General features: G+C 40.5%; 51 protein-coding genes and 2 pseudogenes (2 of these 53 cut by a window edge). 30 read left to right on the top strand and 23 right to left on the bottom strand.

Annotated features, from left to right (window positions below; all coding sequences use genetic code 11):
- On the top strand, positions 1-101 hold the 3' portion of the coding sequence (locus tag ACKTT2_RS47240) for a Ppx/GppA phosphatase family protein (RefSeq protein ID WP_407899827.1). The gene continues 1,552 nt to the left of window position 1, outside the view; the window shows 101 of its 1,653 coding nt (coding positions 1,553-1,653); its start codon lies beyond the left edge, outside the window; it ends in the stop codon at positions 99-101.
- Positions 102-153: 52 nt separating this feature from the next.
- On the opposite strand, the gene ACKTT2_RS47235 is transcribed toward ACKTT2_RS47240, so the two are convergent.
- Genes ACKTT2_RS47235 through ACKTT2_RS47220 form a run of 4 tightly spaced genes read right to left on the bottom strand, consistent with a single transcriptional unit; the run spans position 154 to position 1,614 of the window.
- Positions 154-285, bottom strand: a complete 132-nt coding sequence (locus ACKTT2_RS47235) for an element excision factor XisI family protein (RefSeq protein WP_407899825.1) — start codon at positions 283-285, stop codon at positions 154-156.
- A 23-nt stretch (positions 286-308) separates the two neighbouring features.
- A complete protein-coding gene (locus tag ACKTT2_RS47230) occupies positions 309-716 on the bottom strand; it encodes a barstar family protein (protein ID WP_407899823.1) in 408 nt (135 codons plus the stop codon).
- Positions 717-744: 28 nt separating this feature from the next.
- Entirely contained in the window at positions 745-1,026 is a 282-nt protein-coding gene (locus ACKTT2_RS47225; protein WP_407899821.1) for a guanyl-specific ribonuclease, read from the bottom strand.
- Positions 1,027-1,074: 48 nt separating this feature from the next.
- The gene (locus tag ACKTT2_RS47220) at positions 1,075-1,614 is read right to left on the bottom strand and encodes a GNAT family N-acetyltransferase (protein ID WP_407899819.1); all 540 of its coding nucleotides are present in this window, start codon (positions 1,612-1,614) and stop codon (positions 1,075-1,077) included.
- Positions 1,615-1,859: 245 nt separating this feature from the next.
- On the opposite strand from ACKTT2_RS47220, the gene ACKTT2_RS47215 reads away from it, so the two are divergent.
- From ACKTT2_RS47215 to ACKTT2_RS47190, 6 genes are all read left to right on the top strand, one after another.
- Entirely contained in the window at positions 1,860-2,930 is a 1,071-nt protein-coding gene (locus ACKTT2_RS47215; RefSeq protein WP_407899817.1) for a DMT family transporter, read from the top strand.
- Positions 2,931-3,227: 297 nt separating this feature from the next.
- Complete coding sequence (locus tag ACKTT2_RS47210) at positions 3,228-4,376, top strand: peptidoglycan-binding protein (RefSeq protein WP_407899943.1); 1,149 nt, start codon at positions 3,228-3,230, stop codon at positions 4,374-4,376.
- A gap of 24 nt (positions 4,377-4,400) precedes the next feature.
- Positions 4,401-5,375, top strand: a complete 975-nt coding sequence (locus ACKTT2_RS47205) for a S66 peptidase family protein (protein WP_407899815.1) — start codon at positions 4,401-4,403, stop codon at positions 5,373-5,375.
- Between the two features lie 413 nt (positions 5,376-5,788).
- Positions 5,789-6,574 (top strand): hypothetical protein, encoded by a 786-nt coding sequence (locus ACKTT2_RS47200; RefSeq protein WP_407899813.1) that lies wholly within the window; start codon positions 5,789-5,791, stop codon positions 6,572-6,574.
- Between the two features lie 5 nt (positions 6,575-6,579).
- Positions 6,580-8,298 carry an ABC transporter ATP-binding protein gene (locus ACKTT2_RS47195; RefSeq protein WP_407899811.1) on the top strand — a complete coding sequence of 573 codons (1,719 nt, stop codon included), beginning with the start codon at positions 6,580-6,582 and terminating at the stop codon, positions 8,296-8,298.
- A 296-nt stretch (positions 8,299-8,594) separates the two neighbouring features.
- Entirely contained in the window at positions 8,595-9,455 is an 861-nt protein-coding gene (locus tag ACKTT2_RS47190; RefSeq protein WP_407899809.1) for an energy-coupling factor transporter transmembrane component T family protein, read from the top strand.
- Between the two features lie 305 nt (positions 9,456-9,760).
- On the opposite strand, the gene ACKTT2_RS47185 is transcribed toward ACKTT2_RS47190, so the two are convergent.
- Together ACKTT2_RS47185 and ACKTT2_RS47180 are read right to left on the bottom strand one after the other, a co-directional pair.
- The gene (locus ACKTT2_RS47185) at positions 9,761-11,827 is read right to left on the bottom strand and encodes a S9 family peptidase (RefSeq protein WP_407899807.1); all 2,067 of its coding nucleotides are present in this window, start codon (positions 11,825-11,827) and stop codon (positions 9,761-9,763) included.
- A complete protein-coding gene (locus ACKTT2_RS47180) occupies positions 11,820-12,452 on the bottom strand; it encodes a hypothetical protein (RefSeq protein WP_407899941.1) in 633 nt (210 codons plus the stop codon). Before ACKTT2_RS47180 ends, ACKTT2_RS47185 begins: the two co-directional genes overlap by 8 nt.
- Before the next feature lie 321 nt (positions 12,453-12,773).
- Between ACKTT2_RS47180 and hemE the strand changes: the two genes are divergently transcribed.
- Both hemE and ACKTT2_RS47170 read left to right on the top strand, forming a co-directional pair.
- The gene (gene hemE, locus ACKTT2_RS47175) at positions 12,774-13,829 is read left to right on the top strand and encodes a uroporphyrinogen decarboxylase (RefSeq protein ID WP_407899805.1); all 1,056 of its coding nucleotides are present in this window, start codon (positions 12,774-12,776) and stop codon (positions 13,827-13,829) included.
- An 87-nt stretch (positions 13,830-13,916) separates the two neighbouring features.
- Positions 13,917-14,861: an NAD-dependent epimerase/dehydratase family protein gene (locus ACKTT2_RS47170; protein ID WP_407899803.1), complete on the top strand. Its 945-nt coding sequence runs from the start codon at positions 13,917-13,919 to the stop codon at positions 14,859-14,861.
- A gap of 414 nt (positions 14,862-15,275) precedes the next feature.
- On the opposite strand, the gene ACKTT2_RS47165 is transcribed toward ACKTT2_RS47170, so the two are convergent.
- Both ACKTT2_RS47165 and ACKTT2_RS47160 read right to left on the bottom strand, forming a co-directional pair.
- Positions 15,276-16,019 carry a DnaJ C-terminal domain-containing protein gene (locus ACKTT2_RS47165; protein ID WP_407899801.1) on the bottom strand — a complete coding sequence of 248 codons (744 nt, stop codon included), beginning with the start codon at positions 16,017-16,019 and terminating at the stop codon, positions 15,276-15,278.
- A gap of 76 nt (positions 16,020-16,095) precedes the next feature.
- Positions 16,096-18,663: a protein kinase domain-containing protein gene (locus tag ACKTT2_RS47160; RefSeq protein ID WP_407899798.1), complete on the bottom strand. Its 2,568-nt coding sequence runs from the start codon at positions 18,661-18,663 to the stop codon at positions 16,096-16,098.
- A 140-nt stretch (positions 18,664-18,803) separates the two neighbouring features.
- Between ACKTT2_RS47160 and ACKTT2_RS47155 the strand changes: the two genes are divergently transcribed.
- From ACKTT2_RS47155 to ACKTT2_RS47115, 9 genes and pseudogenes are all read left to right on the top strand, one after another.
- Positions 18,804-19,427 carry a DUF3859 domain-containing protein gene (locus tag ACKTT2_RS47155; RefSeq protein ID WP_407899796.1) on the top strand — a complete coding sequence of 208 codons (624 nt, stop codon included), beginning with the start codon at positions 18,804-18,806 and terminating at the stop codon, positions 19,425-19,427.
- Between the two features lie 4 nt (positions 19,428-19,431).
- Positions 19,432-21,249, top strand: a complete 1,818-nt coding sequence (locus ACKTT2_RS47150; protein WP_407899794.1) for an asparagine synthetase B family protein — start codon at positions 19,432-19,434, stop codon at positions 21,247-21,249.
- Positions 21,237-22,467, top strand: a pseudogene (locus ACKTT2_RS47145) (diaminopimelate decarboxylase family protein). The gene ACKTT2_RS47150 and the pseudogene ACKTT2_RS47145 overlap by 13 nt, the downstream one beginning before the upstream one ends.
- A gap of 325 nt (positions 22,468-22,792) precedes the next feature.
- The gene (locus tag ACKTT2_RS47140; RefSeq protein ID WP_407899791.1) at positions 22,793-23,965 is read left to right on the top strand and encodes a toprim domain-containing protein; all 1,173 of its coding nucleotides are present in this window, start codon (positions 22,793-22,795) and stop codon (positions 23,963-23,965) included.
- A gap of 294 nt (positions 23,966-24,259) precedes the next feature.
- Positions 24,260-24,970 carry a M4 family metallopeptidase gene (locus tag ACKTT2_RS47135; protein ID WP_407899789.1) on the top strand — a complete coding sequence of 237 codons (711 nt, stop codon included), beginning with the start codon at positions 24,260-24,262 and terminating at the stop codon, positions 24,968-24,970.
- A gap of 508 nt (positions 24,971-25,478) precedes the next feature.
- Positions 25,479-25,982 carry a hypothetical protein gene (locus ACKTT2_RS47130; protein WP_407899787.1) on the top strand — a complete coding sequence of 168 codons (504 nt, stop codon included), beginning with the start codon at positions 25,479-25,481 and terminating at the stop codon, positions 25,980-25,982.
- Positions 25,983-25,987: 5 nt separating this feature from the next.
- A complete protein-coding gene (locus tag ACKTT2_RS47125; protein WP_407899785.1) occupies positions 25,988-26,323 on the top strand; it encodes a hypothetical protein in 336 nt (111 codons plus the stop codon).
- Positions 26,324-26,658: 335 nt separating this feature from the next.
- On the top strand, positions 26,659-26,904 hold the full coding sequence (locus ACKTT2_RS47120) for a DUF1902 domain-containing protein (protein ID WP_407899783.1): 246 nt from the start codon (positions 26,659-26,661) through the stop codon (positions 26,902-26,904).
- On the top strand, positions 26,905-27,102 hold the full coding sequence (locus tag ACKTT2_RS47115; RefSeq protein ID WP_407899781.1) for a type II toxin-antitoxin system HicA family toxin: 198 nt from the start codon (positions 26,905-26,907) through the stop codon (positions 27,100-27,102).
- A 57-nt stretch (positions 27,103-27,159) separates the two neighbouring features.
- Here ACKTT2_RS47115 and ACKTT2_RS47110 read toward each other — a convergent pair whose 3' ends face one another.
- Complete coding sequence (locus ACKTT2_RS47110; protein ID WP_407899779.1) at positions 27,160-27,696, bottom strand: GNAT family N-acetyltransferase; 537 nt, start codon at positions 27,694-27,696, stop codon at positions 27,160-27,162.
- Complete coding sequence (locus tag ACKTT2_RS47105; RefSeq protein ID WP_407899777.1) at positions 27,696-28,019, bottom strand: type II toxin-antitoxin system TacA family antitoxin; 324 nt, start codon at positions 28,017-28,019, stop codon at positions 27,696-27,698. The genes ACKTT2_RS47110 and ACKTT2_RS47105 overlap by 1 nt, the downstream gene beginning before the upstream one ends.
- Before the next feature lie 213 nt (positions 28,020-28,232).
- On the opposite strand from ACKTT2_RS47105, the gene ACKTT2_RS47100 reads away from it, so the two are divergent.
- The 3 genes from ACKTT2_RS47100 (at position 28,233) to ACKTT2_RS47090 (ending at position 29,648) form a co-directional block, all read left to right on the top strand.
- Positions 28,233-28,397, top strand: a complete 165-nt coding sequence (locus tag ACKTT2_RS47100; RefSeq protein WP_407899775.1) for a DUF8639 family protein — start codon at positions 28,233-28,235, stop codon at positions 28,395-28,397.
- Positions 28,398-28,606: 209 nt separating this feature from the next.
- Entirely contained in the window at positions 28,607-28,855 is a 249-nt protein-coding gene (locus ACKTT2_RS47095; RefSeq protein WP_407899773.1) for a peptidoglycan-binding domain-containing protein, read from the top strand.
- Positions 28,856-29,399: 544 nt separating this feature from the next.
- Entirely contained in the window at positions 29,400-29,648 is a 249-nt protein-coding gene (locus ACKTT2_RS47090; protein WP_407899771.1) for a CopG family antitoxin, read from the top strand.
- A 247-nt stretch (positions 29,649-29,895) separates the two neighbouring features.
- On the opposite strand, the gene ACKTT2_RS47085 is transcribed toward ACKTT2_RS47090, so the two are convergent.
- The gene (locus ACKTT2_RS47085; protein ID WP_407899769.1) at positions 29,896-30,219 is read right to left on the bottom strand and encodes a type II toxin-antitoxin system TacA family antitoxin; all 324 of its coding nucleotides are present in this window, start codon (positions 30,217-30,219) and stop codon (positions 29,896-29,898) included.
- Between the two features lie 48 nt (positions 30,220-30,267).
- Between ACKTT2_RS47085 and ACKTT2_RS47080 the strand changes: the two genes are divergently transcribed.
- On the top strand, positions 30,268-30,855 hold the full coding sequence (locus ACKTT2_RS47080; RefSeq protein ID WP_407899767.1) for a hypothetical protein: 588 nt from the start codon (positions 30,268-30,270) through the stop codon (positions 30,853-30,855).
- Between the two features lie 231 nt (positions 30,856-31,086).
- Here ACKTT2_RS47080 and ACKTT2_RS47075 read toward each other — a convergent pair whose 3' ends face one another.
- Complete coding sequence (locus ACKTT2_RS47075) at positions 31,087-32,820, bottom strand: asparagine synthetase B family protein (RefSeq protein WP_407899765.1); 1,734 nt, start codon at positions 32,818-32,820, stop codon at positions 31,087-31,089.
- A gap of 146 nt (positions 32,821-32,966) precedes the next feature.
- Here ACKTT2_RS47075 and ACKTT2_RS47070 point away from each other — a divergent pair, with 146 nt between their 5' ends.
- Positions 32,967-33,302: a XisI protein gene (locus ACKTT2_RS47070; protein WP_407899763.1), complete on the top strand. Its 336-nt coding sequence runs from the start codon at positions 32,967-32,969 to the stop codon at positions 33,300-33,302.
- A gap of 360 nt (positions 33,303-33,662) precedes the next feature.
- Here ACKTT2_RS47070 and ACKTT2_RS47065 read toward each other — a convergent pair whose 3' ends face one another.
- The 3 genes from ACKTT2_RS47065 to ACKTT2_RS47055 form a co-directional block, all read right to left on the bottom strand.
- Positions 33,663-34,184: a putative outer membrane beta-barrel protein gene (locus tag ACKTT2_RS47065; RefSeq protein ID WP_407899761.1), complete on the bottom strand. Its 522-nt coding sequence runs from the start codon at positions 34,182-34,184 to the stop codon at positions 33,663-33,665.
- 252 nt (positions 34,185-34,436) lie between these two features.
- Positions 34,437-36,065, bottom strand: a complete 1,629-nt coding sequence (gene murJ, locus ACKTT2_RS47060) for a murein biosynthesis integral membrane protein MurJ (protein WP_407899759.1) — start codon at positions 36,063-36,065, stop codon at positions 34,437-34,439.
- Positions 36,066-36,212: 147 nt separating this feature from the next.
- Positions 36,213-37,586, bottom strand: coding sequence for an LCP family protein (locus tag ACKTT2_RS47055; protein ID WP_407899939.1), 1,374 nt, complete (start codon positions 37,584-37,586; stop codon positions 36,213-36,215).
- A 294-nt stretch (positions 37,587-37,880) separates the two neighbouring features.
- On the opposite strand from ACKTT2_RS47055, the gene ACKTT2_RS47050 reads away from it, so the two are divergent.
- The 5 genes from ACKTT2_RS47050 to ACKTT2_RS47030 all read left to right on the top strand — a co-directional run bounded on the left by ACKTT2_RS47050 (position 37,881) and on the right by ACKTT2_RS47030 (position 43,796).
- Positions 37,881-38,945 carry a mannose-1-phosphate guanylyltransferase gene (locus tag ACKTT2_RS47050; RefSeq protein WP_407899757.1) on the top strand — a complete coding sequence of 355 codons (1,065 nt, stop codon included), beginning with the start codon at positions 37,881-37,883 and terminating at the stop codon, positions 38,943-38,945.
- 212 nt (positions 38,946-39,157) lie between these two features.
- Positions 39,158-40,804 (top strand): ABC1 kinase family protein, encoded by a 1,647-nt coding sequence (locus ACKTT2_RS47045; RefSeq protein WP_407899755.1) that lies wholly within the window; start codon positions 39,158-39,160, stop codon positions 40,802-40,804.
- Positions 40,805-41,011: 207 nt separating this feature from the next.
- A complete protein-coding gene (locus ACKTT2_RS47040; RefSeq protein WP_407899753.1) occupies positions 41,012-42,052 on the top strand; it encodes an ABC transporter ATP-binding protein in 1,041 nt (346 codons plus the stop codon).
- Between the two features lie 96 nt (positions 42,053-42,148).
- A complete protein-coding gene (locus ACKTT2_RS47035; protein WP_407899751.1) occupies positions 42,149-42,940 on the top strand; it encodes an ABC transporter permease in 792 nt (263 codons plus the stop codon).
- Between the two features lie 46 nt (positions 42,941-42,986).
- Positions 42,987-43,796 carry an SAM-dependent methyltransferase gene (locus ACKTT2_RS47030; protein ID WP_407899749.1) on the top strand — a complete coding sequence of 270 codons (810 nt, stop codon included), beginning with the start codon at positions 42,987-42,989 and terminating at the stop codon, positions 43,794-43,796.
- 104 nt (positions 43,797-43,900) lie between these two features.
- On the opposite strand, the gene ACKTT2_RS47025 is transcribed toward ACKTT2_RS47030, so the two are convergent.
- From ACKTT2_RS47025 to ACKTT2_RS47005, 5 genes and pseudogenes are all read right to left on the bottom strand, one after another.
- The gene (locus ACKTT2_RS47025) at positions 43,901-44,485 is read right to left on the bottom strand and encodes a Uma2 family endonuclease (RefSeq protein ID WP_407899747.1); all 585 of its coding nucleotides are present in this window, start codon (positions 44,483-44,485) and stop codon (positions 43,901-43,903) included.
- A 148-nt stretch (positions 44,486-44,633) separates the two neighbouring features.
- The gene (locus tag ACKTT2_RS47020) at positions 44,634-45,218 is read right to left on the bottom strand and encodes a Uma2 family endonuclease (RefSeq protein ID WP_407899745.1); all 585 of its coding nucleotides are present in this window, start codon (positions 45,216-45,218) and stop codon (positions 44,634-44,636) included.
- A 34-nt stretch (positions 45,219-45,252) separates the two neighbouring features.
- Positions 45,253-46,140 (bottom strand): annotated as a pseudogene (locus ACKTT2_RS47015) (ATP-binding protein); the annotation flags it as partial.
- 407 nt (positions 46,141-46,547) lie between these two features.
- On the bottom strand, positions 46,548-48,083 hold the full coding sequence (locus ACKTT2_RS47010; protein WP_407899743.1) for an ABC transporter substrate-binding protein: 1,536 nt from the start codon (positions 48,081-48,083) through the stop codon (positions 46,548-46,550).
- A gap of 24 nt (positions 48,084-48,107) precedes the next feature.
- Positions 48,108-49,583, bottom strand: a complete 1,476-nt coding sequence (locus tag ACKTT2_RS47005; protein WP_407899741.1) for a protein kinase domain-containing protein — start codon at positions 49,581-49,583, stop codon at positions 48,108-48,110.
- Positions 49,584-50,497: 914 nt separating this feature from the next.
- Between ACKTT2_RS47005 and ACKTT2_RS47000 the strand changes: the two genes are divergently transcribed.
- Positions 50,498-51,511 (top strand): CHAT domain-containing protein, encoded by a 1,014-nt coding sequence (locus ACKTT2_RS47000; protein WP_407899738.1) that lies wholly within the window; start codon positions 50,498-50,500, stop codon positions 51,509-51,511.
- A gap of 127 nt (positions 51,512-51,638) precedes the next feature.
- The gene (locus ACKTT2_RS46995; protein WP_407899736.1) at positions 51,639-52,571 is read left to right on the top strand and encodes a hypothetical protein; all 933 of its coding nucleotides are present in this window, start codon (positions 51,639-51,641) and stop codon (positions 52,569-52,571) included.
- Positions 52,572-52,702: 131 nt separating this feature from the next.
- Here the strand turns inward: ACKTT2_RS46995 and ACKTT2_RS46990 are convergent, their stop codons facing one another.
- From ACKTT2_RS46990 to ACKTT2_RS46980, 3 genes are all read right to left on the bottom strand, one after another.
- Complete coding sequence (locus ACKTT2_RS46990; protein WP_407899734.1) at positions 52,703-54,556, bottom strand: protein kinase domain-containing protein; 1,854 nt, start codon at positions 54,554-54,556, stop codon at positions 52,703-52,705.
- Between the two features lie 92 nt (positions 54,557-54,648).
- Positions 54,649-56,334, bottom strand: a complete 1,686-nt coding sequence (locus ACKTT2_RS46985; RefSeq protein WP_407899732.1) for a trypsin-like peptidase domain-containing protein — start codon at positions 56,332-56,334, stop codon at positions 54,649-54,651.
- Positions 56,335-56,931: 597 nt separating this feature from the next.
- On the bottom strand, positions 56,932-57,671 hold the 3' portion of the coding sequence (locus ACKTT2_RS46980; RefSeq protein ID WP_407899730.1) for an alpha/beta hydrolase family protein. 235 nt of this gene lie beyond the right edge of the window; the window shows 740 of its 975 coding nt (coding positions 236-975); the start codon falls outside the window, past its right edge — the gene reads right to left on this strand; it ends in the stop codon at positions 56,932-56,934.

Here is a 57,671-nt window from a genome sequence, read left to right as displayed (position 1 = left end):
AACTGTGGAGTTTAGATTATAAAAAAGGAATTTTTGAAGAAGAGTTTGGAGTGAAATTAGTGCCCATTCTAGAAACATCTACTGTTCCTAGTAGTTGTTAGAAAAATGATGGTCTTTCTTTGAACCACACTAGGGGTGCAAAGTTTTGTGCCCCTACTCTACAGCAAAACCACTGTATTGACGCATAAATTGAGATTTATACGCCAGGACAATATCTTGTTTAGGAATGCCTAACTCCGTCAAAATTTGCTTAATTGCTTGACGATACTCATTTAGTCGATCCATTGCGCGAGCGCTTGTTAAGTTCTTTAACTTACGAAAAAAACATTCAAGGGTTTGTTTGCGATCTGCCAATATTCCTCAGCAGAACGCAAAATATCAACTGCTATTTGCCATTCTGTAGGTTCAGCTTGAGCAAAGATATCGGGGCGTTCATATAACAAAACATAGCTTTTAGCCGGAAACCATGTTAAATCAGTAATGCATTCATCAAATGCATCCCAATTACCACCAAAATACGTAGGGAATTGCATTGCTTCAGCAGCTTTTCTTAAAAAAGTTTCTTTACTCGAAATTTCTCTACCATTAAGGTAAAAAACTTGAATACCTTGTTCAGCCAGTTCCTCTATAATTTTATCTATGACCTGCTTCCTAGTAGCCATAATTTCTGGCTTGGGTATAACTGTTTGCATAAAAGATAAATTATATTCACTCATTTAGCTCTCCTTTTGCTTACAGCTACTACTAGATGACTTCTTGAAAGCTATTATAGTGATTGCTAGTGTAGTACATTTCTCCATTTTGCCCTACAATCAGACGGCGACCACCTCTGTCTGATGCTCCTGGTGTCTCTACAGTATACTCTTTATAATAGCCTAGGGGTTGTGACGGTAGCAAACCTTCAAGATTTTTGAAAACAGTACTATCTTTCCCATGAGGAAACGGTCCACCTTGTGAAATTAGATTGATAGTGATTTGGACTTCAGGAGGTAGTTGACTAATGGCAACCTGTGGTATGCCCGTCATTAAAATATTTTATCTCCTTGTTTGTTATAGATATGAGTATCTAACAAATTACAGCTTTTCCCACTCATCTCTTGAAATTCCAAAAATCAAAGTATCCCACCAGCGTCCCTTAAACCACTCATTCTCAGTAAATCTTTCCTCAAGCTGCATCCCAACTTTTTCCATGACTCTAGCAGAGGCAAGATTTTCCGCAATGCACCAGCCATAAATACGCTGTAGCTTTAACTCCTCAAAACCAAACTTTATCATGGTGCTTGCTGCTTCAGTTGCATATCCCTTTCCCCAATAATCTGAAGCAATTTCGTAACCAAGGGAAGCTTCTGGTAATTCTGGTTTTATTTTGCGAATACCACAATTTCCAATGACTTTTTCTTCAGATTTTAAAACGATCGCTAACTGAAATTTCGTTCTCGGCACTTGCTTTTGCTGTTCTAAAAACATTTGCACAAATTCCTGCACCTCAGCTTTGCTACGTGTCTCCCACTCGTAAAATTCGAGGTATTGGGGATCTGTTTGGTAGTCAAAAACAGCTTGCCAGTCTTCCGGCATAAATTCTCTTAAGGTAAGGCTCTTAGAGGAAAGGATCATTGTAGTCAGTAGGTCGTCACAATTAAAGTTAACTAGTTAGGGTCGTCATTTGTCATTAGTCAATAGTCATTGGCAAGAGTTTCCGTCGTCTTTACATTTCTTAACATAGTTTAGTCCCCAATCCCTAGTCCCCAATCTCTAATCCCCAATCCTCAGTCCCCAGTATAACTTTACAAAACAACATAATTCGGTACAATTGTGTAAAGTGATTCTCGCAATTGTAAAACAAAGGCGTAACAAGTCCCATGCAACTGAAGCTCAGTGCATCTCAACAACCCTTCGCACCAATACTGCTGATAGCTCCATTTTTCTTATGGGGTACTGCAATGGTGGCAATGAAAGGTGCAATCCCTCACACGACACCATTCTTTTTAGCAGGGGTGCGTTTGATACCAGCAGGGGTACTCATTCTCATAGCAGCAGCATTCATGGGTAAACCTCAGCCGAAAGGATGGTTGGCGTGGCTGTGGATAACTCTCTTTGCTTTGATAGATGGAACTCTGTTTCAGGGCTTTTTAGCAGAAGGGTTGGTGAAAACGGGTGCTGGGCTGGGGTCTGTTATGATTGATTCTCAACCTTTGGCAGTTGCTTTGTTGTCTTTATGGCTGTTTCAAGAACGCATCGGTTTATGGGGATGGTTGGGACTCGCACTCGGAGTGATGGGTATTAGTTTAATTGGCTTACCGGATGAGTTAATCTTGGGTATACTTTCTCATTCCTTCTCCCTTTCTCCCACACTCTCCCACTCCTTTCTAGAGAGTGGAGAATGGTTGATGCTTATGGCAGCACTTAGTATGGCAGTGGGAACCGTGCTGATTCGTTTTGTTTGTCGTCACGCCGATCCCGTAACTGCTACAGGATGGCACATGATTTTAGGTGGATTGCCATTATGGGGAGTCTCAGCAGTCACGGAATCCGAGCAAATACAGAATCTCGTTCCTTCGGATTGGCTCGCTTTGAGTTATGCTACCGTGTTTGGAAGTGCGATCGCATACGGTTTATTTTTCTATTTTGCCTCTAGCGGTAATCTCACTAGTTTAAGCTCTCTGACCTTCCTCACACCTGTCTTTGCTTTGCTATTTGGTAATTTACTCCTTCAGGAAGTGTTAAGCCCAATGCAGTGGGTTGGAGTAGGATTAACTCTAGTCAGTATTTATCTTATCAATCAGCGAGATACTTTAGCTGAATCTGGGAATAAACTTGTGACAAGCGAGAAGAACGCCGCACAACAGCAACCTTTATTAGAAGCTTCTGCAACAAAACTCAATAGAGTCTCTATATCTTTACGCGAATCAGAACCAGAAATTTTACCGTAGCTTAAAAAAAAGTGCTGAAAAAGAAAGAATTATCAAAATTTTTGACATTGATGAAAGATTGGGAACAGGCTATAGTATCTTTCAATCATAGTCAGCTGTTACGCTTTTTATTTAGGTACGCTGAGTTATTAGGCTGCTAGCTAGTTGCAGCTCTGTAAAGTTGGAGTTTTAGACGGCTTGGTAAATGGGGTGTATTGAATTATTTATTTTGTAGCCAAGAAAAAACTTAACATTAAAATAGCTTGTTACCGTGGTATTGATGCGTTAGTAATGCATATCCTACCTAAGAATATTTATATGGGGCTACGTAGTTCCTCTGTACTTCTCGTTTCCTGCATTGCTTGCTTAGGTCTTGACCATAATTTAGCAAGCAAAGCTACCCCTAGCCCAGCTGTAAAAAGCTTTGAACTTGCTCGAGCAAGCTCTACAGAGACAGTCAATATTTCTACTCTCCTCCAGCCTGGTAGCACGGGTGCAGAAGTGAGAACGCTGCAAACCTCACTCAAAGAGTTGGGGTACTACGATGGAGAAATAGATGGTAAATACGGTACGGTGACAAGCATGGCTGTCGCCAAGTTTCAGCAAGCTAAGGGTTTGGTTGCAGACGGTGTATTTGGAGTTGTTACAAAGCAGAATCTCGAAAAAAATTTTAAGAAAAAGCCTTTGACATCCTCTATGACTATGGCAAGCAATGCCATCTCATCTACTGCCACAACAATAGAGCCAGAAGAAAAACAGGATATACTATGGTGGATATTAGTCACTATGGGTACTTTGGGAAGTTTTGGTGCTCTTGCATACATTATTAGGGGATTTAGTCAAGTCAAAAAACCTGCTAACTACATTGAAACTTCTCGCCAGGAAAATACTAACTCCGTTCAGGCATCAATAAAAGAAAACACGACTACTAGGAACGAAGAATACTTAAGAAGTACCGAACTTGTCCCACCACAAACAATTGCAAACCCTCAACCCCAATTACTATCAGTAGAAAAAACTTCTCGCCTTGCCAAAGTCAATATTATTGACCAATTGATAGAAGACTTACACAGTGCCGATCCCACCCAACGCCGTAAAGCTATCTGGGATTTGGGACAACAGGGAGATTCAAGAGCAGTTCAACCTCTCGTGGAATTGATGGTAGATGCAGATACTCAGCAACGTAGCTTAATTTTGGCAGCTTTAGCAGAAATCGGCACTCGGACACTTAAACCTATGAATCGTGCTTTGGCAATTTCATTGCAGGATGAAAGCGCCCAGGTGCGGAAAAATGCTATCCGCGATTTGACTCGTATTTATGACATGATGGCTCAAGTGAGCCAAATGGTATCTCATGCAATGCACGATCCCGATGCTGAGGTGCAAGCCACGGCAAAGTACGCTCTTTCACAAATGAACCGCATCCGTTCCTTACCCTCTCAGGAAAGAGAAGACAGTGACCAGTGACCAGTGACCAGTGACCAGTGACCAATGCCCAATGCCCAATGCTCAATTCCAATTGTCCCCCAACCTCTGAAGCCAGGGGATTTGCTGCACGTTATTGCGCCAAGTGGTGCTTTGAGAGAATTTGAATCGTTTGAAAAAGGCGTCGAAATCTGGCGATCGCGAGGTTACCAAGTTGAGTTAGTATCAGGATTTGATGACAAATGGGGATATTTAGCAGGTAAAGATGAAAACCGTCGCCATCAACTAGCAACGGCTTGGCAAAAACCTCAATGTCGCGGTATTTTGTGCGCGAGAGGTGGTTTTGGCAGTACCCGCATTCTTGAAGACTGGGTATGGACAATGGAAGAATTTTCCCGAGCGAGCTCTGATCCTCACTCTGTAGAAACTTCGAGTCCCTTACTTCCCAACCCTAAATGGTTGATTGGCTTTTCTGACATTACCGCCCTTTTATGGAGTCTTTATACATTCGGTATTTCTAGCGTTCACGGTCCTGTAATGACAACTCTAGCTTCAGAACCAGAGTGGTCGATTCAAAGATTATTTGATTTGGTGGAAGGTCGCCCTCTAGCGCCTCTAAAAGGTAATGGCTGGGGTGGTGAAATTGCTACTGGTATTTTATTACCAGCAAATCTCACCGTGGCAACTCATCTCTTAGGGACGCCATTACAACCAGATATGGATGGTGTTATTTTGGCATTGGAAGATGTGACAGAAGCACCTTACAGAATAGACAGACTACTAACTCAATGGCGAATGAGTGGTGCTTTGCAAAAAGTCAGAGGTATTGCTTTAGGACGCTTTAGCCGATGCGAACCCCCGCCCAATGTCCCTAGTTTCACTATTGAAGAAGTTTTGCGCGATCGCTTGGGTAATTTAGGCATTCCTGTGGTTTCCGATCTACCTTTTGGTCATGATGGATCGAACGCTGCTTTACCTGTAGGTGTGAAGGTGACTCTAGATGCAGAGCGGGGTCTACTAGATTGCACGCAAATTAGGTGATAATACGAGTGCTACTAATACATTAGAGCTTAAATGAAGCTAGCATCGCTCGCAGCGACTTCCCAAAATACCAAGCTGGGAAGCGGGACTTTTGTGGGTAATGCACAAGCGAGCGCTAACCTGCGCTCGCCATGCGCTTCAGCCAATTGTTAACTCAACTTTACAGCAGTTTTCACCTAAATGAACCACAGCATTTTCTTGTGGTACGGAGAGCAGCGCCGTGCGGGGGTTCCCCCCGTTGAGGCGACTGCGGAGCGTCCTCGCCCGTTGTGGATAAGAGGGCGGGCGAGGACGCCCACCCTACTCCATGTGGTCTAATTACCTAAAAATGGCTGTAAATTATAAAATTAAGAAAATAGAACCACCATAGCTCAAACTTGTTCGCTTCGCCCTAACTAAAACTATATATAACTATGACATTAACTCATTTTCCCGAAGGAGAAGAACGGAAAGTTCAAATTACGAGTACCGCCTCTATTGATGGAACTCCTGTCGCCTACATTGTCGTTTTAGCAGCAGTCACTACCGCGCTTGCTTTTATTCCCTTCACTATCGTATTAGCATCGGGAGGAGGAATGCCGTTGAGCCAAAGTATTTTTCCTCTACTGGGATGGATACTCGGACCTTTTGCTGGTGCATTAGCCAGTGGTATTGGTACGTTAATTGGAACTTTTCTGGCTCCCTACACCGCTGGTATTCCCATTTTTTCAGTTTGGGGAGCAATGCTGGGTAGCTTCACTGCAGGAATGATGGTTTTAGGTTACAGACGCAAATATTGGTGGATAGCGTTAACTATTTTTTTCGCCTTTGAGCTTTTTCTGTATGCTAACCACGCTTTTCACAATGGTGTTAATCCAAAAATAATCATTGCAGGGTCTTTTGTTGATTGGTCTGGTCTTTTATTATATGCCTTACCCACGCGCACTCTATTTACTCGATGGATTTCAAGTCAGAAGATTATTCCCTTAATAACGGGTTTATTTCTAGGAACGTGGACAGTTTGGGGCGTCATTCATCTGAGTTTAACAGCAATAACTTACTACATATTTAATTGGCCGGAAGAGATATGGATTGCCCTCATTCCTATTATACCTGTAGAAAACTTGATTCGTTGTCTGGCTGGTACAGTTATTGGTGCAGGAGTCATTTCCGGACTAAGAGAGATCAACTTAGTGAAACCTAGAGAAGCTATTTATTAAACAAAATGAATGCGATCGCCACTTTAGAAAAATTTTCCTATCTTTATCCAAGTTCTTCTGATTCAGTCTTAAAAGATATCTCCCTAGACATTTATTCAGGAGAATTCTTAGGAGTTATTGGACCAACGGGTGCGGGTAAAACTACACTTTGTCTTGCATTAAATGGAATTGTTCCCCAATTTTACGGAGGACGTTTTTTCGGACATATTACCGTAGCGGGTAAAGACACTCTCGATAGTCCGATTTCTGAATTAGCACGTTATGTGGGAATGGTATTTGAAGACCCCGAAATGCAACTCACTTCCACTTCTGTAGAAAATGAAATTGCTTTTGCTCTTGAAAATTTATGCGTTCCCAGAGATGAAATTCTGAGGCGGATTCCTCGAGTCTTAGAAGCAGTTCGCTTAGAAGGCTGCGAAACAAAAAATCCTCAAGAATTATCTGGCGGACAAAAACAACGTTTAGCTATTGCTGCTACTCTAGCTTTACAACCTACCCTACTCATTCTCGATGAACCTACCTCTCAGTTAGACCCGATTGGTTCTGAGGAAGTTTTTGCTACTGTCAAAGAACTCAATCAAGAATTAGGCATTTCAATTGTCATGGTTTCCCATGCGGCGGAAGAAATGGCTCAATTTGCCGATCGCTTAGCTTTTTTATCTAATGGTCAACTTTTAGACGTGGGAACGCCCAATCAAATTTATTCTCGGATCGAACAATTAGAACAACACAATTTGCGTCCACCTCAAGTCGCTCAAACTTTTTACTTCATCAAGCAACGTAAAATTCCCGTAAGTCAAATTCCCGTGACTCTCTCTGAAGGATTGCCTTTATTAAGTAAATTATCAACAGAAAATCAAATTGTTCCATCCCCTCAATTTTCTCAAGCTGAAAAAAGTACACAAACACCTTTGCTATCCGTGCAAAACCTAAGTCATATTTATGAGGATGGCACACAAGCATTGCGTGATGTATCTCTCGATATTCATCGCGGGGAATATATGCTAATTGTTGGGCAAAATGGAGCAGGAAAAAGTACCTTAGTTAAGCATTTCCTCAACCTTTTACAACCATCTCAAGGAAAGGTCTATGTTGATGGTCAAGAAACTAGTACCCTGTCAGTTAGCAGTTTAGCTCGTTCCATTGGCTATGTCGCTCAAAATCCCGATAACCAAATTTTTAACACAACTGTAGAAAAAGAAGTCTCCTTTGCTTTACGAAATCTGGGTTACTCGCGCGAAACTCTAGAGCAACGAACTCATGACAGCCTGAAAAGTATGGACTTATGGAAAGAGCGACATCTTCATCCCCTTGCTTTACCTAAAGGCGATCGCGCTCGGATTGTAATTGCTGCTATTTTAGCAATGAACCCAGAAATTATTATTTTCGATGAACCGACCATCGGACAGGATTATCGAGGAGCTTGCTCAATTTTAGATGTAAGCCGTCAACTACACGAGCAGGGAAAAACCATAATTGTCATTACTCATCATTTATATTTAATGACTGAATATGCCCAACGGGTTATTGTGATGGGAAAAGGAACTGTTCTTCTCGACGCGCCTATACGTCAAGCTTATCATGAGACGGAATTATTACAATTAACCTTTTTAACTCCCCCGCAAGCAGTTTTGTTATCGCAAAAACTTTCTGAACTGACTAATCAACCTTATCCTTTATTGACTCCTCAAGAGTTGGCTGATTGTTTTAAGTGCTCTTTCTGATACCCCCCTTTTCAAGCTACTGTGTGTATGTGAGTCTAAAATAGGTAACAAACAGAGATTTGAGCGTCGTTTTTACCCCACCCTAACCCTCCCCTTGTAAAGGGGAGGGAAGTTTCCCCCCTTTATAAGGGGGGATTAAGGGGGGTAAATCCGATTTTCAAACAACCTCTTACGTAGAAATCCTAAATCATTTGTAAAATTCTCTCTTTTCTTCGCGCTCTTTGCGTCTTAGCGGTTCATAATTTTTCCAATTTAAATAGGACTGCTATATCTCATTATTTTATTTAGGAGATGGGATGATGGGAATTAAAAATTTTCAGACTGTAAAGCGAGATTCCATTTTTACTCGTATAGATTTTCGTACAAAATTGGTGATGATAGGAGTAATTACCCTAATTGCTTTCATTTGGGAAAGCCCTATTACTGAAGGTCTTTTGACTTTAAGTGTTGCCCTTGCTTGTCTCGTAGCAGGAGTCAAGTTAAATTATTTGGGAACTCTTTTGAAAATTATGCTTCCTTTTTATATATTCCTATTATTGAGTATGGGTTTGTTTAATGTTTCTCAAGTGAAATTGTTAACCCACAAGGAAGAATTAACTACTATGTTGACTATACCTACCAGTTGGTGGTTTCTTGGTGGGGCAAAAATGTCAGTGGAAGGAATTTTATATGGAATAAATGTCATATTTAAAACCTTGACAATGGTTCTAGTTATTCCATTAGGAATTTTCACAACTGATGTCAATCAGATGATTGTCAGTATGGTTAAGGCTAAAATACCTTATAAAATTGTGTTTATTTTTTCGTCTACTTTACGATTTTTCCCCGTTCTTTTTGAAGAAATTCAATCGATTATTGAAGCTCAAAGATTAAGAGGACTAGCTTTTGAAAAAATGGTTTGGTTGCAGCGTATTCGCGTTTATGCTACCGTTGCAGTCCCCCTTATTCTAAATGCAATGACTAAATCCCAAACATTAGAAGTAGTATTACAATCAAAAGCTTTTTCTGGAAGTTCTCAGAGGACTTATCTTCACGAGTCTATACTTAGGACTACTGACTATTGGATCGTGGGAAGCAGCGTTGGATTATTTATCTTAGCTTTAATTGTCTATTTCGGATTCGGTGTTGGTCAGTTTGCTTGGCTAATTTATTCTTAAACACAGGCTACAACATCGACTATTGAAGCAGTATTTTTATAGGACGGGCGAGGACGCCCATCCTACAAGATTGATAATTTATTGCTTGGAAATACCTATAGGAATCATAAATGATTTTTGAAAAATTTTAAGTACTGTAGGTAGGGCTATGCCCACCACATAAGGTTTTTGTGCGGCATAGCCCACCCTACGTATAGTTCAAAAATCAAATAGGAGTCCTATAGAAGATGTTTTAAAGATTTCCCCCCTTGGGAAGGGGGGCTAGTTCCAATCTTGAGATAGCGGTAGACTTGACAAACATCCTCTTAAGCTAAACCAAGTCTATCCAAAACAAAGGCATATTCAAAAGCGAGTTCCTTCAAACTTTCATAACGTCCTGATGCACCGCTATGCCCTGCACCCATGTTGGTTCTGAGCAGGAGAATGTTATTGTCTGTTTTAAGTTCTCGCAATTTTATCGTCCATTTTGCTGGTTCCCAATATTTGACACGAGAGTCATTTAACCCGGCTAAAATTAAAGTATCTGGGTAATCTTTGGCTTCAACGTTGTCATAGGGAGAGTAGGATTTTATGTAGTCGTAATAAACTTTATCGTTTGGATTGCCCCATTCTTCCCATTCTGTCACTGAGAGGGGTAAAGAGGTATCCAATATGGTTGTTACTACATCTACAAAGGGTACATCAGCAATGACGGCTTTAAAAAGATCGGGACGCATATTCATCACTGCTCCCATTAATAAGCCACCTGCACTTCCACCAGAAATAACAAGGCGATCGCTTGATGTCCATTGTTCGCTAATTAAGTACTCAGCACAAGCAATAAAATCAGTAAAGGTGTTCTTTTTCTGCAAAAATTTGCCATTTTCATACCACTTCCGTCCCATTTCACCTCCACCGCGAATATGGGCAATGGCAAACACAACTCCACGATCTAATAATGAGAGTCGATTGGAGGAAAAGCCCGATGAGGAAGGATAACCGTAAGAACCATATCCTGTTAAGAAAAGTGCATTTTTCCCATCTTTTTGAATGCCCTTTTTGTAAACAATCGATATGGGAACTTTTGTTCCATCAGCAGAGGTAGCAACCAACCACTCACTTTGGTACTGACTGCGATCGTATCCACCCAGAACTTCTATTTCTTTTTTCAACTCCCGCTGATTTGTTTCCATGTCATAGTCAAACACAGAATGAGGAGTGGTGAAAGAGGTGTAATTAAATCGCAAGGTTGTTGTATGAAATTCTGGGTTACTGCTTTCATAGAAATCATAGGTTGGTTCTGGAAAAGAAATTTGATGAATGTTTCCTGTCGATAAATTTTGAACTCGTCCGATAGGTAACCCGCCTTGCCTTTCATAAATGACCATGTAGTTAGCAAACAAGCTAATGCCCGCAAGCATTATATCTTCTCGATGGGGAATAACAGTTTGCCAATTTTCTTGTGTTGGTAAGGCAACAGGAGTTTTCATCAGTTTAAAGTTAATTGCTTCATCGTTCGTAACTATGTAAAAGGAATCGCTGTGATGGTCGAGATCGTACAATACCCCAGTTTTGCGTGGGAGAAAAAGTTGAAAGGTTCCATTAGGATCGTTGGCATCTAAGTAATAGATTTCTGATGTAATTTGACTACCCAAACTCATCATGATATATGCTTCACTTCTCGTTTTACCAACTTCCAAAAAGAAAGCATCATCTGGTTCGTGAAAAATGAGAACGTCTTCGTCTACAGAAGTTCCTAAAGTGTGTCTAAAAAGTTGGAAAGGACGATTTGCCGGATCGATTTTGGTGTAGAATACAGTTTTATTGTCATTTGCCCAGGTAAATGAATAATAGGTTTCGGGGATTGTTTCTGGGTAAAGCTCTTTTGTGGCTAGATCGAGAAAGAAAAGCGTGTATTGCTCGGCTCCACTTGTATCAACTGAGTAAGCTAGAAGCTGGTGATTGGGACTAACGCTCAAAACGCCCAAACTACAAAATTCCTGCTCTAGTGCTAACTCATTTTGGTCTAACAGCACTTCTTCAGGGGCTTCAAGGCTACCTTGTTTGCGACAGTGTATTGGATATGCTTTACCTTCTTCAGTACGCGAATAATAATAATACTTATCTTTACGATAGGGTACTGATAAGTCTGTTTCTTTGATGCGAGCTAGCATTTCTTCGTAAAGTTTGGTTTGCAATGCTTTTGTATGCTGCATCATCGCTTCCGTGTAAGCATTTTCAGCTTCTAGATAAGCGATGGTTTCTGGATTATCTAGATCGCGCATCCAAAAGTAGTTATCAATGCGTCGATCGCCGTGTAATTCTAAAACATGAGGTTTTTTGGGCGCTGTGGGTGGAGTGAGGGTCTTTTGCAAAGCATTGTCTTTAGTCATCTTCGTCAATCTGTATCCGATGTTTTGTTTTTAGGGTACAAAAGCCAATGGCTGGGATAATTCCCAGAATAATAGCTGTAAATCCCTGTCCGCTCAAATACACTACCCGATCTCGGTTCAATGCAGGAAGAAAATCTTGCACAAAAGACAGCACTCCTATCATCAAACTAATCAGTAAAAATGCAGCTGAAGGTAGAAAATTCCACCACCAAGCACCAGATGTATATCGTCGCAACACTAACCATTGGAAAAAACCCAGCCAAATTCCTGACAAAATGTACGCAAAAGTTGACAAAATTCCAAAAATTACAGCGTCTTGAAAAGTAAGAGTTCTGTTTAAAGACGAAGCGATCGCCGAGATGTAGTCAATCCAAGCTGTGGAAACGTTAGTGGAAACCAACCAACCCAAACTCGTTGCGATCGCCCACAACCAACCCGATGTATATTGTCTAACAACAAGCGCTTGATCTATCCCATAAATCAGTGCAAACACGCAACTGCTGATGTAACTTCCCAAGGCGTTCCATCTCGGTTGTTGAAGAAGCTCGGGTGATAATGTCCGTGCAAAGGTCTTTTCTATCGCTATACTAGCTATTCCGCCCACAACCCATCCCAGGACTGTCATTAAACAGAAGAGTAGGAAAAATTTTTGGCGTTGCGATCGCGGTATCAAAAACATTTGTTATTTGTCCTTTGTCATTTGTCATTTGTCATTTGTAAACAATTTAAAACTAACAACTAATCCCCATTACCCCTCAACAAGGAGGGGACACTGAGTTCCCCAATCCCCAATTTGTCAATATTTCCTTCTTAAAACTTTGCATTTGGTCAAGAATTTTATAAGAAGTTTTGCGAACAGCCCCAAAAGGTATTTCTCGTGGAAAAAGAACAAAGAGGGAATGATAAGCTAAACAATGACAAAAAAGATTTTAGGATGAATTATTAAATGGGTGTTTCCTCTAACGATCCATTTCTCCTTAGAGCAGCTCGTGGCGAAGTTTTAGATCGTCCTCCTGTATGGATGATGCGACAAGCGGGACGATATATGAAAGCTTATCGAGATTTAAGGGAGAAGTACCCTTCTTTTCGCGATCGCTCGGAAATACCGGAAGTAGCGATTGAAATATCCTTGCAACCTTGGAAAGCTTTTCAACCAGATGGAGTGATTTTGTTCTCAGACATTGTTACACCGCTTCCTGGTATAGGCATTGATATGGATATCGCGGAAGGCAAAGGTCCTATTATTTACTCGCCTATCCGTACATCCGAGCAAATTGAAAACCTGCACCCTCTAGAACCAGAGGAATCCCTGCCGTTCATTAAACCAATATTAAGGGCGTTACGGCAGGAAGTAGGCAACAAATCAACAGTTTTGGGCTTTGTGGGTGCGCCCTGGACATTGGCAGCATATGCTGTGGAAGGAAAAGGTTCTAAAACCTATTCCATAATCAAAAATATGGCGTTCTCAAATCCAATTATCCTGCATCAGTTGCTGGAAAAATTGGCAGACTCCATCGCTACCTATGTCCGCTACCAAATTGACTGTGGCGCTCAAGTAGTACAAATGTTTGACTCGTGGGCAGGTCAATTAAGCCCTCAAGATTACGAAGTCTTTGCCCTCCCCTACCAGCAAAGAGTTTTCCAGCAAGTTAAGGCAACTCATCCAGAGACGCCCTTAATTCTACTGGTCAGTGGTAGCGCTGGTTTGCTGGAAAGAATGTCCCAATCGGGTGCTGATATCATCAGTGTAGACTGGACAGTAGACATGGCAGATGCACGGGAAAGATTGGGTAGGCAAATGAAAGTGCAAGGAAATCTTGACCCTGGGGTGCTATTCGGTTCCAAGGAGTTTATTCGCGATCGCATTCTCGATACCGTTCGCAAAGCAGGTAACAAAGGACACATTCTTAACCTCGGTCATGGTGTTATGCCAGAAACACCAGAGGACAACGTAGCTTTCTTCTTTGAGACAGCAAAAAATCTCAATGCAGTGGCTGTGTGAGTAAATTATGAAGTATAAATTATGAATTATGAAACTTTTTTATCTTTTATACTTCATAATTCATAACTCACAATTCATAATTTCATTATGGGTCAGAAGAAGATTTTTGTGACGGGTGCAAGCGGTTGTATCGGTCACTATATAAGCGAAACTTTAATACAACAAACAAACCACGAGCTGTATCTATTGGTCAGAAATCCTAAAAAACTGCAAGTTGATACGCAAGCACGTCCTGGTGTCACTGTATTGCAAGGTGATATGCAAGAAATAGGGCAATTTGCTGATTTGTTGAAAACAGTAGATGTTGCTGTATTAACAGCAACGGCTTGGGGTGGAGAAGAAACATATAATATTAATGTATTTAAAACTTTAGAATTGCTTAACTTGTTAGACCCACAAAAATGCGAACAAGTTATCTATTTTTCCACTGCTAGTGTCTTGGATAGTCATAACCAACCATTAAAAGAAGCAGGAGAAATAGGGACAGATTATATCCGTTCCAAATATGATTGCTTGCAAAAGATATCACAATTAGCGATCGCACCTAAAGTCACTTCCGTGTTTCCAACTTTAGTGTTGGGTGGCGACAGCAAAAAACCTTACTCACACGCAACATCCGGTATTCCAGAAATTACGAAATATATAAATTTAATCCGCTTTTTAAGTGCTGATGGTAGCTTTCACTTTATTCACGGGCAAGATATTGCTACTGTTGTGAAATATTTGATAGATAATCCGCCAAAAGAAGAAAAAACACGTCGATTTGTGTTAGGTCAGAATCAAATAACTGCCGATCGAGCTATTCAAGAGGTTTGTAACTATCTAGGGAAAAAAATTTACTTTCGCATTCCTTTATCGGTGTCATTAGCGAACTTAATTATCGTTTTGTTCCGAATCCAGATGGCTGCTTGGGATAGGTTCTGTATGAACTATCGGCATTTTACTTACAAAACTGTTGTTAATCCTGCAAGTTTTGCATTACCAAATTATTGCGAAACTATGAGTGATGTCTTAAAAATTAGTGGTGTGTAATCACCTGACCAGTGACCAGTGACCAGTGACCAGTGACCAGTGACCAGTGACCAGTAGGGTGGGCACTGCCCACCAAAGCGCGAATGGTAGGCAGTGTCTACCCTACAAATATCGGTAATTTTAGAGTAGAAATGGAAGAGTTTTTAGACTACGTTTCCAATAGATTAAATAATTAAGGAACCGCAGATGAACGCAGATAAACGCAGATTAATTTGTACTGCCTTCTAGTTAGGGACTTCCAAATAAAAAAATATACAACTTTCTGTTGTGGTGCGAAGAGCAGCGCCGTGCTCTGGTTCCCAGAGTTGAGGCGACTGCGGGGCGTCTCGCCCGCTACCAGTATAGAACGGGCGAGGACGCCCGTCCCACAATTCGGGATAATTTATTTCTTGGAAATCCCTTAGAATCGCTCTATTATTGGATTTTTAAGATAACGTATAAATCACCCGAGTTGCCTTGGTTATCGCTGTTCCCTGCACCTATCAAACGCAGTCGGGTATTATGACCCACTCCAGCAGGAATTTGAACTTTTACAGAGGCTAATTCATAATGGTAACCTTGCCCCAAGCAATTCAGACACATTGCCGAGCTATCTCGTTCTTTGCCATGACCCCTACACCATTGACACCGTTGCCATCGGGAGAACTCAACTACCTTTTCGGTGACCTGAACGGCTTCTTGGGGTGTTATTTTAAGATCGATTTGTAAATCGGGACAAGGGGTAGCAGATTTAGATTGAAAATATTTAGATTGAAAGATAAAACGTAAGAAAGGAATCATGAATTCAAAGATCTGCCACTGAAGTAAGCCATAAATGAAGTACAGCCCAAAACCCAATCCAAAACAACTTGCGCCGAACAATACAAACAATATAAATTGTATAAACAGTGCTACAGGATCTTGGAAACCGTTCTTAGTAATGGGACTCGTTAGATAATATAAAACGAGGTAAACAAACATTTCGACTAAGCCTAGCTTCAAACAATCGAGACTGTTGCCCCAAATTTGAGAACGAGTTAGATTTTGTATATTTATCAGAGGCTTGCGTAACGTAGCAACTTCCCTAATCCAAGAGTTTTCTGGTGAATGTCTATGCCGCAAACAAGAAATTCCTACGTAAAAGAGTGTAATTAGACTTAACCAGGAAGATGCTTTCATCACGTTAGCTCAAAAAAATGGTCTCCTCACTTATAATTAAAGATACCCACTTTATACGGACAAAATAACAATCGACTTAAACTACCATTTCATTCACCTGCTTTTCTTCGCACTGTTGCCGAAGTGGAATTTCTATGAGAAATTCTGCACCTTGACCTGGTGAGGAAACACAGAATAACTGTCCTTTGTGCTTTTCCTCTATAATCTGACGGCTGATTGATAACCCAAGACCCGTTCCTTTACCTATCGGTTTTGTAGTAAAGAACGGGCTAAACAGCTTACATCTCACTTCTTCTGGCATACCAGAACCATTATCTGTAATCCGAATTGTCACGCGATCGCTCTCTGATATTTCTGTGCGAATATAAATTTGGGGAGTTGGGGTTCGGTATTGTTGATTCCTAGTCGCTAGTCCCCAATCTCCAGTCCCTTCCAACGCATCAATTGCATTAGCTAGAAGATTCATAAAAACTTGATTGAGTAATCCGGCATAGCACTGTACCATCGGTAAATCGCTATAATCTTTAATCACTTCAATGGCAGGTCTGTGAGGTTGAGCTTTGAGACGGTGTTGCAGGATCATCAAATTCGTATCGATTCCTTCATGAATATCTTGCAGCGTCAGTTCGGATGAATCCTGTCTCGAAAAATTACGCAAATTGCGGATAATTTCCTTAATCCGGTCTGCCCCCACTTTTAATGATTTCAGCATTTTTGGCAAATCTTCTCGGAGAAACTCCAAGTCCATTGCTTCTATCTCGTCTTTAATGTCATTGACTGGGTTGGGATAGTGGAACTGGTATAGGTTAACGAGATGTAACAAATCTACAGTATAATTACTTGTATGAGACAGATTGGCAGTTATAAAGGTTACTGGATTATTAATTTCGTGAGCAATACCTGCTACCATTTGTCCTAAACTGCACAACTTTTCATTTTGTATGAGTTGTAGCTGTGTCTTTTGCAGTTGCTGCAATGTTGCTTCTAATTGTCTTGCTTTTTCCCTTTCTCTAGCTTCTGATTCCTGTAAAGCTTGATTTTTTTCCTCTAGTTCTTGAGAATGACTCTGCAAATGGCTATAAAGATTAGCATTTTCAATTGAGATAGCAACTTGCGTACACAGCAGCGATAAAACTTTGAGACGATCGCGTGTAAAAGCACCTTGAGTTATAGAATTTTCTAGATATAACACTCCCGTTAAATTATTTTGATAAATAATTGGCAAACAAAGAATTGATTGGGGTTGGTGCTTGAGAATATAGGGATCTTTATCGCATAAAGGCTCTTGAATTGTGTTATCAAAGACTAAAATTTCTTGATTGCTAGCAACCCATTCAATAATAGAAATAGGTAGATCGAGGCTTTCTTGAATAGGGATAGAAGGAATTAATACTGATTGCTCTGATTCTAGAGATCCTTTAGCAGCTAAAACTAATTTTCCTAATTTTTTTAAAACAAGTAACCCTCTTTGTGCTCCTGCATTTTCAATTAAAATATGCATTAACTTGTCTAATAACTTATTTAAACAAATTTCTTCTGAAATAGCACAAGAAACTTTTATTATAGTTGATAAATCTATAATATTTAAGGCTTCTTTAGCTGTTAATCTTGTCGTTTTATTAATTTGAAGCTGCTCGGAAGTAGAATCTAATTTTGGTACTTCGTCGTCTATACTTTGAGTAATACATGATTCGCTCAATAAATCTTTTTCTCCAATAATGAAACAGGAAATTTTACCTGTATTGGTAAATTGAGTTAAACAAAATTCTAAGTCGTATTTTAGCCCCAAAGCACTTTGATATCTATCTTCTGGATTTTTCGCTAGTAATTTCACAATAATCTCAGAAACTATCTCTGGAATTTCTAAGTTCATCTCATGAGGTGGAACTGGTTTTTTAGCAATGTGACAGTGAATGAGTTCCATTGGATCTGTTGCCACAAAAGGCAACTGACCAGTCAGCATTTCATAGAAGGTGACACCTAAGGAGTAATAGTCAGTCCGATAATCTATTTGACGATTCATTCTGCCAGTCTGTTCTGGCGACATATAGGCAAGAGTCCCTTCAAGGGTGTTTGTACTGCTAGTATTTGGATTGTCTGACGACCAACGAGTGGCGATCGCAAAATCTATAATTTTTGCTTGCTTAGTTTCTACATTAAGCAGAATATTTGAACTTTTTATATCTTTATGAATAATTTGATTTTTATGCAACTCTGATAAAGTGCATGCTAGTTGAATTGCTATTTCTAAAAAATCTCTTAATTCAAATTTTTGACATTCAATCAGCCGATCTAAGGATCGCCCGTCAAAATATTCTAGTATTAAAGATAGCTCATTATTATAGCTTTCTAAACTATATGGCTTAACAATTCCTTCTATATTTAAATCTTTAGCTATTTGATATTCATGTTTCAATAGAGTTAATTCTTCTAAGGAAGGGTGTTGGTTTTTATATGTTTTAATAATGACTTGTTTTTTATTATGTATAAACGCTCCTTTAAATATAACAGTATTACTACTGATGTAAATTTCGTCAATAATTTCGTAATTACTCAACTTGAGCATATTACTACACCTTTCCTCAATACTCAAGATGATATATTTTTTACCTCCAGTCGTTTTTTTAGCAGTGATCCCAATCACAGTTAATGCGTGTACTTCCAAGTACAGAAAAGCATTCCCAGGTGGGAGCCTGGGAACGAGGTAGGCATCATTTGCCAACAGCGTATGTAAAAGTTGTTGAGAACTCAGTTTTTCACATCCTAGTATAGGATTGCGATATCATGACCCAGAAACTAACGACAGAACAACTCACGCAGATCGTTGCTGAAGTAGAAAGGCTGCAAACACGTCGGGAAGCAGAAATTGAACCCGAACAAGTTAAGGAAATTTTACAAGAATTAGGTCTTGCTCCAGATTTACTTGATGAAGCATTGGTTCAAGTACGGCGTCGCCAAGCTTTGGAAGTACAGCAAAAACGCAATCGCACGATCGCGATTGGAGCGATCGCTGCTGTCATAATAGTCATTGTTGGTATTGTCTTTGCTATCCAACAGCAAAATTCTGCTCTTGCGAGAGTTGTCGCCCAAACAGACCGTATTACCCTTACAAGAGATAATGGTAGTGATTTGACAAGTATCTCCCGCCAGAACAACCCAGAACTCTTTTATCGCGTAACGTTAAAAGATGCACCATTAAATCAAAAATTGGATTTATCGTGCAATTGGATCGATCCTAGCGGTCAAATTGTCAAACAAAACCGCTATCAAACCCGTGAAATTGACAAATCTATCTGGAATACTCAATGTCGTTATAATCTAAATTCTACATCTACTCCAGGTCAATGGAAGGTACAAATGTTTCTCCAAAATCGTCAACTCAGCGAAGCCGTATTTGAAGTTAAATAATAGTATGGGTAATGCTGAGCAGGGAGAAAAAATTATTCAACCATTACAATTTATTGGATACTGGGGTTACGGCAAAAGATGTGAATTAGAAACCAGCCTTAGTGTTATTGAAAAAACGAGGATTCATTCCTACAAATTATCTCCTTTTGATTCCTTGAGCGAGAGCTATTCTCTTATTTGGAATGTTGCTTATATTGGTTTTTCAGAAGATTCTATTCCAAAGATTCATTTGCAGCCTCATCGCACAGAACAAATTGCCGCTCTATCAGCATCAGGAATATTAACTGACTTACCAGATATTTGGGTCAATTTACAGGAAAAAAATCGTTTAATTTTAGGGCGAGAACCTTTTGGGCGAGTGCCGTTGTACTGGACTCAACAAGGACAAGTTATTTGGTTTGCATCTCGTTTACAACTATTACTAATGATTATTGAAAAACCAGAAGTAAGCATTCCTGGTTTATACGGTTATAGTTGTTTTTCGTATGTTCCTAATCCTCTGACACCCGTGACTCAAGTATTTGCAGTTACCGCAGGAACTGAGTTAGTTTGGCAAAGTCAGTTAGAAGAGCGCAAACTATCAGCGCCGATTTCTCAACGCTTATTAGAATGGCGTGAAGCAAGCGTTCAACTAAAAGATGAAACAACGGTTGTCAAACAATTACAAACTCTTTTACAACAGAGCATCGAGCGTCAAATTTCTGACTTAAAAGATGAGCCTGTGGGAGTTTTTCTCTCTGGAGGATTGGATTCCTCTGTTGTAGCGGCGTTACTGGTACGAGCAGGGGTAAATGCGATCGCTTATACTCTAGATTTTGGCAGTGCAGGTATTCCAGAATATCCCTATGCTGAAATTGTCGCCCAGCACTTGAAAATTCCTTTGGTAAAAGTTGATGCTAGCCCGCGTCAAATCCAAAAAGCAATAATACCGACTGTGCGAGCGCTCGATTTACCTTTTGGAGATGGAGTCACGGTTCCCCTATTTCTTTTAGCACAAAAAGCTAGTCAAGAAACACAAGTCATTTTTAACGGTGAAGGTGGCGACCAGTTATTTGCTGGTTGGGCGAATAAGCCTTTGATAGCAGCAAGTGTTTACCAAACAGAAAATCCATCAAGAACGGAAACATTTATACAGCAATATCTCCGCACTTTCCACCGTCTTTGGGGTTACGAAGCTCAAATTTATCAGCCGCATATTTACGAGCAGATACAAAATTTACACCCAGAAGACTGGATTTCAGAAGCCCTCAACCCTAACTATTGTACAGCCATCCTCCATCGACTCCGGCGTGCTAGCTTGATGTTAAAAGGAGCGCAAAATATACATCCACGTGCGACGGCTTTAGGGTTTGCTCGCAAGTTGTTTGTGCGATCGCCTTTTTGTGACTTACCATTGGCAGAGTGGACATTTCAAATTTCTGGAGAACTCTACTTGCAGGGAGTATGCGAGAAATATATCCTCAAGAGAGCCGTGGAAAATTGGCTACCGCCAGAAATTGTTTGGCGACAAAAGCGAGGTATGGGGGTTCCCTTAACTTCTTGGTGTTTAAACGAGTTCTGGTACGAACTTGGTAAGTGGTTAAATCCAGGCAAACTTCATGCTGAAAATCGCTTTTCCCCTCATCTAGCATCGCAAATTGCTGCTGGTCAGTTGGGAGGTTCTATTCAAGGTCGTTTTATTGGTGAGATTTTGTGGTTGTTGATTGTGTGGCAACTTTGGCGAGAACACGTTTTTGGAGAAGAAGCAAGCCAACAATCTTTTGACCATCCATTTTGGCTTCCAAAACAGCTATGGAGACTTCAAAAAAAATGGCAAGCGTAAAATCAGCTCGTCTCCCTTTTTCCCTAGAACTGGCTCAAGAGTTGCTGAGTACCTACGGCTCACCACTTTACGTTTACCAAGCTAACATCTTAGAGCAAACCATCAAGTGCATCACCCAAGCTTTTCCCTATCCTCGTACCCAATTTCACTTCGCTAGCGTCACCAATGGAAACATTTCTCTGCTGCAAATCTTTCGCGCTGCTGGTTGGGGACTGCACGCCAATACTCCTGGAGATATTTATCTCGGATTACAAGCTGGTTTTGCGCCGGAACAAATTATTTACAGTGGCAGTAATTTGAATTCCATGGAGATGGAACAGGTTTTGAATTGGGGCGTAACAACCCTTAATTTAGATAGTATTGCTCAGTTGCAAATGTGCTTGCTGCCCAGTCTATCAATCATCTCTCACTCCCTCACTCCGCCTTGGTTTGCGTCTCAATCTACCGGAAATAACAGGTGATAGCCGCATTGGGGTACGTCCAGAAGAATTTTCCGATGCGATCGCTCTTACCCATCAAGTAGGATTAAAATTGAGTGGTTTGCATTTCTACCGAGGTACGGGTACGAATGCGACAGAAGCTTTTACCAACGTCATTGATAAGGTTATTGCCACAGCACAACTTTTACCAGATTGGGAATATTTAGATTTTGGTGGCGGTTTTGGCTACCCATACTATCATAGCGGTGCAGCTTTTAACTGGCCAAGTTTCGGTACAGAGTTAAGCAATAGAATCAGTCATTTAGGAAGAGATATTGAGTTAGTCATTGAACCCGGACGTGCAGCAGTTGCAGGATGTGCCACAATGCTTGCCAAAGTTGTTTCTGTAAAATGGCATTCAGAAAAACAAATTATTGGAGTCGATACCACCGTTGCAAATCTCTCCGTTCCTGCAGTACACGGAGGTTATCGGGAAATTGTCGCTTGGAAAAATGGAGAGAATTGCACACTACTTTCTGAATCCAAAACTTACCTTACAGACATCTGTGGAAACACAACCTATTCACGAGATTATTTGGGCAAAAACTGCCATCTTCTAGCATTAGAAATTGGAGATATTATCGGCATTTTAGATGTCGGTGCTTATGGTTATGCTATGTCCTCACATTTTTTACATCGTCCCAAACCAGCCGAGGTTTTGTTAGAAAATGGCACGCATCGTTTAATTCGCAAACGCGAAGACTACAGCGTGTTGTTGAGCAATCAGCTATTTCATTAGTAAAAACTTCAAGAAATCGATACCTCTCTCCTCTTACCTCTGCGTACTCTGCGTCTCTGCGGTTTAAAAATAATTTATTTAACCGTAGAGGCGCAGAGAGCACAGAGAAAAAGACGAGAAATTGCTACCTGAATCCCAATTTTATGAGTTACCGAATGCCCATTTCACAAATAAAATATAATTGTTATAAAATTTATAACTTTAGGAGCAAAAATCTCCCATGAAATGTATTCAATGTGGCACTGATAACACACTCAAAGATAGGACAGCCAATTATGGGCGTTGTAAAAACTGTTCTCATCCATTTACTTTTGAACCCACAAGTATGATTGGGGTTAAATTGACCGATCCTTTTTTTGCTAAAGCTATTACAGATATTTCTGCAGACAATACACTTTTTTTTACAGAGAAGCAGTTTTTTTATCTCCTTAATAAAAAATTGCAAAAGAAGAACCAAGTTTCATGGGGATTTTTGTGGATAGTTTTCGTTGTAGCAAGTTTTTCTTTCTTTGGATATTTAGGATTATCTGCATTACTCTTCGTCTTTTTATTCACTCAAATGCGATCGCTCAAGCGTTCTTATTCACACCGTAAGAACTCAGCAAAATATTTAATTATCTTGGGAGGTATTACTTTAGTAGGAGGTATCCTTTTTAGTTTAGCTATTAATTCTTTTAGTTCATTTGTAGGTAGCGTAGTTTTAGGAATGTTAGCAATTTACCTGGGAACTAGCGAAACGAAGCGCTCGGCTACTGTCAACCAAAAATTACTGATTAACAATAACCAACTTGAGGAATGGCTAACATCTTGGGAACGGGTTAACAATCAAATTGATAAGGTTTTACCTGCTCCTCAACAACAAAGTACACCGATCGCGTCGCGAAGCGCAAGCTGTACCCAGCTTATCGCTCCTGACGTGACTGCTTATAGTTTTGATAGGTTAGTGGTGTGCGATCGTGCAGAAGTTGCTCAAATGTTAATTGCCAATGACTTTCATTTTGAAAATAACTGCGCCATCCTCAGTATTACTGGCTATCCCCAAAATATTTTTGATACTACCATGCAAATGCTACGCCGTAACCCCGATTTAAAAGTGTATGCATTACATGATTGTAGCCCCACGGGTATGGATGTGTTGAATCAACTTCGCACCAGTCCACAGTGGTTTAGAGATAGCAATGTCACGATTATTGATGTGGGATTATTACCACGCCAAATCATTGCTGCAAGTCGCGTGATGTTCATTCAAACTTCTTCAGAATCGGCAGAAGCAGCTAAACAACTTTTACCAGAAATTCGTGCCACTTTATCAACAGATGAATTGGAATGGTTAGAAGCTGGTAACTTTGTAGAGTTGGAATCCTTTAGTCCTCAAAAATTGATTCAAATTCTTAATAAGAGTATAGCGAACAGTCGAACTTTAAACAGTGATGACAGCAGCTTGTTTCTTGTTGATGACACGGGAAGTTCTATGTATGTTTCTGAAAGCTTTGGTTAAGAAGCTCATGTCAAACTGATTCGGCTGCAAACGTAAGTACGCTCCATAACACTTCTAGACTACGATTGAAATGGCGCTCTCCAGTTTTCTAGATGAAGAAGCATTTAGCTTTGAGGACTGTCTACTTGCTCAACGTCTGAAAGATCCGGAGCGCTAGGTTTGCTGTAATTGACAACTAAAACTGTTTGGGAACTCATGATGAGTTACATTTAGTGCCGGGTGCTAACGACCGTATTTGTTTCAATAAGCTATAATATTGTAGAAACAGATAATTTCTAATTTCCCCAGCAATTATTGATTAATTTATATCCGAACCAAGCGAAAGGCAAGCAACATGAACACAAGTCACACGAGCAGGAGCAGTGTGCTGTCAACGGTGAACTCCGTTCTTTGGCGATCGCTCAAGACGCTGTGGCTCATGAGTTTTTCCATGGATTGACCTCTCAAATTATTGGGTTTTACGGATTTGTATATTCAGAAGAGTCAGGAGCACTTGATGAATCCTACGCGGACATTTTTGCCATTCTCGTTTCTAATTTCCACAACACTGATATTGGGCAATGGAAATGGGAGATAGGAAGGGGTCTTGGTAAAGGAGGTAGCGCAATACGGGATTTGAGCAATCCTCGTAGGTACAACCAGCCAGAGCACTGGAATGATTATCGAGAATTGCCCATGAGTGAGTTACCTAACATATACAATGATTGGGGTTGGGTTCACGATAACAGCGGAATTCATAACAAGGCAGCTTACAATTTACTGATTTCCCAGAACGATCGAGGAAAGTACCTCTTAGATGCTACTTCCGCAGCAAAACTTTTTTATCAGGCGTTGAGCGAGCTATCTAATACCTCTACCTTTAGCGATAGCCGCCATGCTCTTGAGCAGAGTGCAAAAACCTTTTTAAGAAAGGCTCGAAAAATTTCCAACTCCGTTGAAATTGGAAGGTGGGAAAATATTGTTGGCAGAATCTCTGAGGCGTTTGACAACGTGGGAATTCAGTAAGTATAATGAAACGCTTATTACTTTTGATTCACCTACAACCAAATTTCTAAACTTAAATTAAATCCTCATTTTATTTGAATATTCGGAAGTTTGGGGCGTGTAAAAACTCACTTTATATTTTACCTATCAGCAGAAAAGTAAATAGCTGGTACACATTATGTCAAAATGTTGGAGTTCACCCATATAACTTTTCAATACGGTAAGGTTTGGAGCTAAGGAATAGGTGGAGTTGAACTGCCACAGGTGAAGGGTTTAAATTTGTGGTGGCGGTGGAATTTTAAATTTGGGTCTCAAGATTTAACGGGCGTTTTAAACACGTGTTTATAGCTTAGGTAGATTAGCTGGGAGTTCTAAAAGTTTATGTGATTGTTACTCCGATTTTCCTGCTTATATAGAGGTGTGAGTAGCAACGGAAAGAAAACTGGGATAAGAAAATAAACTCAAAAATATTGGCAAAATTCTTACCATATTTCAATTGGTACAGGTTTCTCCGTGGCGATCGCTTGGGTTGAAAGCGGCTCATCAAATCCAAGCGCGTAATTTTCTGTACGATGCTTATTTCACCTCAGATACAGAAGAAGGCTGCCCGCTAGTGCCTGTTCGCTCTCGCGTGTGGTTAGGTTTTTGGGGTAGACGATGGGTTTTTATCTGCAAGAATAAACCCAACGCTAGTGCGCTTTTAGATGTCATTGAGGAGTTTGATTTTGTGTACTATTCCAATTTCTCTTTGTTTATTGCTAGATTAAGGGCACATATTGATTTTGAGAAGGAAGCGGATAAACAACTTTATTTGAAGCGGCTTAAAAACTTAACCCAAGATTTCTACCCCCTAGACTTTGATCAGGTGATTTTTGATTACGTAGATAAAATTTTAAACGGTAGCGACTGGGAAGATGCTTGCCAGATTGCGACCGCCCTGCTTAATAAGTGCGACTCTTTTTTAACGTGCGATCGGGCTATCAAAGGAGGGTATGGAAATTTGCTTAACATTAGGTATGTTGCTAAAAAGTGAACTTCTTGTCTGCATTATTAATTCCTTTTTATGACCATAAACCCTTAAATTGGGTTGAAAAAGGTGCTGGGGAAATGTACCTAGTTTGTCAAGTAGAAACCGTTATCGCTGGTGTCTGTAAATGGCGAGTACAAATAAAGGTGATTAAGTGTACTCTTTCAACATCTTGTGTTTGGGCAATTTCTAATTTAGTTAGTAAAATAAAGATAGCCAAAAAGCAGAGCTTAGAGCAGATTAATGGGTTGATGATAAGTTTTTTATGGCTTAGTAAAGGGGTTAAACGTAGGTGCGTAACTTATATTAAGGGCAAACTTCCCTTGAACGTTCCGCTTCAACATTAGTCATCACCGTGTATTACACCGTAAGTTTAACGTTAAAGGGTTGAAGGTTTGAATGTCATCTTATGTATTACACTTACACTCAAGCTGCCATGTAATACACGGTTCACCTCTCAAGGCTTTTGCCAAGTATTACACGGGTTAGGCTTTAGGCGCTCCACAATTCTTTTGTTTCCTTACCCAGTCCGGCATTAATTCCTCTCTCTTCCAAAATGAGCGAACGTACAGTTAAGGACTGTCTACTTGCTCAACGTCTGAAAGATCGGGAGCATTAGGTTTGCTGTTGCAGTATTGGTCGTGTGTTTTAAACTAGAACTACCATCGTAAAAACTTGAGTAATGACACAAACTACATTTAAGGTTCAAGCATTTTGGGATGCAGAAGCGAAAGTTTGGGTTGCAACTAGCGAGGACATACCTGGGTTGGCAACAGAGGCTTCTACGATTGAGGCTCTTACACAAAAGCTCCGAGAAATGATACCAGAACTTATCCTTCTCAATAACATTGTATCTTCTGGGTATGCAGGTTCCATCAGCTTTGAATTAACCAGCCATCGTCAAGAGTTGATAGAGGTAGCTTCATAGATGGGTGTGTCGTTTACTCCTCAGTTAAAAAAGATTCTTTTAGAAGGGAGTTGCTATTTTGAACGGCAAGGAAAAGGCGACCATGAAATTTGGTACAGCCCAATTACAGATAGGCGGTTTGTGGTGGATGCTTCTATCAAGTCTCGCCATACAGCGAACGCAGTTTTGAAACAAGCAGGACTGCCGAAAGTATTTTAATTTTTTAACCGGAAACTGGTGGTCTATCTCACTTCATCCAACATCCTATTGCAAGACTTAATTTTTATTAACTGCTCCAAAAGTTTGAGCAATGTTTTTCAAAGTACGAAACAGCTTATACGGTAGGTCAGGAAAAGTTTGAAACTCAAACCTTTGGTAAAACCTCACCGCCTCATCGTCGATTGCCTCTACCACCACTGCAAAGCAACCAGTCGTTTTACTGACTCCCAGACTTCTATATAAAGCATCCATAATCAACAACTTCCCCCAACCATATCCCCTGTAATCAAGAGCTACCGCCAATCTCCCAATTAAAGTCACGCCAACAAGCGGATATTTAGGCAACTTTGTAGCGATACTTTGGGGTAGTGATTCGAGATTGATGCTACTCATGGATAGGGTATAGTAGCCAATAATTTTTTGGCGTTCTCGGTCAAAGATAACGTAGGGAATAGCAATATTTCTCTTTTTATCTTGGGTGGCGATGGAATGCAAGTATCGATCCAGTTGTTCGTTTCTACAGTTAAAAGCCTCTCGATTGTGATGGCTTTCGAGGGTTTCTATGCAAAAATCAACAGATCCTGGGGTTAACACTAATTTTTAAACGATTTATTCATAATTTGCTTGTACCATTGGGCATCAGTATTAGCCTGCTCAGAGGGAATGGGGGGGTTTAACAAAGCCTCGGCAAAGGTGGCGCGATCGCGCTCGGTTAATTCCAGAAATTCATGATCCTTGATGATTTGTGTAGCCGCTTCAGCCAGAACTGCCACCATGAACTCAGTCAAGTTCTGTCCACGCAAACAGGCAGCCCTCTCCATCAGTTGCTTTTGCTCTTCTGTTACACGAGCCTCTAACCGAGCATTTTTCCGAATTTTCTTAGCTTTGGTTGAGCCTGTACTTAGTTCCCTGCTCATGATTGATAAAATTACGTGCTTTAGAAATATTCTAACCTATAGTACGCGATACAGCCGTACATTATTTCCATCTGGGGTGGAACTAGCCAAAGTTAGGTTACAGCCGCAAACTCCTTCTCAATAAAATTTATCCGTTAAAAGTCTTGTTTTGCCTGTTTTTCGGTAATTGTTTTATTTATAGGAATGTAAACCGCAAAAAATCCCTCCATTCTTATGATTGTAAAAATCCAAATCGAAAAAGATAAATTACAGGCATTCCCTAGTATAAAGATAAATCAAGAAACAGAAAACGAAAAAGTTTTCTGTTCTCATTGTCAGCGTACAGCTACCAACGGTATTAAATGTAAAGGAATTTGTGTGGCTGATAATGAATATTAAGGGAGAAATTTTAAACAGTTGTTAAATCGCTCGCCTCTCTTAGTCTTGAGTGGAAACTATTTCTTAAATTTGTTTACAAATCTCATTAGCTTTATCTACCAAAAGTAGGAAGTAGGCGGATGTAAGAATCATCACAATTGAAATTAACATTTTCTTTTGAAGTGTTTAGCTATAAAGACTCGAACAAATTTTAGAAGAAGGAGAAAGTCATGCAGAATGATAAGGATTTTACTTCCTCTAAAACTGAAATAACCTTGCAAAAGGGAGATTCAGGTACTGCTGTAACTCAATTGAAGGAGCTATTGAACGCTCAGGGTTCTAGCTTGCCTACAGATGGTGTTTTTGACTCAGCAACTCTTTCAGCAGTCATTTCATTTCAGCAGAAGCATGGATTGCCTGTAAATGGAGTTATCGATTCTCAAACTTGGACAGTTCTCCAACATGTTACACTCTCATAAAAACATAGTTTGTGAATTAGGTTATTTATCAAACATCAGATAAAGGTTTCTCCCTGAGACAGGGGGAAATATTAACAGGTGTAGTTCAGTATAATCCTGTTATTGATGATATATCGCTAGAGTTACAAGAGTTATCTTTTACGGCTATTATTCATCCGTATGTAATAGTTATTACACAAGATTGCGATCTTGAATGGGATTGTAAAGCAAGAGGAATGAACGACAAAAATTCAGGCAAGCTCCTAAATTCGGTTGTTTTATGTGAAATTGACACGGCACAGGCAATTAGAGATACAGGTTCCATAGAGCAGTTCAAGGAGAAGGAATAAAAATTATATGCGGGTTTTAGAAACCGAGCTATGATTATCTAGGTCAGTCTCGTTCTTTCTTGTGCCAACAAAACTCTACGGAACTACGTTTAGAAGATCGATGTCAACTAAAGGAAGACATATTTTTGTGGTTTTTACTTTCCGCAAAAATGTAGATGAAAATCTGATTAGACCAATCAGCGCTCGTTATATGCACGATAAAGAGGTGCAACAGTATGAAAAAAATCTTGCCCAAAATGACAACAGATGAAGAAGCAGAAAGCTTGCTAGATCAAGATTTATCTGACTATCTTCATGAAGACAATTTCAAATTTGTAAATTTTGAATTTCAACCTAAATCGAAAACAGTAAACTTGCGAGTATCTGAAGAATTACTAGAAAAAGTTAAAACTGTTTCCAAAAAAGAGGGGATACCTTATCAAAGGTATATCCGAAGAGCAATAGAACGCTCTTTAGGTGAATAATCAATGTTAATAAACACAGTTAGCTGATTTCTTAGTAAAAAGACACTGAATGATTAGTTGACGTTCCAGTGTCTTTTTACTTTTATGTCAAAGATAACGTAGGGAATCGCAATATTTCTCTTTTTATCTTGGGTGGCGATGGAATGCAAGTATCGATCCAGTTGTTCGTTTCTACAGTTAAAAGCCTCTCGATTGTGATGGCTTTCGAGGGTTTCTATGCAAAAATCAACAGATTCTGGGGTTAACACTAATTTTTAAACGAATTATTCATGATTTGCTTGTACCATTGGGCATCAGCATTAGCCTGCTCAGAGGGAATGGGGGGGTTTAACAAAGCCTCGGCAAAGGTGGCGCGATCGCGCTCGGTTAATTCCAGAAATTCATGATCCTTGATGATTTGTGTAGCCGCTTCAGCCAGAACTGCCACCATGAACTCAGTCAAGTTCTGTCCACGCAAACAGGCAGCCCTCTCCATCAGTTGCTTTTGCTCTTCTGTTACACGAGCCTCTAACCGAGCATTTTTCCGAATTTTCTTAGCTTTGGTTGAGCCTGTACTTAGTTCCCTACTCATGATTGATAAAATTACGTGCTTTAGAAATATTATGACTATTTATTTGATGTGACGGCGGTTGCCAAGAAGTATTTAATTGATGTCTACACATTATTAAAATTTACTAATAATAGTTCTATTTACTCGTTTGAACAAATTCCAGAGCCAAATTATCTCCAAAAGTACTTAAATTTAATTCATAATTTTGAATATGGAGTTACCTATAAATACAATTGTCTTGCAGCCAGCTTTTATACCAAGGATAAATTTATTGTTAATGAGGATTCAATAGTTGCAGAAGAAGACATAAATCGTCTCCGAGCAGTTTCGGAAATGTTGGAAAAATACGGCAGTAATCTGGAAAATAAAATTGCAATCGACTTTGCTAGATTTTGGTGTCTCCTTTATTTCCTGATACTACTTTCATTTTTTGTTTTGTCTGTTCAATTGATTCGTCAGCCTGATGGATGGAATCTGGTTGAACCAGTTGTTTTCGTAATAACAACTAGTTGGTTTTTGTTGAATTACTTACTGCAAGTTATATTTGTCGGAAGAGTTGTGTCCCTCGAGCCTCTACAACTTTTTCCTGCTCTAAAAAGTTGGAAGGAGCAACGTCTAAAAAAATTTAGATCGAGTAGAATGAACAGGGTTTTGTAATTAAGTTTTGTGGGCGAATGCCCCGATTACCACAAACTTTTGTTTTGGGAAAATTTTCCGAAAACCCACTGTCTTCCTGGAAAACCTATAGTTAAGCCTCCGGATTGGCAACCGGAATGCGTTAGCTGTCACGCAAATGCTTCTGAGGTGGCAAATTTCATCAAAAATGTACTCAATCACGTTCCACCAGATGGAACGCCACCAACGTATATATCTATAATGAAGTGCTTGTTACTTTTGATTCACCTGCAACCAAATTTCTAAACTAACAAGCAACCAAAGCTTTATGCCATAACGACTCCAAGTGTCTCCTTGATAGTTTAGCCAATTGCGGATTGGCAACTGGTTCAAATAAGGAGCACTTGCAGCATTGCGACTCAGCAATAAATTTTTGGCTTCTCGCTGCCAATATTTACGAAATCCTAACTGTACTGGAACCATCATCCCACTTTTAGGACGATGAATAATTGCAGGAGGTAAAAGCTCTGCGATCGCTCCTTTAAGCACGGCTTTTTCTTCCACTCCAGAAAGCTTGTACTCTGGAGGAATTTCCATGCTTAACTCTACAACTCGCTGGTCAAAAAGAGGAGAACGAGCTTGCAAAAGAGCAGCTTGAGTCAAGTTATTAACTTTAGTAAGAATTTGGTCAGCACCTTTAAATTTAATGTTTAATGCCATCAAACGATTGAGATAGCTGGCTTGAGAATATAAATCTTCTTCAAAAACCCAAGGAGTTGTTTGTACTGCTGTCCAAACTTCTGGTTTTAAAAGTTGTGGCAGAGCGGTAGCACACTTTTGAAAGGAAATTAAATACGCTTGTAATGCATCTTGATTGGTGACAGAGCCATATAAATTATTAATTAGCATGGGCTGATTTTTTGGACCACCAAAACAAGGATCTCCACCCTCACCATTTAACAGCACCTGCACGCTTTCTCTCGCTAGTCGTCCTAACAAAAGATTGGGAACAGTCAGAGGATCGCCGATGGGATCGTCTAAATACGCCATTGTTTCCGGTAGGCGTTCCCACATATCTCGAAAGGTAATTTCTAGAATGTGATGTTGTGTCTGGCAATGTGTTGCAACAAGGCTGGAAAACTCTAACTCATTGGGACATTCCGAGCCAAAATGAATGGAGAAGGTGTGGACTGGGGAATGGTGAAATTCTGCGGCTAAAGCGGTGATGCTGCTAGAGTCCAAACCACCAGAAAGAAAAACGCCAACGGGTTCATTTTCTGGTGGTAGATATTCTCGAACAACTTGGTCTAGCAGTTGTCGCAAGCGATCGCTATGCCATACTAAAGGTTTATCTATTGCTGTAATCTTTTCTTGCAGCTGCCAATATGCTTGAACCTTACACTCAGGCAATTGTAAAACAGTTCCCGGACGTAGTTCCCGTACCTGTTGCCAAAGGGTTCTCTCTCCAGGAACAAAGGCGCAACAAAGATAATCGCGCAAAGCCACCAAATCTAAATCGGATGAACGGTGGGGTGCTAAAGTTCTCAATTGAGGAGCAATCCAACGAACCGAACCAGTGGTGGTGTAGTAGAGAGTACGAGCACCAACGCGATCGCGTACCAACCACAACACCTGTTTTTCTCTATCCCAAATCACTAGAGCAAACATCCCCACAAGTTGGTTGAGACACTCTGAACCCCATCTTTCCCAAAGGTTAGCAACTAGTTGCAGTGAATTTAGCCCAAAGTTATTTGATTCAATTCCTAAGTTTTGTAGTAATTGTGCTTGGTTAGTTAACCAGATATCACCAACAACAACAAATCGTCCTTCCCCCGCGAGCGCAAATTTCTCTGTCAAAACTCCAGAAGCTGTACGCGGTAAAAACACAGCAACCTTTTCATCTCGCCAAGCTATATCTTCATAATTTGCATCAACTATTCCCCAAGCTACTCGCCAGCTTGGGTCTGGGTTGAAAAATGGTATTTTAGATTTGCGGCTTTTATACATTTGGCATACTTCCAAGTAGAGGTAGTAAGCGAACCTAGCTAGAAAATGGGGAACTCGGGGTTCCCTCTGGGGATAAGGGGTAATGGGGATTGGCGATGGGGGACCAGTTTAATTATTTATGAACAAGAATCAGAGGTGATTATCAAATGGCAAAAGTAGACCAATATCGAGAATATATTCAAAAACTATTAACGGATTTTAGTAATTATAAAAGTATAAATGAAGAAGTAGAAGCGCAAACAATTTTTGATAGAGAACACGACCATTATCAATTAGTTCATGTAGGTTGGCGCAATAAGCGACGAGTATATGGTTGCGTGCTGCATTTAGATATTAAGGATGATAAAATTTGGATTCAGCATGATGGGACGGAAATTGGTATTGCAGGTGAATTGGAAGCTTTAGGTGTGCCGAAACAAGATATTGTTTTGGGTTTTCATGCTCCTTATAAACGTAAGTTTACTGATTATGCCGTAGGGTGATTTTTGTTAGCCCTGTTAAGGTGGATAAAAACTTCAGGAAATTAATAGCTCTCTCTTCTTACCTCTGCGTACTCTGCGTCTCGGCGGTTAAATACATTACTTTAGAACCGCAGAGGCGCACCAGAGCGCAGAGAAAAAAGATGAGGAATTGCTGCCTAAACTACAATCAATACTACAAGGGCTGAGAATTTTTGTGGGTTGGGCTTATTGTGAAGAAACTCAACGAGTGTCTGTAAATGTTGGGTTTCGTTCCTCAAACGCCACATCGCTCAACGGGGGAAACCCCCGCACGCGAGTGGCTCCCCAACCTACGTATTTTCGGATTTTTACGCAAAACCTATGCAGTTTTGTAGCCTTTGATTAGAAGCGCAAACCTACACCTGATTGAATGCTAAGGGCGTCAGCAGAACTATTTTCATATGCATCAATACCCCACTTAGCATCACCGTATAAGATGAAGTTGTTAGCGATTTCTCTCTCAGCACCAATTGTCACAACGGGTGAATTTTTATTTCCCAAGGGAGTGCTTTGACCTTCATCCGTCACAAAGGAGTAACCACCACCAACATAAACGTTTGTATTTTTGGCAATAGGTACATCATAAGTGACTAATGGCATAGCAGCTGTTGCATCGCCACCGAATAGAACAGAACCGCGAACCGATACAGGGGCATTTGGAACAGCAAATCGTCCTTGAATATTACCACCTAATGTTGCGGCATCATTATCTTGTCCGCCGTTAGTCACACCAGCCGCAACACCAGCACCTAGGTAATTAGCACTTGTACCGCGTGTTGGAACTGATTGTGCTGAGGCTATTCCCGCAGAAAAAATAACAGAAGCAAAAACAAGTGCAGAAGTGGCTAATTTTGTAAATTTCATAGGTCTTTTGTAACTAGAGTTCATTAAATATCAATGCTTTCTAGTACTAGAGTCCCCTTTTTGACAAGATATGCCCTCGTACACTGAGGTTACCCAAGCGGGTGAAGTTTTTTCCACCCACTTTGGTGAACATATCAACCGTGAATTTCGCTAAAATAGTAGTAACAGATAAATTTCTTGTGGTACGGGCATCTTGCCCGTTTCATATCAGTGGCTGGCAGGATGCCGGCACCACATACCCGGACATTGATATTACATACTGCGCTTCAAAAAGCGTTGTTGTAACCGAGAAACAAAGCTGTTCACCTCAGGTATTTTCATCCAAGTTGCGATCGCAGCAAAAATCCCCAAGCCGACTAAACCAGCAACACATAGCTGTAGCAATTGAATTGGTAACCCATCTTTACCCAAAAGTCTTTGAGAAATTTCAAGAGTCCCGTAGCTCGCTGCACCAGCTACCACGCTACCAACAGTCATACCCACAACGGGTACGCTCCACTCCAACCAAGGCAATCCATGAATTTTGCGATGAAGCAAAAATAACAACATTATTGTAGAGCTAAAATTTACTCCTACGGTTGTTAACACTAAACCAGGAGCACCTAATTTTAGAATATTGATAAAAATATAAGCTAAGACAACGTTAAGAAAGATATTAAAACTACTCACGCGAAATGGTGTCTCTCCATCACCCAAAGCATAAAAAACTCTGACCAAAACGTCGCGTGCTAAATAGACAAACATTCCGCTACCGTATGCAACCAGCAGAGAAGCGACCAATTGAGATTCATCCTTTTGGAAAGCCCCGCGTTCGTAAATAACGCGCACAATAGGTACAGCCAAAGAAATCATCAGAGCACCTAAAGGGAGCATGGTAAAAGCAGATAGAATAATTCCTTGGCGAATGCGTAATTTGAGATCGTGCCAATCTTTAGGATCTGCCAGTCGAGAGAAGACGGGTAGTAGGGGAACCAAAATCATACTAGAAATGATTCCCAACGGTGTTTGTACCAAAAGATTAGCATTTGCCAGCGCAGCAGCAGCTGATGGAATATTAGAAGCAAAAAATAAAATCACCCAGAGGTTGATTTGCAGCATACCAGAGGAAATAGTGGCTGGTCCCATGATTTTCATGACCTCGCCCACCCCAGGCTGGTTTATGTTAAATCGCAAGCGAAAACCACCCATTCCAGCTTGCGCTTGAGCAACGAGCTGTACCACCCATTGCAATATAGCTCCTGCTAAGGTTCCTCCAGCTAAAACCATTCCACCCAGTACAGCATACTCAGGTGTAGTAATTTTACTACCTAACTGTAGCCACAAAATACCCAAACCGATAATAACAGTAATACTGGAAAATAAAGGGCTAATGGAGGGAAGCCAGAAGAGATTAGCAGCATTGAGAGTGCCAAAACCAATACCAATTAACCCTGCAAGGAGTGCCATTGGTGCCATAATCTGAAGTTGTTGGATGGCGATCGCTTTTACAGCACCTCCTTGTGGTAATTGATTTAAACCTGGTGCTACCACATCAATCAAGTTGCCCGAAAAAAGAATCAAAATAATAGTTAGAACTAGCAGTACAGCACCCACAAGGGTTGTAATTGTCTCCACCAAAGGAGCGGCTTCTTCTTTACTACGTTTAGATAAAACACTTACGATCGCACTATGGAACGGACCGTTGATCCCACCCAGTAAAATCAACAGAAAGCCGGGGATCACATAAGCATATTGATAAGCATCAGCTACGACACCCAAACCAAAAGCCGCAGCAATAACTTGCTGACGGACTAAACCTACAACTTTACTAATTAAAGTACCTGCGGCAACAATACCCGCAATACCCGCTATAGAACGAGAAATCTTTTTTTCTTGTGTCACAAATAATACCTGGCAACTGAACTTGGTTAGTGGCGTAGGACAGGCGTCTCGCCTGTTAGCGTTAGTGGTTAGTGGTTAATGGTAGACAACTAACGACCAACAACTAACAATGTAAGGGCGCGGCGGCAAGAGCGCCCCTACAACTATCTACTCCCAATCCTTCCCAATCCGGATAGTAATATCAGATTCTATGTCACCAGTGCCAGATACTTCAATCTGACCCTTACCAAAGATTTCTTGTATTTGTTCTCCTGCTTGTCGATTACCTTTTTGAACAATAATTTTAGATTCGCTTCGGGTGTCAGACCAATCTGGTACTGCATAAACCTTAGCAAAACCTTTGTCTTTAAGATATTTAATCGCTTTTTCAGCTAGTTGGGGTTTTGTAGAAGCATTTTGAATAGCAATTTTCAGTTGTGATGTCGGTTTTACGATTGGCGACATTCCAGAGATTGTGACTCCAGCATACTCCTCAAGCAAGTCAATTCGTCCTGTCAGATCCAGCCAGTAACTATTTGGATCTGCACTTAGACGGCTGAAGATACCGGGCAAAATGGTCATCTGGAACTTATCTCGCTCGACATTCGAGGTAAAGTTAACCAGTGCCATCATTTCCTCTACCTTAAGGTTGGTATCAAAGTGCCTCCGCATTAGGCGGATGAGTTGAGGTAACTTAGGCTTCACGGTGGGACTATAAAGGCGTTCTTTCAACCCTAGTAAAAATGCCTGCTGTCGCTGAACTCTTTCTAAATCCCCTAAACCGTCTTCTCGGAACCGCACAAACTGTTCTGCTTGTTCTCCATTAAGGGTTTGCCAACCACTGACTAAGTTCGCTGATGACCGTCCAGTAGAATCTTTCGAACCCATTGGTTTGGGTACAAATACTTCAACCCCATCAAACTGATCCACTAACTGTCGCAAACCAGCAGAAGAAAGGCGAATATAGCGATCTATAGGAGCATTATTTAGGGTACGGCTGACTACCCGTGCTGCTAAAACGTGACCGCCTTTAGCATTAGCCTCAGACACCTTATTCAATCCTTTTTCAGGAATTGCTATCATTGTGTCTTTAGGGATCGAAAGCACTCGAATTGTTTTATTTTCTGGATTTAACCGTACTAGCAAAACTGTGTCGCTTTTTCCAGAAAAACTTTCCGGAGAACCATACGCACTACCGGGAACAGGCTCAATCCCCATAATTAAAATGTTCATGGGTCGCGTTAGCTGATATTGGGAGATGTTGCTCCACAATTCTCCTGGTAACGGTCCTTTTTGCGTGTCTTGACCGCCAGTACTCAGCTCTTCATCTGTTCGATCCATGTCACTCCACAACGGAGTCCAAAGCGCTAAGGTCGATACTAATAACCCGGATAAAACGACCCCCACAGTTCCTGTGAGTATCCAGAAAAGCCATCGAGGCATTGCCAACCCCAACCTGTAATACAGTTGGCTGGGAATCGAACCTGTAGACTTTACATAAGTATTGGAATCGCCTGGATTTGCTTTAACTTTTACCTCAATGGGCGACTGTTCCTCAGTTTCTGATGTGCTCTGATTTGTCTTTGCTACTTGTTTAACCACAAATATCTCCCCACTCAACCACTCCCTAAACGTAATGTTAATGCAAGCTAATAAGCTTGCGAGTGAACCAAATCACCTTGTTAAGGATAAAGGTTAAAGTAAGCCGTTTTTTTCTTTAAACTTCATCCTTGCTTAGCATTCCCTCTTATTTCATCAGAACAACTTTATACTTCTTCATTCTTCTGTAGGGTCACAGTACACTTGTAGTGTTCTTTAGTAACCCAAAAATGAAACATGACTAAATCCCTAATCCCTGTCATTCTTGCTGGTGGTAAAGGCGAACGTTTTTGGCCTTTGAGTCGCTTAAACCGTCCCAAGCAATTTTTAAATCTCGATGGTAGCAATCGAAGCTTGCTACAAGCAACTGCTGACCGACTGCTACCACTAGCAGGCGGTTGGGAAAACTTGTGGGTAATCACTTCTAGTCAGATTGCTCGAGGTGTTGAAGAACAACTACCCGAACTGCCATCCGAAAATCTACTGGTCGAGTTACAGGGAAGGGATACTGCCGCTGCAGTTGCCTGGACAAGTTTGGAAATTAAAAACCGTTACGGTGAAGATGCCATCATCGGCTTTTTCCCCGCCGACCATTGGATTGCCGACAAGGAAGCGTTTACAAACACCATAGATGCAGCGAAGCTGCTTGCGGCTAGCTATTCAGCAATTGTCACTATGGGGATCAAGCCAACCTTTCCATCAACTGGTTACGGCTACATAGAACAAGGTGAAATGATTGATAGCTTTAAGGATCTGCCAGCTTATCACGTCAACCGCTTTACTGAAAAGCCCGACCGTCAAACGGCTGAAAATTTCCTTTCTACGGGACGCTTTAGCTGGAATAGCGGTATGTTTGTTTTTCGAGCGGGTGTCGTTCTCAAGGAACTGCATATCCACTCGCCAGAAATCATTGAACCGTTAGAAAAGCACGGCCCCGACATCTACCCCCAGCTACCTAAGAAGAGTATAGACTATGCATTGATGGAAAAGACAAGTCTAGCTTATGTAATTCCTACAGAATTTGGTTGGGACGATTTGGGCGATTGGAATGCCATCGAACGCTTACTGAAAAAAGAAGACAATCCCAATGTTGAACTAGCTACTCACGTTGGTCTAGATACTCAAGGAGCGATCCTCTATTCTTCAAACCCTGAAGACGTTATTGTTACCATCGGCTTAGACGATGTTGTCATTGTACGCGATCGCAATGTTACGTTGATCGTCCAAAAAGACAGAACTCAGGAAATCAAACAGGTGCTCAAAACCTTACAAAGCGATCCCCGTTTCACCAATTTACTATAAAAACTAAACCTGGGCAAGAAGTTACAGGAGTGCATTTTTGAGTATATCTTGTATATCTGGTTGGGCAATGGGCGCGTAGGGCATGGAGCAATGAGAATCGATAAGTTTTTCACAGTCCCCAATCCCCCAATCCCCATCGCCCCTCAACAAGGAGGGGACCCCGAGTTCCCCAATCCCCCAATCCCCAATCCCCAATTCCTACTCCCTATAAAATGTTTCTAACTCAAACTGTTCCTCGTCAAAGAGAAATTATTGAAGTTTTGCTTCGCAACGGCTGGGACTATATGCGGCGAGTCATTACACTTGGTAAAGCCGATGAACCCCAGTTACCTACACCAGCTGTCCTAAAAAACATCTTGGTAGATTTAGGGCCAGTCTATGTTAAGTTAGGTCAGCTAATGTCTACGCGCCCGGATCTGCTAAGCGGCCCTTATATTGAAGAACTATCAACTCTACAAGACGAAGTTCCCCCCGTTCCTTGGGCTGATGTAGAAGTTCTCATTCGCCAACAACTAAAACAGCCCTTAGAAGAAACCTTCAGTACAATCAATGCTATTCCAGTTGCGGCGGGTTCTATAGCTCAAACACACCGCGCCACCTTAGCAAATGGTCGGGAAGTTGCGCTCAAAGTACAACGACCGGGAATTGATACCACTGTTGCTCAAGATATTGCATTAATTCAAGGGATTGCTGACTTAGTGGCGCGGACTGAGTTTGGGCAGACCTATGAAATTAAATCCATTGCGGAAGAATTCACTAAGGCGCTGGAAGCTGAGTTAGATTTTACACGGGAAGCCGGTTTTACCGATCAGTTGCGACGTAATTTATCAAACAGTCGATGGTTCGATCCCGAACAATTGGTTGTTGCTGAAATCTTTTGGGATTTAACCACACCAAAGTTACTCGTTATGGAGTGGCTTGATGGCGTTCCACTGTTGATGGCTGATTTGGAGAACTCACAAAATGGCACAGATCCGGCTGCTAAAAGACAAGCAATTACCAGTCTTTTATTCCGTGCTTTCTTCCAGCAACTTTATATTGATGGTTTCTTTCATGCCGATCCCCATCCAGGCAATTTGTTTTACCTCAAAGATGGTCGAGTTGCTTTGTTAGATTGTGGCATGGTAGGGCGACTCGATCCCCGCACTCAACAGATATTAACAGAAATGTTGCTGGCAATTGTAGATTTGGATGCTCAGCGTTGCGCTCAATTAACTTTGCAACTTGCAGATTCTGCTGAACCTGTGATTTTGAGACGGCTGGAAAATGACTACGACCGGATGTTGCGAAAGTATTACAACTTGAGCTTGTCTCAAATGAATTTTAGTCATATTATATATGAACTTTTACAAGTTGCCCGTAACAATAAAATTCGCTTGCCCAGTAATATGGGTTTGTATGCTAAAACACTAGCTAACTTGGAAGGGGTAGCGCGGGGATTCAACCCAGAAATAAACTTTATCGATGAGATTCAGCCGTTATTGACAGATTTGTTCCGCCAACAGCTTGTTGGAGATAATCCCTTGCGATCGCTCCTGAGAACGGCGTTGGATCTGAAAAGTCTCTCCTTGCAATCTCCCCGTCAGATAGAATTGCTACTAGACCGAATCACCTCGGAAACTCTACAATGGAATCTATCAGTACGGGGATTGGATAGTTTGCGACGCACCACAGACGATGCTGCCAATCGTCTTTCTTTCAGTATCCTAGTAGGCTCGCTGATTATGGGTGCAGCAATTATATCTAGTAATGGACAGACATCACAGCTATCATTTTTAAGTAATGTGTTGTTCGCATTTGCTAGTTTGCTGGGGCTGTGGTTGATTGTTAGTATTTTGCGGTCTGGTCGCTTGCGTTAAAATACACAGTACAGTTTTATGTAATGTATATTTAGCAATCCTATTCGATCTGTGAAATACAAGTAGGGTGGGCAATGCCCACCAAAATCTTTGGTGGGCATTGCCCACCCTACAGTGCTTAAAATTTTTTACGAATAATTTAGGATTGCTATATCAAAGTAAATAAAACTGCTTCTGCCCTAGTCCCCAATCCCTAGTCCCCTACATATGTCCCCAGAATCACTTATATCTGATACTCATCGTGCATCTAACTTTAGCGATCGCAGTATAATATCAGTTCAAAACCTGAATAAGATTTACCCTGTAGCTGTTAAAGAACCAGGTCTTGCAGGAACAATTACTCATTTTTTCCGCCGAACTTATCGAGAAATTAAAGCAGTTCAAGATGTTCACTTTGAAATTGCACCCGGAGAGGTAGTAGGATTTTTGGGACCAAACGGTGCAGGTAAGACCACAACACTGAAAATGCTGACAGGATTAATTCATCCTTCACACGGTCAAGTGAGAGTTGCTGGATACGTACCGTTCCGCCGTGAAGAAAAGTTTTTGCAAAAAATTACTTTAGTGATGGGGCAAAAACAACAGTTACTTTGGGATTTGCCAGCCCTTGATTCCTTAAAAATTAATGCTGCTGTTTACAATATCCCAGAGCGAGAATTCCGACATCGGGTAGGGGAATTAACTGAGATGCTTTCGCTACATGGCAAACTTAACCAACCCGTGCGAAAACTCTCTTTAGGGGAACGGATGAAAGCAGAATTATTGGCAGCACTTTTACATCGACCCCAGGTATTGTTTTTAGATGAACCAACCCTAGGGCTAGATGTCAATGCTCAGATAGGAGTGCGCGATTTCTTACGCGAATACAATCAACGCTACCAAGCAACAGTGCTGTTAACTAGTCATTATATGGCTGATATCACTGCATTGTGTCAAAGAGTTCTACTAATTCACCAAGGACAATTAGTGTACGATGGTAGCCTAGATGGGCTGCTAGAAAGTTTTGCTCCTTATAAAGAAATTCATCTGGAATTAATGAACCCCGTTCCCAAAGAAAAACTCGCGCATTATGGCGATATACGACATATAGAGGGACGATGTGTATGTTTTATGGTGCAGCAAGATGCAATCACTCGCACAGTTTCCCGTATATTAGCAGATTTAGATGTGGTTGATTTAACAGTGACAGAACCACCTGTAGAAGAAGTGATTGGTCGAGTGTTTCAAGCAGGGATTGTTAGTGGTTAATGGATAGTGGTTAGTAGTTAGTCGATAGTGGCGTATTGACAACTAACGACTAACAACCAACAACTAACAACCAACAACCAACAACTAACCAAACCTATGCTAAAAAGAAATTTTAGAAAAAGCTTAACGTTTCTTTCCGTGTACTATGCCTATATGCTTGAATATAGGTCGGAACTCCTGCTATGGGTACTGGCAAACTCTTTACCAATTATTCTTATGGGAGTTTGGATACAAGCAGCACAAGGAGGACAATTTAGTTTAAACCCTGTAGATTTTGCTCGTTACTTTATCACCGTTTTCTTAGTGAGGCAAATTACAATTGTATGGGTTGTTTGGGAATTTGAAAGGGAAGTCGTAGAAGGAAAACTTTCACCGCGATTGCTACAACCAATCGATCCAGTTTGGCATCATGTTGCTTCTCATCTTTCTGAAAGATCGGCTCGTTTACCTTTTTCGGTTTTATTATTAATTGTCTTCTTTATTATCTATCCTCAAGCTTTTTGGATACCAAGTTTAACAAACCTCTTGCTCTTTCTAATATCAGTCCTACTAGCTTTTGCTTTGCGCTTTATTACTCAATATACCTTTGCAATGTTCGCTTTTTGGACAGAACGAGCTAGTTCTATAGAGAATTTCTGGTCTTTATTCTACTTGTTTCTGTCTGGAATGATTGCACCTCTAGAGGTTTTTCCCGAACCTGTAAGAGCGATCGTTCTTTGTACTCCGTTTCCCTATATGATTAATTTTCCCGTAAGTCTCTTGATAGGTTTACCTACGGATGTTGGGCGAGGGTTTTGGTTAATGATAGGTTGGATTTTGTTCTTTCTCGGTTTGAACCGTATGCTGTGGCGGCGTGGATTGAAGCGTTATTCTGGAATGGGGGCTTAGGAGATGAGGTATGCGGCTAAATTCACTGACCTATGAGGAAAATTAAATGGCTGAAAATAAAGATTTTGTGTTTCTAACTTCCACTTTAACTGCTGCTGCTAGAGCCCTAGAAACAGAAAGACCCGATCGCCTATTTGAAGATCCATTTGCTGCCCAGTTAGCAGGTTCAGAAGGTTTCGAGCTTCTACAACCAGATAAAAAAGTTTTGGGAAAAAACGCGACGGCTTATATCACCATCCGCACCCGCTTTTTTGATGATTTTCTCGTATCTTCAGTACCTGAATTTGGTCAGGTTGTGCTCCTAGGAGCAGGAATGGATAGCAGAGCGTACCGTTTAACATGGAAACCTAATGTCCACTTGTATGAGGTTGACAAACCAGAGGCATTGGCAAGAAAAGACTTCATACTTAAGGATAATTTAGCAATGTGTCATCGGCATACAATCGCAGCTGACTTAACCAAGTCTTCTTGGCTTGATTTGCTTATAGCTCAAGGATTTAATGTAGAGATTCCCTCGGTCTGGCTATTAGAGGGATTTTTAGTGTACTTGAGTGAGGTAGAGTCTCACAACTTGCTTAAAAGCATTTCAGAATTGAGTGCCACTGGTAGCAAACTAGGTGCTGATTTGGCAAATCTGAAATTTTTACGACGTTATCAGGAAGAATTTGTTATAGGTAAATACTGGCAATTTGGATGTGACAACCCAGAAGAGTTATTTGCTAGTTACGGATGGAAAGCATCAGTGATTCACCCTGGGGAGGAAAATACAGATTTTAACCGTTTTACAATGAACTATGGTCCTCGTAATGTTCCTGATGTGGAACGGACTTTTTGGGTTAGAGCTAGTAAAGAGTAGGTTAGGTATTGAGTCTATTCTGTGATTATCTATATAATATCGATTCTCAAAACGATGTTCCTGAGTTTGATTTAACTGACAGTAGTAACTTATGAGCGCTCCTCTCACCAAACTTTACTCATGTCTAAAACAAATCCAGGCAAAACAGAATCACCGCTTACAGTAGCAGGATTATCTAAACACTCCTCTGGCATTCCGGGACGGTAAATGTAAACTTTGCGGTTTTTGCGGTCAATCAACCAGCCTAATTGTATACCTGGTTCCCTCATATATTCTTCCATCTTTTCTTTTAGTGGTTTAAGGTTATCGGAAGGCGATCGCAATTCCACTACAAAATCCGGGCAAATTGGAGAAAATTTTTCTTGCTGTTCTTCTGATAAGCTGTTCCATCGTTCTAACTTCATCCATGAAACATCAGGAGATCTTTCTGCACCTGTTGACAGCTTAAACCCAGTGCTAGAGTCAAAACACAAACCAGTGCCATCTTGCTCTGCCCAAAATCCTAGCTGAAGAGCTAAGTTAAAGTTACGATTGCCTGTCTTTCCACCAGCAGGGGACATAATAGATATTTCTCCATATTGATTGCGCTCGATACGTAGATTGCGATTAACCTGACAGAACTGGAAAAATTGCTCATCCGTCATGTGTAAATCGGAGGGCATTTGTAAAAAAATGGGAGATGAAAGCATAATAAATTTCCTAAATTTTTTTATACTTTTTTGAGGTAGAAGTCATCAAAATACGAGCTTCTCACACTATTTTAGAATTTGAATTGAAACAATATTGTTTTGTCACAATCAAATCCATGTTCGCTAAATTCAACTATAAGCCGTCATCTTACCAAACTTTACTCATGTCTAAAACAAATCCGGGCAAAACAGAATCACCGCTTACAGTAGCAGGATTATCCAAACACTCTTCTGGCATTCCTGGACGATAAATATAAACTTTGCGGTTTTTGCGGTCAATCAACCAGCCTAATTGTATACCTGGTTCCCTCATGTATTCTTCCATCTTTTCTTTTAGTGGTTTAAGGGGATCGGAAGGCGATCGCAATTCCACCAGAAAATCTGGGCAAATTGGGGCAAATTTTTCTTGCTGTTCTTCCGATAAACTATTCCATCGTTCTCTTTTCATCCATGAAACATCAGGAGATCTCTCTGCACCTGTTGATAGCTTAAATCCAGTGCTAGAGTCAAAACACAGACCCGTTCCATCTTGATTAGACCAAATATAAAGCTCTCCAAATATGCTACCGCTACGATTGCCTGTCGTTCCACCAGTGGGGGACATAATAGATATTTCTCCATATTGATTTCGCTCGATCCGTAAGTCCCGATTAACCCGACAGAACTGGAAAAACTGCTCATCTGTCATGTGCAAATCTGAGGGCATTTGTAAAATAATAGGAGATGAAAGCATCTTATTTTCCTTCTTAACTGCACTTTCATAAATTTTAGATCAACCGCTCGCGCAACCATAAAGCCAGTAAAGGTAGCGCAAATCGATAACCTTTTTCTTGACCGTAAATTAAGCCTTTGTGCTGTAAGCCTAACAATGCACCCTGAAGGCTGCCACCTCTAGATAAACCATGTTTCTGAATATACTCTTTACTTTGAGGTTTTTCGGTAGGATCGGTTGCCAAACATTCTAAAAGATGCACTTGATTAGCTGGAAGTAACATCAGCAAAGACTCAAAAACAATGGATAAATCTTTGAGTAACCCTTCAATTGCTAGCTGTATATCGCGTTCGGTAATTAAACCATCGGGGTGGTGAAACGATTGTAGGCGACGAATGAGGGACACAGCATCGCCCATATGTCCTTGTACCGCATCAAGAAATAACTGCAATGCTGATGACCTCGCATCAAATGTCAATCCCGAAGCGTGCAGCATCTCTCTCGCCCAAACAGCCATGAAATCTTTTGCTAGAGGAGGTAATTGCACGACATCTAACGGATAATCACTTTCTTCTGGGTGATTGCTAATTTCAGCAATAGTTGCAACTAATATGTAACTTACGCGATCGTGCTGTTTAATTTCTCGTCTTAGTGTTGTTTCCCACAAACCATTTCGATCCCAGGAACGAATATGTGGAAAACTTTGCAATATCAACACCACTTGCTTATCTGTATCTTCTACCAACTTTTGTGGTAAGGCAATCAGTATTTCAAAAGCTTGCCATAGCTGCTTCTGATTAAGAGAACGCAAGGGTTTGAGCTTACCGCCATTGCCTTCAGGATGAAAAGCAAACAATTCACCCCCTGTTTTCGCTAACCATTCTCGAATGGGGATAGGTTCAAAGTTTTGATTAATCGCCTCTGCTAACAATTGTAGAAATCTTTAAGCTTTGGGGAGTGCAATGGTTATTCTGTTTGGCTGTAGGTTCGCCAATGATTTTGTAGGCTACGGTTGTGAATAAATTAGATCCGCCCAATTAATGATTTTTTGTTCTCACGTAAAGGTGCCAAGTAGGGTGGGGATTCCCCACCTTTTTCTTGTTACAGTAGTTGTCAAGTTTAGGACTTGCTGTTGGAATAAACTTGATAACACGTGAGGTGTATTTTATCTGAAGCGTGTCTCGTAAGGTAAGTTCCAACTCTTCTGGTGCTACACTAAGGGATCTCCAAGAAATAAATTAACCATTTTGTGGAACGGGCGTCCTCGCCCGTCCTATCTGGGTGGCAGGCGAGACGCCCGCACCACAAGAGAAAGATGTAAATTTTTTTATTTGGAAGTCTCTAACTTGCTCAGCGTATCGGTACGAAATTGTAACTTTTATCAGAACCGTCTTGCGGACGAACTTCTACGAGTTGAATCGATGAATTACTACGATCGCCTGAAGGCAAAAACCTAATATCGCCAGAAGCACCAGTTGCAGAAAAGGTTGAACTTGAGAGCATTTGTTGGATACCAGAACGAGTAGGATTTCCCCTAATTGCTGTTATGAGAGCTTGGGTTGCATCGTAAGACATAGCACTCCGCCAATTCACTCGGCTTTGCCAGAGTTCTTGAGACTTACGCGCAAAGTCAGATTCTAAATGACTATCGATGTGCCAAGCCACAGGTACTACCAAACCCACTGCCGCTTTACCACCATCTGCTAAGATTTTTGACGTGTATACATCGTCGCTTCCTAAAAGGTTTAACCGAGAGTTATTGGCTTGGATAATAAGCAATGTTTTGTCGAGCATAGTCGTGTTAGCTGCTAGCATCAGCACCTGTGCTCCTTTCGCAACTGCTTGTTCCACACTCCTATTAGCACTGAAATCAGGAGCGGACATATCAAATTCTAAATCTTGGTCAACTTGTCCGCCATTTGCAATAACTTCTTCAACAAAACTCATCTTGAGAGATTCGCTATACGTACTTTGGGAATTGAAAAAAACTGCTGCTTTTTGCTTTTTCAATTTCGTCAGCATATATTGCGCTAATGACTTTGTTGCTACGCGATCGCTAGGAACAGTGCGGAAAACATAACGACTGAAATCTGAAAGTTGAAAATCAGTACTGTTAGGAGAAATAGCTACCAATTCTCCTGCATTATATTCTCTTCCTGCTGATAGAGTTGCGCCGCTAGAAAAATGACCTATAACACCGAGGATTTTAGGATTGTTGACTAAATTTTTAGCAATTTGTTGAGCAATTGTAGGGTCATCATCATCATTAGCGATAATGACTTTAATTGGTGCTTGATTCATGCCTTGAGCCTCATTTGCTTCATATTGAGCTTGTGCAACTCCGCGCAACATTTCCAAAGCTCCATTTGGATTATTTCCAATCGGGACGACTACAGCTATTGTGAATGCTTCTGAAGTAGCAAACTGTTCTAGATCTGCTGCTTTGGCATTATTCAAATAAATTAAAGTCTCTGGAGCATTAGGAGATTTCTGAATGGCAGCTTCAAATTCAGCAATAGCTTGCTTATAATTACCTCCCGCCATTGCCTCAACTCCTCTCTGTTTTGCAGATGAAAACTCTCCATCAGCCGTGTCACTTATCTCTTGTTTTACTAAAATTTTCTCTCCAGAACTCAATCGGTCTTCTACAAGTGATGCATCAGGAGTATTTTCCTGTGTTATGGTAGGAGTGATTTCACTTGTTGCAGTGGGCGTGCTTTCACTTGTTGCAGTGGGCGTGCTTTCAGGTGTTGAAGAAGCATTTTCTAAACTATCTGTAGTTGAAAAAGTTGTATTTTCAATAATTTTTACAAACACAGCGCTAGTAAGCATAACTGCTAATGCTATAGCTATTAGAGACAAATGTTCAAGGATTTTTTGCTTCATTATCTGTCATTAATAGTATTAAAATTATTTTTTGTTTTCTTCAAATAATTGATATAAAATTATGATTATAAAGGCAAACGCTCCGGCAAAAATGGCTAATAATAGTGTTATTAATAATCCTGGCAAACCCGCTCTTAATAAACCTTTTAATAAAAAACTTTGAGGCACAATTAAAAACGTAATCGCTGATGAAATAACAGTAATACCAAAAACAGAATATTTCTCAAAGGATGGATAGTGTTTTCCGAAAAATTTAAATATGAAAATTCCTAAAATAATCAGCCAAAATATAGCACTAAGCCATACTGTGCCTACAATACTTACCACAAAGATAGCTAGTAACCAACTGCCAGACCCTAAGATAACTGCTTGTTGTAGCGATCGCGCATAAAATTGTGAATCTTTTTTTGGTACTAACAGCTTTGATAATGGAGAGACACTATTGTTCTTTTCTGAATGTTGTACTGCGGACTTTCCAGAATCTGGTGCTAGTTGAGAGTCAACTATTGGGCTTCCAGAGGATTGAGAAGAGACTTGTTTTGATTGCGGTATGGTAATTGAATTTCCAGAAGGTTGAGAAGAGACTTGTTTTAATTGCGGTACTGTGGGTGTTTGTTCAAACGAAGTTACTCCCAACTGAGGTGAAGTCGGTATGACTCCCGCTAGCACTGGTTCAAGAACTTGTAAAGCATCAGTGGCAGACTGATAGCGGTCTTTAAAATGGTAACGTACCATTGTGTTTACGATCGAAGCAAACTCGTCACTAACCTGCGCCCAGGGTTGCCAGATAATCTCTCCTGTCTCATCGTCTTCCTGAAACTGAATGGGATTCAGACCTGTTAATGCTTGGATACCAATGATACCTAGTGCATAAATATCGCTGTTAGGGCGAGGGTTACCCCGACTTTGCTCTGTTGGCATATAACCTGGTGTTCCAACAGCAATAGTAGCATTGGCGTTTATTTGACCTGGGGTCAATATTTGAGAGCGAATTTGCTTGACAGTGCCAAAATCAACGAGTACGAGTCGATCGTCTTGCCGTCTTCTAATCAGGTTATCAGGTTTGATATCTCGATGAATTACCCCAAAACCATGAATAAACTGCAAAATCTTTAAGACTTCATGGAACATCTGACAAACTTTGGTTTCAGACCAGCGTTGACCTGATTGAAGCTCATCACTAAGAGTATGCCCATCAATCCAATCTTGAACTAAGTAAAACTCTTGATTTTCTTCAAAGTAAGCTAAAAGACGGGGAATTTGGTCGTGTATTATGCCCAGTCTTTCCAAAGTTTGAGCTTCTGTAAGAAACAGACGTGTTGCATTCTCCAAATACCTTGGGTTATTACTCGTAGGTGTGAGATGTTTGACAACACACATTGGATTGCCCGGTCGGCGCGTATCTTCAGCAAGATAAGTCTGACCGAATCCGCCTGTTGCTAAAGTGCGAATAAGGCGGTAACGATTATCTAGTAAATCGCCTGGTTTGGGTGCATTCATAATCGTTTTGGCAACGTCAACAATTCCATAGTCGAAGGATAATTTTTACAAATTATTTACGATCTATTCAATGTTATTATGCGATACTTTCTTATAAAAAATTTATATTTTTTATAAAAACTTTGAAGTATGATATGTTAGTCTAACTCGATCGCTACATTTTGGATTGCGAGCATCACTCTTATAATATGCATTATCAAAAGCGTCTTTGTCTTTAAGAATGCGATCGCGTTAAGAAGATCTCGCTCGAATGGGCTATTATTTCCACTGTTAATACCAATTTAATATGAAGCTGCATATTATTTTTACCCCGACTAACCTCCCCTTATAAAGGGGAGGAAAATAAATTTCCTGTTTCCCCCCTTGATAAGGGGGAGCCACTGCGCCATCGCGGGTTAAGCGACTTGTAGCAAGTGGTGAGTCCACCCTTGTAGAAAGGTTTCCTTTCGTAGAGGAGTGGCGTTCGCGTTCGCGGAGCGTGCGCTTTGCGCTTAGCGTGTGCCTTGCACATACCCGTAAGGGCGTGGATTAAGGGGGGTAAGGAGAAATGCTACAAATGGTAGAGTTTTTTCGGGAGCATCTTCATCTGAAAACGGTATAACTAGCTAGGTACAAATAAACCGAACTATATTACAAAATGTAAATACACTAGAATCCGTTACCAATGACGGATGACAAATTCCTCATGACGCTCCTCACTAGCTAACTTTAATTGTGCTGACTCACTTATATTTTGAGTAAGGTTAGAGTAATTGAGTGTATGTCTCTTCTACTACTAGAGTAAGTCATACAGAAAATTAGTATAAAAATTCTATTTATACAAAAATATCTGGCGTATAATTCCAGAATCTGAGAATTAAATTTGTATTTTAGTTTGTTATTGTACATTTCATACTTACCCCTTTTAAGAGGCAATGGAGCCAGAAGTATTTTTGGAACAGAAGGAAATTATACCCTTAACCAAGGTATTGATAAAAGTGCTAACAAGTGAGGCTAATGCTAGCGATCGCCGAAGTCTTCTTAAGAATGCTGAGATTAGCTCTGCTTTCATCGGTAACTTGAGGCTTGAGTCACAACCTAACACCTTAGCTCAGTCATTAGTGGCAGCATTTAAATCTCATCATATGTCTAGTAAGCAACCAGACTACCATCCAATGGTTAAATTTCTTAGTTACCTGACTGAGTTAGGTTTAACTGAAAATTACGAGATGTCTGATGAAGAGCTAGACCTTTTTAACCGACTTATAGAGCGGGGTCAGAAAAACATTAAAGCTTTCAAGGTTCGCAATGGTATTGACGTATACGCATCTAGACATCTAACCAGTATACCAACTGACAAGAAAACAGTAGGTAACAATCTCAATTCCACCAAAATTCTATTTATAGCCGCAGCTCCTAGTGATACATCCAGCTTGCAGTTGGGTAAAGAATTAAGGGACATCCGAGAAAGACTGCGACTCTGTAATTTAAGAGATACATTTACGATACAAAGTATTACATCAGCGCGACCTGGAGATATCAGTCAAGCCCTCTTAGATTTCAAACCACATATTGTTCATTTTTCGGGACATGGAACTCACACGGGTGAACTGTGCTTTGAAAATAATTTGGGTGAAACTAACCCAGTTGCTCCTACAGCTTTAGCTGCAATGTTTAAACTGGTGTCGCATCATGTTAACTGTGTTGTGCTGAACGCCTGTTATTCTGAGATCCAAGCACGGGGAATCATTCAACATATTTCCTTTGTTGTTGCTATGAATAAAGCTATTGGAGATAAAGCAGCTATTACCTTTGCTGTGGGTTTTTACAAAGCACTCGGTGCAGGTGAAACGATTGAAAGAGCCTTTGAGTTTGGTCTTGTAGAACTTCAACTCGAAAATATACCAGAAGAGTTAACACCTGTTCTTTATAAACAAAACTTAACTTAAATTTCACAGTTAGTTCTAAAAAAAGTAAAAAATCATACTATCATTAGGGAGATTGAGAAAATTTTTTAAATGCCAAAATACTGGGACTTAATAAGTTATTATCAATAACGATGGAACCTGACAAACAATGGATTTTCTTAATGCTCAGGAAAAAGTCCAACTTCAAAGAATTTTAGCTAAGATTTCAGGACTTCAAACTGCTTCCGAACGCTCTGATTTTCTCACAATTTGTAGTTTGAGAAACTATTGTTCTTCAATTTCGTTCGATTGCTCGACAGATAAATTTGTATCCAGTCTTATTGTTCAACTTTCTAAATTTAAGATTATATCTGGAAATTCCAAAAAACTAGGATTAGTTGTTCTATTAGAATACATTAATGAGTTAGGAGAGTACGAGATCGGCTTATCCCCAGAAGATCGGGACTTTATTCAATATGTTATTAATAAGTGGGAGCAATCTAAGAAACAGTCTCCTGTACCAAAAAATTCTCAACAGCCGCCTCAATCAACTTCTTCCCAACCACCCATTCAAAGACAAGTAAACATTCAGCCGCCAGTAAGTAACAGACCGAAATCAGTACAAACAACAACAAACAACAGACCAAATTCACCAGCAAGGCGACGGCAAAATAGTGCTCAACCATCCGTCGATACAGTCAGATATACTGTTATTATTGTCAAAAAAATATGGTTTATCTTAGTATTCATTGTTATTATCTGGTCTGTTGTTGGATACTTTAGTCAGTCGCTAATTGATGTACCTAGCAATCAGATGCTCTCTGTCTTGATTATATATGGCTTTCTTGGTGGCATATGCAGTGGTTTGTTGGGTGGCTGGCTAGCCTTGAAGTTAGTAGCTCCCTCTATTCAGTTGGAAACATCTCTCATTTATTCAGCGATTAAAATGATTGCTGTGGCTATTGGTTGGACAATGGTTGGAAAGCTCGCGTATAATTCCAATATGCTCCGGGAGCAGGGACCGCTAATTGGGTTCATGTTTGGAATACTGATAGCGATCGTAATCATTGGATGGCTTAATTTAATACGTCATAGAGCATAGGTGAAGTCACAGTGTCAATATTAGATTCACTAACTCCAGATGGAAGTACCACGAGCGACATATAGGTACGAAATTGTAGACAAATGAGCGATAATTTTTTGCCTAATTATTTATCATTCATGGTATAAAGATTAATTTTGATTTTGCTCGAATACCTGATATAAAATTATTAGTATAAAGGCTAATACTCCAGCAAATATAGCCAATAATAATGTAACTAACAATCCCGGCAATCCTGCTTGTAATAGACCTTTTAATAAAAAATGGTGAGGCAAAAATAAAAACGTAATTGTTGATGAGATAACAGCGATACCAAAAACCGAATATTTATCAAATAATGGATATTTTTTTATGAAAAATTTAAATATGAAAATTCCTAAAATAATCAGCCAAAATATAGCACTGAGCCATATTGTTCCTAAAATACTTACCACAAAGATAGCCAGTAACCAACTGCTAGTTCCTAAGATAGCTGCTTGCTGTAGCGATCGCGTATAACTTAATTGTAAATCTTCTTTTGGTACTGACAGCCCTGAGAATGAAGCTACACTATCCTCTTCATCCTCTTCTTCAGAACGTTGCATTGTGGACATTCCAAAAGTCTGTGCTGGTTGAGATTCAATAATTGGACTTCCAGAGGGTTGGGATGAGAATTGTGTTGGCTGAGGTTCGACAATAATTGGATTTCTAGTTGGTTGAGAGGAGAACTGTGTTGGCTGGGGTTCGGTAACTGGATTTCCAGTTGGTTGAGAGGAGAACTGTGTTGGCTGGGGTTCGGTAACTGGATTTCCAGTCGGTTGGAATGAGAATTGCGTTGGTTGGGGTTCGGTAACTGGATTTCCAGTCGGTTGAGAGGAGAACTGTGTTGGCTGGGGTTCGACAATAATTGGATTTCCAGTCGGTTGAGAGGAGAACTGTGTTGGCTGGGGTTCGACAATAATTGGATTTCCAGTCGGTTGAGAGGAGAACTGTGTTGGTTGGGGTTCGGTAACTGGATTTCCAGACGGTTGAGATGAGAATTGCGTTGGCTGGGGTTCGGTAACTGGATTTCCAGACGATTGGGATGAGAATTGCGTTGGCTGGGGTATTACGGGTGTTTGTCTAGACCGAGTTACTCCCAAGTGAGGTGAAGCAGGCAAAACTCTCGTTAGGAGTGGTTCAAGGGCTTGTAAAGCATCAGTGGCAGACTGATAGCGGTCTTTAAAATGGTAACGTACCATTTTGGTGATGATAGAAGCTAGCTCCTCACTAATTTGTGCCCAGGATCGCCAGATAATCTCTCCCGTGTCATTGTCTTCCTGAAACTGAGTGGGATGCAGACCTGTTACTGCTTGGATACCAATGATACCCAGTGCATAAATATCACTGTTAGGGCGAGGGTTACCTCTACCTTGTTCTGTTGGCATATAACCTGGTGTCCCAACAGCAATAGTAGCATTGGCGTTTATTTGACCTGGGGTTAATATTTGAGAGCGAATTTGCTTGACAGTGCCAAAATCAACGAGTACGAGTCGATCGTCTTGCCGTCTTCTAATCAGGTTATCAGGTTTGATATCTCGATGAATTACCCCAAAACCATGAATAAACTGCAAAATCTTTAAGACTTCATGGAACATCTGACAAACTTTGGTCTCAGACCAATGTTGACCTGATTGAAGCTCATCACTAAGAGTATGCCCATCAATCCAATCTTGAACTAAGTAAAACTCCCGATTTTCCTCAAAATAAGCTAAAAGACGGGGAATTTGGTCGTGTATTATGCCCAGTCTTTCCAAAGTTTGAGCTTCTGTAAGGAACAGACGTGTTGCATTCTCCAAATACCTTGGGTCATTACTCGTAGGTGTAAGATGTTTGACAACACATATCGGATTGCCCGGTCGGCGCGTATCTTCAGCAAGATAAGTCTGACCAAATCCGCCTGTTGCTAAAGTGAGAACTAGGCGGTAACGATTATCTAGTAAATCGCCTGGTTTAGGTGCATTCATAATCGTATTGGCAACGTCAACAATTCCATGGTCGATCGATAAGCGAGGAGTTATTGGAACTTAATATTTAGTGATAACCGCGAGTTGTTTGATTATGCCACAACAGACTCTCGGCTTGCAGGATCGATATATGTTAGGGTAACTTGGTTACTTGGATCTAGACCTATCTTAAGTTGATCCCCATCTTTGAGAAGATGTCCTGCTTGTGAGTCAATAGGTACACCATTAATCCTAATCCGATTTGTGCTGGGATTCGTACCGTCCCCGTCGTAAATTCGATAGTTTTGTCCTTCTTTTTTAATAACAGCATGATGCCTGGAAAGAACTTCCCATCCTGTATCAGGAATATCTATATCTGACCAGTTGCGATCGCGTCCTATTTGGTACTTCTCCTTTTGAAGATACAATTTACGCACATCGCCCTGTGGATTTTTTAGTTCCACATAAGATTGCGTACTTATCACTGTTGTTGGGTGGAAAATATTGCTAACGCGATTGGGAATTACCTGTAGTGGTTGACGTTTTTGTTGTGGTTCCGGCTTTTGTTCAACATCAGGAAATCCTACAGGAACTCCTACTGGGCTATACTCTGCTTCTGGCTCAAATTCAGTTGAACTAGAGCGGTTCCGTTTACTGAAATAGACAAACAAGAGTACTACTAACATCCCAACAATCAAACCACCAATAGCTATTAGCCAAGGACTATAGTCTGTTTTATCCCATCTCTCAGCAATCTTTTGCTCGCTGTCACGAATGAGCTGATCTATTTCCGAGTGTTGCGGAAAAAGTCCTTTAACCGCTTCAAAGTGTGCTTTTGCTCCCCTGTAATCTTGCTTCCAATATAAGTCGAGACCCTCACGGTAACGACGATCAATTACGCCTTGCTCATTTACAGTACCAGATCGTCTAATAAATTCTTGAATTGTACTTGTAGGTATAGCAAAGGGGATAGTACCTCCCCGATTCGCCTCACCCACCAATACAATCGTGCCAATCACTTGACCTTGATTGTTCAGTACAGGACTACCTGTAATGCCACCAGCACTTGGCATATCAATTTGGAGAACAGGAGCGTTATTCTGTAGCTTTTTTTTAGTGTTTGAAACTTTCCCTTCAGTCACTGAAGCTTCATATCTTGATTGTGTTGTTAGTTCGGAACCAAGATCCGCAGCAGCTGGATATCCAATGACTAATACATTATCCAACAACTGGACGGTGTCGGAATCTCCTAACTGAAGGACTGGCGCATTTTTAGTCTCAATTTTAATAATTGCAACGTCCTGACTTCCTTTTGCGCTACCTGACTCCTTAGTTTCAAAGGGAAAAGACTCTTTAGTATTTGGCATTAATACATCGCGATAAAACGCAAAGTCTTCCGATTTCTTTTTTAATGAGTCTTTTATCTGTTTCTGTATATCTTTGTCTACCTCGTTTGGCTTGTATCGATAAGACTCTTTAATTTTATCAGCTAGGTTCTTTGAAATGTTATCCATACATTGCTCTTCCCCGTCTTTAACTTCTTTTACCACATATGCATTAGTTACTATGTAGCCGTTGGAATTAACAAAATATCCCGAACCTAAAGTACCTTTAATAGATGTATAAGTTTGTCCTTCATATGTAAAACGACCAGAACATGCAGCTTTGATACGAACTACAGATGGCTTAGAGTACATTCCCAATTTCCGGTTTAAACTTGGCTGAGAGTCTTGAGCAAAGACAACCTGAGATGGAATCAGAGTAGGAGCAATAAGCAAGGCAAGAAGATGTTTACGCATACTATCTGTCTTTATAGTTGGGATCGCTAGAAACGCTATTGAGACTTACGCATTAATAGAAGTTTGATGATACAACCAACCTCAGCCGTATCACATCTGAGAAATTTGCCTACAAGTTTCTATTAGATAACAGCACTATCAGCTTATGCAGTTGAGGGATAGAAACTTGAAATACTAGTAATCTAATCTCAGGCTAAAACTAACGTTGAATCAACAGTCTTCTTAAAAAATATATTATTTTATACATAATTAACGTTCGATATTACTTAAATAATAGATAGATTGCCAAAACAATACGTTAGAACACACTAGAATTCAATGACAGTATACAAGTTCTGATTATTTTGGTTATGACAAGCTGTCCTTTAGTTGAAAAGGTAGAAAAGGTTTATTTGAGTATGATTCCTGTAATCCTTTAATTAGATTATATCATGCTCATCGCAATGGGATGTCTAAAAGCTAAAGACCTTATACTAATTTTAGATTTTGGAGGTTTGGAGTTTGAATTGAAAAGTTTTGTATTTGAACTATTTCAATGTTAGTAAGGTTAGTAAGTGATACTTTTTTATAATAAGTTTAAATTTTTTATAAAATAGATTAAGGAGTGTGTTGGTTTAGAACGATCGCTACATTTGGATCGCGAGCATCACCTGTATAATATACATAATCAAAAGCGCCTTTGTCTTTAAGAACGCTGGCACGTAAGAAAAGACCGCTCCAACGGGCTATTGTTTCCACTGCTATATTTTGAGCAAGGGTAGAGTTGTTCGAGTCTGGTATTGCTCCAGCAGGATTATTCGTATTAGTTATGCCAAAGTGATTGACACCTAAGATAGTAATCAATGCTTTGGGAGGGGTTTGAATATTTTCGTAAGTTTTTTTGGCTCTGATAGGAAGTGCTCTATTATCAAGGCTACCTTGTAGCAGGGCAATAGGAATTCCAGAATTATTGATAGGAATAAACTCATCTTTTTTATCGCGTAGATTTGCCCCAAAAAATGCACCTGCCACAAGTTCCTTGGGTCTGCTGAAAGAGCCTTTACAAAATGAAAGAGACTCTAAACACAAGTTTGCAATTGCAGACAGTCCTACAGCTCCTCCAAACGAATGACCGAGCAAGGCTAATTTTTGTGTATTAACAATTGCAAAAACAGGTGAAGCAGAATTGGAGTTTTCTGCCTTCATGTGTTTTAAAACATCTGTAATATCTGAAGTTTGAGATGCTAGGGCTTGACTGCGCGATGGCAGCGAACGCTCGCTATTAGGCACAACTACCACAAATCCATAGCGGGCTACTATACTGGCATAATTTGAGTAATTTGATCGATCGACAAGTG

This window comes from Scytonema hankhaensis NUACC26, from assembly GCF_045865695.1.
Classification (GTDB): Bacteria; Cyanobacteriota; Cyanobacteriia; order Cyanobacteriales; family Nostocaceae; genus Scytonema.
This window is presented reverse-complemented; position numbering and strand designations above follow the sequence as displayed.

Bases quoted from the DNA above. Each gene is read 5' to 3' on its own strand.
- ACKTT2_RS47100 (WP_407899775.1), top strand. From the start codon at position 28,233: ATGATTGTAAAAATCCAAATCGAAAAAGATAAATTACAGGCATTCCCT.
- ACKTT2_RS47230 (WP_407899823.1), bottom strand. From the start codon at position 716: ATGAGTGAATATAATTTATCTTTTATGCAAACAGTTATACCCAAGCCA.
- ACKTT2_RS47010 (WP_407899743.1), bottom strand. From the start codon at position 48,083: ATGAAGCAAAAAATCCTTGAACATTTGTCTCTAATAGCTATAGCATTA.
- ACKTT2_RS46985 (WP_407899732.1), bottom strand. From the start codon at position 56,334: ATGCGTAAACATCTTCTTGCCTTGCTTATTGCTCCTACTCTGATTCCA.
- ACKTT2_RS47205 (WP_407899815.1), top strand. From the start codon at position 4,401: ATGCCCAATGCCCAATGCTCAATTCCAATTGTCCCCCAACCTCTGAAG.
- ACKTT2_RS47220 (WP_407899819.1), bottom strand. From the start codon at position 1,614: ATGATCCTTTCCTCTAAGAGCCTTACCTTAAGAGAATTTATGCCGGAA.
- ACKTT2_RS47050 (WP_407899757.1), top strand. From the start codon at position 37,881: ATGACTAAATCCCTAATCCCTGTCATTCTTGCTGGTGGTAAAGGCGAA.
- ACKTT2_RS47115 (WP_407899781.1), top strand. From the start codon at position 26,905: ATGGGTGTGTCGTTTACTCCTCAGTTAAAAAAGATTCTTTTAGAAGGG.
- ACKTT2_RS47020 (WP_407899745.1), bottom strand. From the start codon at position 45,218: ATGCTTTCATCTCCTATTATTTTACAAATGCCCTCAGATTTGCACATG.
- ACKTT2_RS47120 (WP_407899783.1), top strand. From the start codon at position 26,659: ATGACACAAACTACATTTAAGGTTCAAGCATTTTGGGATGCAGAAGCG.
- ACKTT2_RS47140 (WP_407899791.1), top strand. From the start codon at position 22,793: ATGATTGGGGTTAAATTGACCGATCCTTTTTTTGCTAAAGCTATTACA.
- ACKTT2_RS47105 (WP_407899777.1), bottom strand. From the start codon at position 28,019: ATGAGCAGGGAACTAAGTACAGGCTCAACCAAAGCTAAGAAAATTCGG.
- ACKTT2_RS47210 (WP_407899943.1), top strand. From the start codon at position 3,228: ATGGGGCTACGTAGTTCCTCTGTACTTCTCGTTTCCTGCATTGCTTGC.
- ACKTT2_RS47095 (WP_407899773.1), top strand. From the start codon at position 28,607: ATGCAGAATGATAAGGATTTTACTTCCTCTAAAACTGAAATAACCTTG.
- ACKTT2_RS47000 (WP_407899738.1), top strand. From the start codon at position 50,498: ATGGAGCCAGAAGTATTTTTGGAACAGAAGGAAATTATACCCTTAACC.
- ACKTT2_RS47025 (WP_407899747.1), bottom strand. From the start codon at position 44,485: ATGCTTTCATCTCCCATTTTTTTACAAATGCCCTCCGATTTACACATG.
- ACKTT2_RS47065 (WP_407899761.1), bottom strand. From the start codon at position 34,184: ATGAAATTTACAAAATTAGCCACTTCTGCACTTGTTTTTGCTTCTGTT.
- ACKTT2_RS47090 (WP_407899771.1), top strand. From the start codon at position 29,400: ATGAAAAAAATCTTGCCCAAAATGACAACAGATGAAGAAGCAGAAAGC.
- ACKTT2_RS46995 (WP_407899736.1), top strand. From the start codon at position 51,639: ATGGATTTTCTTAATGCTCAGGAAAAAGTCCAACTTCAAAGAATTTTA.
- ACKTT2_RS47185 (WP_407899807.1), bottom strand. From the start codon at position 11,827: ATGACTAAAGACAATGCTTTGCAAAAGACCCTCACTCCACCCACAGCG.
- ACKTT2_RS47235 (WP_407899825.1), bottom strand. From the start codon at position 285: ATGGATCGACTAAATGAGTATCGTCAAGCAATTAAGCAAATTTTGACG.
- ACKTT2_RS47155 (WP_407899796.1), top strand. From the start codon at position 18,804: ATGACCCAGAAACTAACGACAGAACAACTCACGCAGATCGTTGCTGAA.
- ACKTT2_RS47200 (WP_407899813.1), top strand. From the start codon at position 5,789: ATGACATTAACTCATTTTCCCGAAGGAGAAGAACGGAAAGTTCAAATT.
- ACKTT2_RS47030 (WP_407899749.1), top strand. From the start codon at position 42,987: ATGGCTGAAAATAAAGATTTTGTGTTTCTAACTTCCACTTTAACTGCT.
- ACKTT2_RS47225 (WP_407899821.1), bottom strand. From the start codon at position 1,026: ATGACGGGCATACCACAGGTTGCCATTAGTCAACTACCTCCTGAAGTC.
- ACKTT2_RS47215 (WP_407899817.1), top strand. From the start codon at position 1,860: ATGCAACTGAAGCTCAGTGCATCTCAACAACCCTTCGCACCAATACTG.
- ACKTT2_RS47045 (WP_407899755.1), top strand. From the start codon at position 39,158: ATGTTTCTAACTCAAACTGTTCCTCGTCAAAGAGAAATTATTGAAGTT.
- ACKTT2_RS47040 (WP_407899753.1), top strand. From the start codon at position 41,012: ATGTCCCCAGAATCACTTATATCTGATACTCATCGTGCATCTAACTTT.
- ACKTT2_RS47165 (WP_407899801.1), bottom strand. From the start codon at position 16,019: ATGAAAGCATCTTCCTGGTTAAGTCTAATTACACTCTTTTACGTAGGA.
- ACKTT2_RS47075 (WP_407899765.1), bottom strand. From the start codon at position 32,820: ATGTATAAAAGCCGCAAATCTAAAATACCATTTTTCAACCCAGACCCA.
- ACKTT2_RS47150 (WP_407899794.1), top strand. From the start codon at position 19,432: ATGGGTAATGCTGAGCAGGGAGAAAAAATTATTCAACCATTACAATTT.
- ACKTT2_RS47195 (WP_407899811.1), top strand. From the start codon at position 6,580: ATGAATGCGATCGCCACTTTAGAAAAATTTTCCTATCTTTATCCAAGT.
- ACKTT2_RS47005 (WP_407899741.1), bottom strand. From the start codon at position 49,583: ATGAATGCACCCAAACCAGGCGATTTACTAGATAATCGTTACCGCCTT.
- ACKTT2_RS47190 (WP_407899809.1), top strand. From the start codon at position 8,595: ATGATGGGAATTAAAAATTTTCAGACTGTAAAGCGAGATTCCATTTTT.
- ACKTT2_RS47070 (WP_407899763.1), top strand. From the start codon at position 32,967: ATGGCAAAAGTAGACCAATATCGAGAATATATTCAAAAACTATTAACG.
- ACKTT2_RS47170 (WP_407899803.1), top strand. From the start codon at position 13,917: ATGGGTCAGAAGAAGATTTTTGTGACGGGTGCAAGCGGTTGTATCGGT.
- hemE (WP_407899805.1), top strand. From the start codon at position 12,774: ATGGGTGTTTCCTCTAACGATCCATTTCTCCTTAGAGCAGCTCGTGGC.
- ACKTT2_RS47180 (WP_407899941.1), bottom strand. From the start codon at position 12,452: ATGACAGTCCTGGGATGGGTTGTGGGCGGAATAGCTAGTATAGCGATA.
- ACKTT2_RS47035 (WP_407899751.1), top strand. From the start codon at position 42,149: ATGCTAAAAAGAAATTTTAGAAAAAGCTTAACGTTTCTTTCCGTGTAC.
- ACKTT2_RS46990 (WP_407899734.1), bottom strand. From the start codon at position 54,556: ATGAATGCACCTAAACCAGGCGATTTACTAGATAATCGTTACCGCCTA.
- ACKTT2_RS47085 (WP_407899769.1), bottom strand. From the start codon at position 30,219: ATGAGTAGGGAACTAAGTACAGGCTCAACCAAAGCTAAGAAAATTCGG.